This window comes from Candidatus Krumholzibacteriia bacterium (genome assembly GCA_035649275.1).
Classification (GTDB): domain Bacteria; phylum Krumholzibacteriota; class Krumholzibacteriia.
Genome location: DASRJW010000124.1, coordinates 1 through 57,468, shown reverse-complemented (window position 1 = coordinate 57,468; position 57,468 = coordinate 1). Strand labels below are relative to the sequence as shown.

Here is a 57,468-nt window from a genome sequence, read left to right as displayed (position 1 = left end):
GTGGTACGCCAACGCTCCGAATCAAACCGTCCTGCAGACTGCGGCGCAGCGCTACGAGGTCGGGGTGACCGGAAAGGGCGATGGCGGCGACGCCCAGCGGGCGTCGATGAAGGCATTGAACCCGAGCTTCCGCTGGTTCGTCTACAACTCGGGCACCGACAACTACGTGACCTCTTCGTCGGGAACACCGGAGCACGATCTGCTGGTGTCGCTGGCCGCGAGTCGGGGTTGGGACGTGGAAGAAGCATACATGCACTACTGGGATGACACGCAGGTCACCCTCGAAGGTGCCACGATCCTCATCCGCGGCTGGGGTGGCGGCAGTGCGTCGACACCGGCGGAGGCGCGCATCCCGGTGTACTACAGGAACCTGAGCCGGCGGGCGGTGAATTTCTCCACTCCCCGGGCGGCGCAGCTCAACCGGGAAGTCATGGTGCGGCTGGCGTTCGCAACGCCCTTCAGCGGCTCCAGCGTCTACCCCGACGGCATCTTCCTGGACAACTCGACGGCGCAGTTCTTCGCCTACGGCATCATCCTGAGCGGTGGCCACGTCCGCGAAGCCACCGGTCACCCGGTGATGGGGAGCCAGGCCTTCCTCGACTGGCACTGGAACGTGAACTACGGCCCCTTCCTCACCACTTTGAAAGACACGATGCAGGTGGGGGCGAACTGGACGCCGGACCATCAGCGCAAGTATCTGATGCTGAACGTGGCCAACATCTGGAGCGACGGTTACGTGACCCGGGATGCGGCGGACGTGTTGTTCATGGAGTTCCAGTACAACCCGGTGCGGAGCTTCGGGACCGGAATGGTGGACGAGGCGTACCGCCGGGATGCGCTGGCGTCGTCCGCGGGCATCTCCTGTTTCTATTCGGCGACGATGACCAATAGCGTCTCGGGTCACGTGGGGCAGTACAGCTACGCGGAGACGATGCTCGGGAACCTGGCCTGGTATCTGGTGACGCGGACGCCGGGGACGCTCTTCTACGAGATGGGGACGAGCGTACCGAGCGCCGCGGGATGGGACTCGCTCACCTGGCGCGGCTGCCTCGACGTGGCGAACCGGGAGCTGGGAGCGGCCGTGGGGGCGCCGTACACCCTGGCGAGCGGGACGGACCCGTTGGGGAATGCCTATGTGGTGAAGGCGCGGGATTACGAACGCGGCTTGGCGGTGCTGCGCAACCGCGGCGACTGGGACGAGGGCATCGAGACCGGGACCGCGGTGTCGGTGAACTTGCCGCGGTCGCTGTCGCCGGTGAGTCCGGCGGGGAACACCGGCTCGTTCGTGAGCTCGGTGACGCTGCGGAACGGCCAGGGGATGCTGTTCCTGGATCACGCGGTGGCGGTGGAGCTGGAGAGCTTCGAGGTGGAGCGGTTGGGAACGGGGGGCGCCGCGCTGCACTGGGTGGTGCGGGAAGCGAGCGCGGATCACCAGGGGTTCCACGTCTACCGAGGTGATGCCGGGGGACCGCGGCAGCGTCTGACGGGAGAATTGCTGCACGGCTTGCGGGAGTACACGTACGTGGACGCGACGGCGCCGGAGTCCGGGGCGTACTACTGGTTGGCGGAGACGGCGGAGTCGGGTGCGGTGCAGTGGTACGGGCCGGTGGAGCTGCGAGGCTTGCCGGTCGCGGGAGTGTGGCTCTCGGGGGGCGAGCCGAGCCCGTTCCGGGAGGAGACGACGATCCGTTTCGGCCTGGAGTCGGGGGGCCGGGCGGAACTCAGGGTGTACGACGTGCGGGGTCGCGAGGTGCAGCGGCTGTATGCGGGCACGGGTGATGGCCGGAGCCACGCGGTGACCTGGCGCGGCGAGGACCAGAGCGGCCGGCAAGTGTCGCCGGGCGTCTACTTCTACCGGCTCGAGACCCCGGTGCGGGTCCTCACGCGCAAGATCTTGCGGGCGGAATGACATCTCCACCCTCCGGATTCATGACGCCTTCGACCGAGGGCCGACGCAACCAGGGCGTAAGCGAGCTGAAACAGCGGCTCCTGGGCAACCTCAGAGAGACGCGTCTCCTCGGCAGCAGTGCCCTCAACAACCTGCTGATCCTCACCCGGCTCGAGCGCCAGGCCAAGAGGATCGGCAACCGCTGGATCCAGTTCCGCTACGATCCCGGCAAGACGCTGCGTGAAAACGTGGGTTTCGCCCACACGCCGGCGGACGACGCGGGTCTGCGCAAGGCACTCGAAGATCTGCAGCGGATCGCTCGACTCTGTCTCTCTCCAGGGGACGGCGTGTTGGAGATCGGCTGCGGCACCGGTCTGTATCTCAAGGATTTCGACGCTCAGTACGCTCTGACCGGGTTGGACATCAGCCCTGAGATGATCAAGGTCTGCAAGGCGGGCATCCCTCACGCGAGCTTCATCGTGGGGGATATCATGAAGACGGACATACAGAGACGCTTCAAACTCATTTACCTCGTGAGCGTGTTGGAGTTCATCAACCGCTCGGACCTGAGCCGCTTCTTTGCCCGAATGAGCAATCTGCTCGAGCCCGGCGGGTTCCTCTTCGTCCATTACCCACACGCACTCCGGTGGATGGATACGTTGTACCCCCGGTTGAAGTACATCCGGTACTCACCGCGGCTCGTCGAGAAAACGGCGCGAAAACATCTCGCGCTCATCGAGCACCACCATGCATTCGACGAGCGCATCGTAGGCCGCTACGACCGCGAGAAAGGCAGCCCAACCTTTCAGAACAGCTACCTCCTCGTCGCTTGGAAGCCCGTGGGTTCGGCCGCCGACGTGTCTCCAGAGGACGATCCTTCGCGTAGATTACCCACCTGGACGGAAGTCGGGGCAGAGTCCACGCGGTAGGGGTCTTTCCACGTGGTTTCCACGCAGGCGAGGAACTTGGCAGCGCCCGGCGCGCGCGAGGGCGGCTGCAATAGCCCGTGGCGCGACGCGCCGGCGCTCGGCCTGGTATGATTCAAGCCTCCACAACTCGTCGTACCTCTCGCGCCTGGAGACTCGTCGAGTCATGTGCGGTATCGCAGGAATCCACAATCCCGCCGCGGGGGCGCCGCCGCTGCTTTCCGAAGCTGCGGCCATGATCCACTGCCTGCGGCATCGTGGCCCCGACGACACCGGTTTCCACGCCGACGACGCCATTGCCCTCGCCCACGCCCGGCTCTCCATCATCGACCTGGAAGGCGGCAAGCAGCCCCTCCACAACGAGGACGGGAGCATCCAGGTCGTGGCCAATGGCGAGATCTTCAATTACCTGGAGTTGCGGCGCGAGCTGCAGGCGGCGGGGCACCGCTTCACCACCCACTCGGACACCGAGGTCATCGTCCATGCCTATGAACAACACGGGTTGGACTTCGTCGAGCGTTTGAATGGGCAGTTCGCCATCGCCCTCTGGGACTCTCGGGCCCACCGGCTCCTCCTGGCGCGGGATCGGACTGGCATTCGACCGCTCTACTACACGACGGTCGGCGGGCGCCTGTTCTTCGCCTCGGAAATCAAAGCCCTGTTCGCGTTGCCCATGGTGCCGCGGCACCTCGAGCCGCGGGCGCTGGGGGAGATCTTCACCTTCTGGTCCGTCCAACCGCCAGCCACTCCCTTCGCAGGCGTGCAGGCGCTGCCGCCGGGGCATTGGCTCGCGGTGGAGCGCGGCACGCTACGCCAGCAGCGCTACTGGGACTGGTCTTTTCCCTCCCAGGTGCCGGAGAACCCACCGACGAGCGAGGCCGCGGCAGCAGAGCTGCGCGAGCTGCTCGTCGATGCGGTGCGGTTGCAGCTGCGTGCGGACGTTCCCGTGGGCGCGTACCTGAGCGGCGGCTTGGACTCGGCCAGCGTTGTCGCCATCATCCGCAAGCACACGGCCGCGCAGCTGCGCACTTTCTCGCTCTCCTTCGAGGATGAGGAGTTCGACGAGAGTCGCTACCAGCGCCTGCTCGTGCAGGCCCTGGGTACGGAGCACACCGAGGTCCCCTGCAGCCGCGACGCCATCGGCGCCGCCTTCCCTTCCACCCTGTGGCACACGGAGGCACCGATCCTGCGCACCGCCCCGACGCCTCTCCTCCTCCTGGCGGCTGCGGTTCGCGAGCACGGTTTCAAGGTGGTGCTCACCGGCGAAGGCGCGGACGAAGTGTGTGGCGGCTACGATCTGTTCAAGGAAGCGAAGATCCGGCGTTACTGGGCCCGCCAGCCCGGCTCGGCGCGGCGGGCCCGGCTGGTTGGAAAGCTCTATCCCTACCTCGCGCACTCGCCGGCGGCGGCGGGTCCGCTGGCGCAACTTTTCTTCGGTCGCGGTCTGGCGCAGAGCGATCGGCCCACCTTCGCCCACATGCCGCGATGGACGACGACGCAACGGCTGTGGCAGTTCTTCGCCCCCGAGGTGGTGGCAGGATGGAAGGATTGGGATCCGGCTGCCGCACTGCAGAGTTCCTTGCCTCCCGGCATCGAGGACTGGGTGCCCATGGGGCGGGATCAATATGTCGAAGCGCACACGCTCCTGTCGTCGTACCTGCTGAGCTCGCAGGGTGACCGTGTCGCCATGGCGCATGGGGTGGAGACACGCTTCCCCTTCCTCGACCACCGCCTGATCGAGTACGCCAACAGCCTACCGCCGCATTACAAAATACAGGGACTGCAAGAGAAGGCCGTGCTCAAGAAGGCCATGCAAGGCCTGCTGCCGCCGGAGATCTTACAGCGCCCCAAGCAACCCTACCGGGCACCGGACAGCCCCTGCTTCTTCCCAAGGCAGCGCCCCCTGCCTTACGTGGAGGAGCTCTTCCGGGAAGCCCGGCTGCGCGAGTCCGGGCTCTTCGACCCCAAAGCAGTGCGCAAGCTGTTCGAGAAGTGCCGCACCGGGCGCGCTCTCGGTTTCGGCGACAACATGGCGTTCATCGGCATCCTTTCCACCCTGCTGGTGGAGGAGATGTTCGTCCGGCGGAAGGCGCTCTCTTCCCTCACGGATTCGCCGGCCGCCGCGGCCTGAAGGAGTGCTGTGCTCCTCCACGAGTTCCTGGAGCAGACGATCCGCAAGCGGCCCGAGGCCGTGGCCTTGATCTGCGGCGAGCGTCGCTGGCGCTATGCAGAAATCGGGGCTCTGGTCGAGCGCCTGGCCGCGGCGATGCAGCGCCGCGGCGTGCAACACGGCGAGCGCGTGGCGATCTACGCCGAGAACGGCGTGGAAACCGTGGTCGGCATCTATGCGGCGCTCCGCTGCGGGGCCGTGTTCATGCCCATCAACCCGCTGACGAAGAAGGACAAGCTGGCGTACCTCGTCGACGACGCCAGGCCGGTGTGCATGCTGGCGAGTGCCTCGCTGTTGCGGGTGGTGCAGGAAGCGCTGCCGGCAAACGGGCCGCTCCGGACCTGCATCGTGAGCGGTGGAGCGGCCCCTGCGGTCGGCGCCGGTGGACCGGCCCCTGAAGCGGCCGTCCCCGGCACCGAGTTCGTGCGCTTCGAGACAGCGCTCGCCGAAGGTGGCACCGCGCTGCCGGTGCCGACGATCGATCAGGATCTGGCCAGCATCCTCTACACCTCCGGTTCCACCGGCGAGCCGAAGGGTGTCATGCTGACGCATCTCAACATGGTCACGGCGATGCAATCCGTCCGCAGTTATCTCGAGCTGCAGGATGAGGACATGATCCTCTGTGCTCTGCCCCTCGCCTTCGGCTACGGCCTGTACCAGATCTTGATGGGGTTCGCGTGCGGTGCCTGTGTGGTCCTCGAGCGCTCCTTCGCGTTCCCCGTGCAGGTGCTGGAGAGAATGCAGCGCCTGCACGTCACCGTCTTCCCCGGTGTGCCCAGCATGTTCGCCGCCCTGCTCGGCCTGGAAACCTTGCCGCAGTACGACCTCGCCAGCCTGCGGCTGATCACGAACGCCGCCGCGGCTCTCCCGGAGCGGCAGATTCAGGAGCTGCGCCGGCTCTTCCCGCAGGCGCGGCTCTTTTCCATGTATGGACTCACCGAGTGCATGCGCGTCAGCTACCTCCCGCCGGAAGAGCTCGAACGCCGGCCCCAAAGCGTCGGCCGCGGCATGCCCAACCAGGAAGTCTGGCTGGCGGACGCAGCGGGGCGGTGCTTGCCTCCGGGAAGCACCGGAGAGCTGGTCATCCGCGGCAGCCATGTGATGCGCGGCTACTGGCGCAAGCCCGAAGAAACTGCGGAACGGCTCAAGCCTGGTCCTCTTCCAGGGGAGATGGTGTTGCACACTGGAGACATCTTCCGTATGGACGAGGAGGGATATCTCTACTTCGTCGCCCGGAAGGACGATATCATCAAGAGCCAGGGTGAGAAGGTGAGCCCGCGGGAAGTGGAGAACGTGCTCTGCAGCCTCGACGGAGTGCAGGAGGCCGCGGCGGTGGGGGTCCCCGACGCTCTGCTCGGGGAAGCGGTGAAGGCGATCCTGGTGCTGAAACCGGGGTACGCGTACACCGCGCGGGAGATCGTGAAGCACTGCCTCGCCAAGATGGAGAGCTTCATGGCCCCGAAGTACGTGGAGTTCGTGCGCGATCTGCCGCGCACGAACACGGGCAAGATCGACAAGAAGGGGCTGCGATGAACGCTCCAGCCTCCAAGGGCACGCCGCGTCCTGGTGCTGCGGACGACGGCGGCAGTATCAAACACCGGGTGCGCACCTATCTGCTCGACAACTTCCTGATGGGTGGAGCGGCGGAAGACATCCAGGACGACACCTCGTTCATCGACAGCCAGATCCTGGATTCCACCGGCTTCCTCGAATTGATCTCGTTCCTGGAAGAGACCTTCGGTTTCCATGTCGAGGACGCGGAGATGGTACCGGAGAACCTCGATTCCTTGCGCCGTGTCGAGGCTTTCGTGCAGGGCAAGCGCGCCGCACCCTGATGGACGCCGTCTGGCGGCAGGCCATCGTGCCGCCCCGTGCAGGCTCGTGGCGTCGCGGAGGATCCGCCGTGCTCACCCAGAACGTCTTCGATCTCGACGGTGCGAAGGAGTGCGAGCGCATCGGGGACTGGTTGCGACAGGCGCTCCGTCGCGACCTGCATCGCCACGGCATCGTCGTGGCGCTCTCCGGCGGCGTCGACAGCTCGGTGTGCGCGGCTCTCGCCGCTCGCGCCCTGGGGGTGGGAAAGGTCCTGGCGCTCCTGCTCCCGGAGCGCGACTCCTCTCCGCACAGCACCCGTCTCGGCCGGCTCGTGGCGGAGCAACTCGGGATCGAGTGGATCTTGCAGGACATCACCCCGGCGCTGGAAGCGATCGGTTGCTACTCCCGGAGGGACGAAGCCATCCGCGCCGTCCTCCCGGACTACGCCGCCGACTGGAAGAGCAAGATCGCCATCCGCGGCGGTCTCGAAGGCCGGATCAACCACTTCGTCTTGGTGGTGGAAACGCCCGCCGGAGCGGTGCGAGAGCAGCGCCTCGGGCCGCGGGAGTACCTGCAGATCGTCGCCGCCACCAGCTACAAGCAGCGCCTGCGCAAGGCCATCGAGTACTTTCACGCCGACCGGCTGCATTACGCGGTCCTGGGCACGCCCAATCGGCTGGAATACGACCAGGGCTTCTTCGTCAAGAACGGCGACGGTGCCGCCGACCTCAAGCCTATCGCCCATCTCTACAAGACGCAGGTGTACGCTCTGGCTCGTTTCCTGGGGCTACCGGAGGAGATCTGCGCCGCCCAGCCCACCACCGACACCTACAGCATGACGCAGGGGCAGGACGAGTTCTACTTCGGGCTTCCCTATGCCGACATGGATCTGGCGCTGTGGGGGCACGACCACGGCTTGCCGGCCGCGGAGCTGGGCCGGGCCCTGGGGATGGAGCCGCAACAAGCCGAGCTCGTGTACCGCGACATCGAGCGCAAGCGCGGCACCACGGCGTACCTGCACGCGTCGCCGCGCCTGGCGGCGCCGGACCTCGGAGGTTGACGAAACGGTGCGCTACGGGGCGAAACGCTGGATCGTGTGGGGCATGCTCGCCTTCACCTGGCCCCTCGGGGTGCCGTCGCGCGTCGCCTACCGCTGGTGGGGCTCGGAAGCGATCTTCGACTTCTGCGCCAAGTTGCTGAGTCTCGTCCCGGGCATTCCCGGCCAGTACGCGCGCACTTCGTTCTACGTGCAGACGCTGGACTGCGCGCACTACGACCTGGCCATGGCTTTCGGCTCCTTCGTCTCCCGCCCCACTGCACGCCTGGGTCGGCGCGTGGTCGTCGGCAGCTACACCATCATCGGCAACGCCACCATCGAGGATGGCGTCCTCATCGCCAGCCGGGTCTCGGTGCTGAGCGGCAAGCATCAGCACGGTAGCTCCCTCGAGGACGGGGAGCTGCGGCAGGAACCGGAGTACGCCGCGCTGCGCCTCGGTGCCGAGAGCTGGATCGGTGAAGGCGCGGTGGTGATGGCCTCTCTCGGCCGCCATTGCATCGTCTCCGCCGGCAGCGTGGTGACGAAGCCGGCGCCGGATCGCACCGTCGCCATCGGCAATCCGGCGCGCTTCCTCTATCCTGCCGTCACCGACGTCGCGGCGCCGGCATGACGGTGCGTTGCGCCCGTCCTCTGCGGCCTTTTCACCTCGCTCTCCTTCTGGTGTTTCTAGCGGCGGCGGTGGAGGCGCGTCCGATGGCTGGCAGCACGGGGTCCGGCAAGGTGCACATCGTCTACATCGAGGCCTCCACCGGCCAGCGCTGGCAGCTCGAGGACCTGCCCCGGCGCCTGGGAGACGAGCGCTTCCAGGTGCAATTCCTGCCGGAGTACGCCTTCGACAAGAGCGCTCAGGTCGCCGCCGCCCTCGCCGCTCCGGCCGGACTCCCGGCGGCCATCGTGTTGCAAGAGTGTTCCGTCTACTTCCCCGGACCGCTGCCGGAATACGAGCGGCTCTTCCGCCGCTGGGTGCAGGAAATCCGTGCCGCCGGCGTCACCCCCATCGTCGCCACGGTGATCCCTCCGGCACGCCACCGCGGCTGGAGGCAGGAGTTCGCCGAGTTCGTCAAGGTCAAGCTGCTCGGACGGGAGAAACAATTCGATCAGGTGCTCGCCTTCAATGACTGGCTCCGCCAGCTGGCACAGGAAGAGAAGTTGCTCCTCCTCGATCTGGAGGTCGCGCTGCGCACGAGCAGCAGCGACGCACATCTGCGGCCCGAGTGGGATGCGGGCGACGGCATCCACGTGAACGCGGCGGCATACGCCGTGCTGGATCGACTTCTGGGGCAGACGCTGTCGCCGTTGCTCCCGGCGCCGTGAGCGGAATCGGCTACGATCCGGAGGGACCCCCACCGGAGCGCCGCATGCCCGCGACCACTTTGCGCCGTCACCAGACCCTGGAAGAGATCGGCGAGGCCGCCTGGGAAGAGCTGCTGGCCCGAGCTGCGCGAGCCTCGGTGTTCCAGACCTATGCTTGGAACGCCTGCTGGTGGGCGGCGAAGCAGAATCGCCGCCGGCGTCTGGTGTTGCTCTCGGCCTGGGAGAACGGCGAGTTGGTCGCTCTGGCGCCCCTTTTCCACCAGGCGTCGGCGCTCCGGAGGGATCTCTGCTTTCTAGGCCACGGGAACTCCGATTACCTCGATTTCGTCGTCGCCGCGGGTCGTGAGGACGCCGCTGCCACGCTCCTCGCCGCCGCCGGAAGCCTCGAGGAGCGCTGGCATCGCTTCCACCTCCTCGATCTTCCGGCATGGTCGGTGGTGCGCCAAAGACTGGAGGCAGCGGGCACCCCGGGTTCCCTGCTCTTCCGCCGCGGCGACGACACCGCCTGCCCCGGCCTCGTCCGCCTGACCGGCGAGAAGACCTTCCTCCTGGCGACGCAGCACAAGATGCTGCGCAACAACAGCAAGATCCTCGCTCGCGCCGGGCGGGTGGAGACCGTGCACCTCTCCGGCGCCGCGGCGATCCAGCCGCACCTGGAGGGTTTTTTCGCCACCCACGTCCGCCGCTGGTCCAGCACGCCATATCCCAGCTTGTTCCTCGACGAGGAGAATCGCCGTTTCTACCGCTGTCTCGTCGAGCACATGCCGGTGGAGCGGCTGCTGTTCACGGTGGTCACGCTGGACGGCCGCCCCGTCGCCTATCATTTCGGCTTCGTCTACGGCGGCATTCTCTTCTTCTACAAGCCGACTTACGACGTGGAAAGCCGGAGGCTCTCTCCCGGCTCGACGCTGCTCGTGGAGCTGTTCAAGTGGTGCGAGGCGCGGGGGCTCGAGGAGTTCGACTTCACCCGAGGCGACGAGGCGTTCAAGGAACGCTTCGCCAACCACGTCGATCACAACGCCAGCTACGTATGGTACCGGAGTCGCTCGGCCTCCTGGCAGGATGCGCTCGCCGGGCGGAGCCTGCGAGCGGCGCGGCGTTTGCTGCGCCGGTCGCGTTAGCCACCGGGTCGCGACGAAGGGGCGGCTGCGCTGGGCGTCGGGCCACGACGGAGGGGCCGGCCGCGCGGGGTGCCGGGCTGCACCAGGCAACGCCCCCTTAGGGGCTGTGCTATCATGGCCCTGCCATTCAGGACAAAGATCTCGCGAGCCGAGCCGCAGCGTGAGCACAGCTCCGACCCGTGGTTCGTAGCGGCACTGCGACACCGCAGCACCACGGCCGCACCGTGGGGGGTGTGGAGGGCGAGAGCGCCGTGAATCACTTCAAGCGCACAGCGAAATCCGCGGCGGAAGGCTTGGGGCTGTACCGCCTCGCCCGCCAGGTGAACCGGCAGCGGGCCGCCATCCTCATGTACCACGGGGTGACGCGCGAGGAGCAGTCCCCCGACTGGGCGCAAGTGCCCCTGGCTGCTTTCGAGCAGCAGATGGGCTATCTGAAGGAACACTACAACGTGGTGCCGCTGCGCCAGCTCCTGGGGATGCTGGCCTCGGGCACGGTGGCGCCTTACACCGCCGCAGTCACCTTCGACGAGGGCTATCGCTCCACCTACGAGCTGATCCACCCCGTGCTGCAGCGCCTCGGCATCCCCGCCACCACGTACCTGACCACGGAATTCGTCCGCTCGACTCCCCACGACCACCGCTACATCTGGACCGACTACATCGCGGTGCTCTTGGAGTCGTGCGGCGAACCGCAGCTCGATCTGCGCCCGTGGGGCCTACCGATTCTGGATATCTCGACACCGGAACGGCTGTATCGGGCGCGCCGCCTCATCTCGCTCCACCTCAAGGCGCTGCGTTCGCTGGACAAGGATGGCGTTCTCAAGGCGCTGGAGGACCGCTACGGCGAACGCGTCGAGCATTGCCGCTTCGCCCGTTACCACGGCCTCACCTGGGACGAGGTGCAGGCGATGTCGCAGCAGGGATGCATCGATTTCGGGGCCCACACCCGCTCGCATCCGATCCTGAGCCGGATCGACATGCCGCGGCTCGAGGAGGAGGTCCTCGGCTCCCGGGACGACATCCACTCCCACCTCGGAAGGTACGTCGAGGACTTCGCCTTCCCCAGCGGCCGGCGCGAGGACATCAGCGACGAAGCGCTGGCGCTGGTGCGCCGCGAATTCAAGAGCGCCGCCACCACCGTCTGCCGGCTCAACGAGGCGGATCAGGATCCCTACTTCCTCTTCCGCCTCGGCATCGGCTGCGACCTGGGCTTCTCCAGCTTCAAAGCCCTGCTCTCCGGTCTGTACAGCTTCGGTAAGTGATCACTCCACCTCGGAGCGCGCCAGGGTCGGACGGTCGATGCCACCCTGGATGCCGGCCTTCAGCAGTCCGTACTTCCTGTACTTGCGCGCCCGGGCCAGGAGCTTCTCGGCGGAGCGGCGGTCGACGTGCTCCTGCACCGTCTTCCAGGTCTCGTAGACCCGGAAGAGGTCGCCGCTCGTATGGTCCTGGCGCGGCACCGCCCCGAGAGGATGGTAGATCCCGGGGCCGTATTCCTTCGGCTGGTAGCAGTTGATGTTCTCTTCGAAGCTGCGCCGGGTGTAGGCGAAGAAATCGTCGAAGGTGCGGCGCATGAGCACCATCTCGTACTTCTCCGGATCCCGCAGCAACAGCGATCCCGGCTCGATGTTCATGGGCGAGACATAGGGATAGCGCACGTCGGCGAACTTGTCGTACACCGCATCGGAGAAGACCGGGATGGCATCGACGTCGGCGTCCACCTCGAAGGGCAACCCCATGAGAGTGCTCAGGTCGACGGTGAAGTTGTCGTGGCGGTGCACGTGCTCCAGGACGTCGTACAGGTCGGCATCGGAGAAGAAGGCCTTCAGGTAGCGCCGCTTGCCCAGGAACTCCCGCAGCCGCTCCGAGGCGGTCTGCACGTCGATGCAGAGCTCGACGAAGTTGAAGGTCTCGGCCAGCGCATCCACCAGGCGCTTGCTCGGCAAGGACCAGCTGCAGAAGTAGACGTTGTGCTTCTTCTTCTCCATGGCCTCGAAGAGGTGCAAGTGGTAATCCTCGTCCACGTTGCCCCGGAGCGGATCGAAATCGAAGGTGATCCGGCCGCCGCCGGGATACTTGTCCAGGATCTCGATCTCCTTGAGGATGTGCTCGACGGGACGATAGATGTAGCGGGCCCGCCCGAAGCTCTGTTTGTTGTTCCACGCGTTCGCCGAGCAATAGGCGCAACTCTCCACGCAACCCTTGCCCGTCCAGATGTAGCTGTTCAGCACGCTCACGTCGGAGACGATGTCTTCGAGGCGCTCTTCCAGGTAGGTGTCCTGGAAGGTGGCCTCGTCCTGCACGTACCAGGTGCCCTTGGCGGGAAGGGCCGGGTTCTGCTTGAAGACGCTGTTCAGCGGCTCCGTGCCGCTCACCAGGCGGTACAGGGGCTCCTCGCCGTCGCCGCGGATGACCACGTCGAAATCGGTGCGGGCCACGAGGTCCTGGGCGAAGAAGGTGGCGGTCTGGCCGCCGGCGATGGTGACCACCTTGGGATCGGCCTTCTTGATCAGCGAGGCGATGTAGGAAGAGGAATACAGTGTGTCCCACCACTTGCAGCAGACGGCAGCAAAGTGCGGCCGGAAGCTCGCGATCTCCTGGGCCACGGTTTCCTCGAAGCCGGCGTGGTTGAGCGGCACGATGCGGACGTCCACGTGCCGCCGGTGCAGGTACGAGGCGAGCCACAAGAGCGCGTTGTTGAACTTGTGGTGGTCGCCGTTGCGGTAGCGCGGCGGGTTGAAGAGGATGACACGCATGACGCCCTCCTGCGACGGCTGCCCGTCAGGGTCTCGATCTCTCCCGAGCCGGGGCGGCCGCGCGGGCCGCCCGGCTCGGCTTGCCTAGGCCTTCTCCGGCGGCATCGACTTGCCGGAACGCATGCTCTCTCGGACCTTCTTCAGGTTGCGGATCACGATCGCGTCCAGGTTGTCGCCGAAGCCCTGGATGCCGCGGCGCAGGGGCTCGATGGCACCGTAGAGCTTGGAGAACGAGGCGTAGTAGTCGCGCAAGTTCATCTTCGTCGGCAGCACCGAGTGCAGCAGATCGTAGTAGTCGTAGTTCGGCTCGATGATCTGGTCCTTCATCTTCTCGTACGTCACCGTCCCCGGGAACGGCGTGAGGATGAAGTACAGCGGCAACCCCAGGTTGCGGGAATCCACGAAGCGCTGCAGGTTGTCGAAGTCCTGCGGCTCATAGTCCTGGGCGAGGACGAAGTTCGAGTTGATCTCGAGATCGTTGTGCTGCAGGATCGCGATGGATTCGTGGGTGTCCTCCATCGTGGCGTCCTTGTTGTAGTCCACCAGATCCTTGTCGCGGATGGTCTCGAAGCCCACCATGACGCGCTTCAAGCCCACTCGGGCCCACTTTTCCATGAGCTTGGGGTCGCGCCGGATGCTGTCGGTGCGGGTCATGTAGAAGTAGCTCTTCTTGATGTCCCGCTCCTCCAGCAGGTCGGCGATCCGATGCATACGCGGCACGTCGATCATCGCCTCGTCGTCGGTGAACCAGACGTTCGGTTCGGCGATGGAGGCGACCTCGTCCACGAACGACTCAGGGCTGCGCGAAAGGTACTTGCCGTTCGTCGTCGGCCAGAGGCAGCAGAACTCGCAGCGGAACGGGCAGCTGTAGGAGCTCATGATCGAGGCCACGGGCTTCATCCACTTGTCGAAGTACTGCTCCCGCACGTGGGCGGAGAGGGCGCGGTTCGGCCAGCGGTAGCTGTCCAGGTGCGGCCACGGGCGCTGCGGGGTCATCTTCATGCCGCCGTTGTCGTGCAGCGCCAGACCGCGGAGGCCGGCGAGGTCGGCCTTGATCCCCTTGGCTTCCCAGGTGTCCACGAGCTCGCGCAAGGTGTTTACGCCTTCCGCCGGCGCCACCACGTCGATGTGCGGGGTCAGGAGCTCGGCGGGAGCGCCGTTGGCGAAGAAACCGCCGACGACGACGCGGATCGCCGGGTCGGTCGCCTTGATCTCCTCGGCCAGGCGCTTCACGGTGTTGACGTCCACCGTGTAGGCGGTCATACCCACGACGTTGGGGCGGAACGACGCCAGAGTGTCGCTCAACGGCGTCTTCTGCACCCGCATGTCGAAGAGCGCCACATCGTGGGCGTCCTCGAGGCCCGAAGCCAGATACTCCGCCCACAGCGGCTCGGTGACGAAGATCGCGTCACCGCCCCAGACGTGTGGGTTCGTCGGCGGCTGGATGAACAGGACTCGCATCGTATACCCCCTGCTGAGGCTCCAAGCTACGCAACTTGCCTTCGAGATAGAGACGCCGGAAATGCTGGTGACGGCGCTTGCCGCTGGAGGTCTTGGCGAGGGTGCCCCGCGCCACGAGCAACGTCTCGCTCACCTCCAAGCCGAGGTGATGGAAGATGCGGTCGCGGATTTCCGCGGCGATCTCGGCGAAGGGGCGCACCGAGGGCTGTCCGACCTCCGCCGCCACCACGACGCGCTGCGTGCCGCGCCGGGCATCGTCGATGCCGAAGGCGACGAAGCAGCCCGGACGCAAGCCGGCCACCTGGGCGAGGGCGGTCTCGAAATAGCTCGGGTCCACCTTCCGGCCCTGGACGGTGATCCGTTCGCGCACACGGCCCACCCAGAAGAGCTCGTCGCCGCGCTTGTAACCCAGATCTCCGGTGCGCAAGAGCTTGCCGTGGAGGGCGCGGCGTGTTTCCTTCCTATCTCCCACGTACCCTTGCATGCGGGACGGCGTGTGCACGGCGATCTCTCCGACCTGCCCGTCCGCGAGCGGTTTGCCTAGCCGGGAGAGGATGCGGAGGTCGACGCCGGGGGCGGCGCGGCCCACGCCGACCACGGTCACCGTGTTCCGTGCGGCGGCTTCGAGCGCCACCGCCTGGTGGCGTGATTGCAACGCCTCGCCATCGAGATGCTCCCAGCGCAGCGGTGCTTCGAGAGAGCTGAAGGCCACGCCACCGACGCACTCGGCGCAGCCAAAGTTGGTCTGCATCGCCTCCCAGCGCAGCCCGTAGGGGGCGAAACGGGAGTGGAAGCTCTGCATCGTCTCCAGATGGATGCGCTCGGCGGCGTTCCACAGGGCGCGCACTCGCTCGAGGCGCACGCCGTCCATGTCGGCCGGCGTGATCTTGCGCACCGCGAGCGCGAAGCCGAAGTTGGGCGACCAGCTCAGAGTCGCCCCTGTCTCCGCCATGCCGCGCAGCCAGAGCGCCGGACGCTTGACGAAATCCTGTGGCCCCGCCATGACCAGCGGCACGCCGGACGCCAGGCAGAGGAAGAAATTGTTCACCAATCCCATGTCGTGATAGAGCGGCGTCCAGTTGAAGCAGAGGTCGTCGGCGGCCAAGCGCATGGCGGCGCGCATGCCCGCGAGCGCCGCCAGCACCGGTTGCTGCCGCCACTGGCAGACGCGCGGGAACCCCGTGGTCCCCGAGGTGAGCTGGAGCGCCACCACGGCGTGGGCGTCGAGTCGAGGCGGTGCCAGGTTGCCGGAAAGCGCCGGGACCGCTTCGGCGCCGAAGAGGAAGCGCGTTTGCCGGCGGCGACTCTCGAGCTCCTGGCGCTGCTCCACCATGCGGCTCGGGCAGAGCACCAGCTTGGGAGCGAGCTTGACTACCATCCGGGCGAGCACGGCGGCGAGATTCGAGTGCATCCCTTGTAAAACCGGCGGCGCCACCAGGAGCGGCACGGCGCCGCAGAGCAAGACGGCAAGGAGCAGGATGGCGCATGCCTCGTTGCTCGGCAACGCCAGGATCACCACGTCCTTGGGCTGCACGCCGAGCTGACGGAGACCCAGCGCCTGCGCCGCGGCGCGCGCGTGGAGCTCTTCCCAGGTGTGCCAGGTCACCACGCCCGTCGGGGCGAGGAAACCCACGGCGCGTCGGGCCGGGTCGCGCTCGAGCTGGGCCTCGAAGCTCGCCTGCAGGGTCTCGTTCATGCCCGTCCAGCCCGGCGCCCGCGCGGCACGGGGCCTTCACCCTTTCTTGCGAGCCACCAGGAGCCCGGTGGCTCCGACGATCGGAAGTTGAGAGACGCCGGTGAAACCGCAGTCCTCGAGCCAGGAGCGGATCTCGTCGCTGCGGTAGGCGCGGCCGCGCTTGGTGTCGAGCAGCAACGCCAAAGAGAAGAGCGCCGCCTCGGCAGCGGCGGGGGAGTCGGGCATGGTTTCGTGCACCAGCACCTCGCCGCCCGGCGGCAGGGCTTGGTGCACGCGCCGGAGGATCCCCAGGCACTCTTCCGGTGACCAATCGTGCAGCACGTTGGCGACGAGGACGCAATCGCAACCTTCCGGCAGGCGGTCGGCATGGAAGTCGCCCGCCACGGCGCGGGCGCGTTCCTCCAGCCCGGCCTGGCGGAAGCGTTGCCGCGCCAGGGCACACACCGGTTCGAGGTCGAAGAGGGTCACCTGCAAGTGCGGATGACGTGCAGCGATGAGGGCGCCGAACGCTCCCGAGCCACCCCCGAGATCCAGCAAATGCCGGCGCGAAGCGAAATCGTAGCTCTCGGCGATTCGTGTCGCTGGCCAATAGGCGAGTCCTGCGAGACCGTCGAAGAAGAGCCCGAGTTGCTCCTGGTCCCCGGTCAAATGGTCGAACAGATCGTCCGGTCTGCTCCCCGTCGCGGTTTGGGGCGCGTTTTCCTGCACCGCCTGCTCGAGCCGTCCCCAAATGCCGTAGCTGAAGCGTTGCCAGAAGGAGAGCACCGGGTTGTAGGAAGACTCCCGGCCGGGCACGAGGAAGAGCGCGGCGGTGCGCGAGTTCTGATAGCGGGAGCCCTCGACATCGCGCAGCAATCCCAGCCCCACGCAGGCTCGAAGCAGAGCGGTGACGCCGCGCGCGTCGCTCCCGAGCTGCGCCGCCACTTCGGTCGCCGTCTTCGACCCCTTGGCCAGGAGGGAGAAGAGTCCGAGAGCATTGGCGGCGAAGAGCACCTGCGCCCGCTGGTAACCTGTCGCCAGTTGCACGATGCCGGCGAGTCCGAGCTCCGCCGCCGCCGGGCGCGTTTGTGTGCTCATGCCCGCTTCCTCCGGGGAAGCATCACGCCCCAGCTCGGGGCGCGCGCAGCTTCGCCTCCACCGCGCTGGCCAAGGACTCGGCGTTCTGGAAGAGCTCGACGGACAGATCGGCATCGTCGAAGGAGACGTCGAATTCTCTTTCCAATTCCATGATCAGGTCGAGCACCGCCACCGAGTCGAGACCGAGACCGCTGGAGAGCAAAGGGGTCTTGGCGTCGAGTCGGATCCCCTTCTCGGGGGCCACGATGCGCTGCCCGAGGATGTGGAGAACCTGGTCGGTTACCGAGCTTTGCACGCTTCGGACCTCCTTGGCGTGGGTGGAAGGCTAGGGGTGACCGAGTGGGGCACGGAGCGGGATGGCGTTGCGGTGGGGGGTACGGACACCGTGACCCCTAGGCACGGCTGACCGGGGCGCCAGCGTTGGCGCCGTCCGAGTTTCCAGCGCAGGCGGTTCCCCTCCGACCGCAATCGGCGCATGTGCAGCGATCCGAAGAGGAACTCCACCCGCAGAATCCACCCGACACTCTCGTACCCGAGCCGCGCATGGGTGCGGATGGAGTGGCGGTTGTCGTACTGGCCGTAGCCAACGAACCAGCGCACACCCTGGCCACGAAGATTCGATAGCGTGAAGCGTGCCAGCCCTCCGTACACCCGGGTGAAGCGGTACGGAGGCGCGACATACGAGCGATAGGTGCAGGCTTCGTCGGCCTGCAAGAGGAGCTCGCACTTGACTTCGGGAACGTAGAGGCGCTCCCGGGCGGCCCAGGCGTAGGCGACGATGTCCTGGCCCCGGCGGGCCACGAAACCCTGGCGCCCCTGGGCGAGGTCGTCTCGGAAGCGGCGTTCCAACCAGCCCTGATCGGCGTCGGGGTCGGAAGCGGCGATCAAGGCGAATGCCGCAGCCGGCAGGGGTTTTTCCGCTTCCAGGCGTTCGAGGACGACGTCCCGCGGCAGGGTACTTTCCGGCACCGCCTCCCCCCGGGTGATCACGATGCGGTCGATGCGGAGCAGCCGGCGCGGCACGCACCGGCGCACCAGGACGAGGAGGCCGTCCAGGTCGCGCTCGCGCAGCAACCGCAGCAGTCGGGTGAACCCGCCCGGCCGGGTCGGTGTAGGAACAGGCTGACCCAAGCGGGGCCTCCAGGAAAAACGGAATTGAAGCCGAAGCAAGGACCGAGGTTACCAGGCGCCGCCGATTCCCGTCCAGGAAAGCGCCCCCGTGGACCCGCAGCGCCTGGACAGGTGTGGGGTGCTTCGACTCTGGGGGGTGCTTCGACTCTGTAGGGTGCTTCGATCTTCGGGACGGCTGATCCCAGCGGGCTTGCTCCCCAGAGGTGGCATTTGACGCAGACGAAGCCTTCGTTCGATCCTCCCGGGCACCCCTCTGGCAGTACACCAGCGACTGTGCTGGAATGAAAGCAATGGATCCGATGCCAGCCGTCCGTTCTTGCCTCCGCCGCACCAACCCCTCTGGCGCTCTCTCGAGATGGCGGCCCTTGTGCCTTGCCGGTGGGTTCCTGTGCTTTGGCCTCGCGGCTTTGGCTGCCGGCGGCAAGCCGGAGGACTGGAGCCTCAAGCACGGGGTCATCTGGTACGCCAGCGCCCGCGACGACATGGTGCGAGAGGTCGCCGCACGGCGTTATCGCGTCGGCATCACCGGCAAAGACGATCGGGAGGATGCAGATCGCGTCGACATCAAGACGCGGAATCCGGCCTTCCGCTGGTTCGTCTACAACTCGGCGACGGACAACTACGTGACCTCGCGGCAGGGGACGCCGGAGCATGATCTCTTGGCGTCGCTCGCCTCCAGCCGCGGCTGGGACTTGGAAGAAGCGTATCTCCATTATTGGGACGACACCCGCCTGGTCCTGGAGGGCGACACCATCCTCGTGCGCGGTTGGGGCGGGGGGAGCGCCACAAGCCCCGCCGAGGCCCGCGTGCCCGTCTACTACCGCAACCTGAGCCGGCGGCTGGTGCAGTTCTCTACCCCCCGGGCGGCGCAGCTGCACCGCGAGGTGATGGTGCATCTGGCCTTCGCGACGCCCTTCGCCGGGTCCACCATCTACCCCGACGGCATCTTCCTCGACAACGCCACCGCCCAGCTCTTCAACTTCGGCAACATCCTGAGCGGCGGACGGGTGCGGGAAGCACCAGGGAACCCGCAACTCGGCAGCAGGGAGCACCTGCGCTGGCACTGGAACGACAACTTCGGCCCCTTCCTCACCAGCCTCAAAGACACGCTGGAGGCGGCCGCACGCTGGGCCCCGGACCAACGGCGCAAGTTCCTCATGATCAACGTGGCCAACATCTGGGACGACGAGTACGTGAGCCGCGACGTCGCCGACATCCTCTTCCAGGAGTTCCTCTACAACCCGGTGCGCAGCTTCGGGAAGGGGATGGCGGAGGAAGCGTACCGGCGCAACTCGCTGGCGGAAGCGGCGGGAATTGCCACCTTCTACAGCGCCTCGACGGCGCGCAACGTCCAGGGCCGGAGCGGCGAGTTCAGCTATGCCGATGTCCTGCTCGGGAACCTGGTGTACTACCTGGTGACGCGCACCCAGAGCACCTTGTTCTACGAGATGGGGACGAATGCGCCGAACGTCGCGGGGTGGGACACCCTCACCTGGCGCGGCTGCATCGACGCCGCCGCCAAGCAGCTCGGCGCCCCCGCCGGCGGACCCTACACACTGGCCCAGGGTCGCGATCCCCTGGGCAACCCTTACGAGGTGAAGGCACGGCGTTACGAGCGCGGCCTCGTGGTGCTGCGCAATCGGGGCGACTGGAACCAGGGGATCGAGCCCGAATCGGCAGTGACGGTCGACCTCCCCACTCCCCTGGCTCCCGTCGATCCGGCGGGCCGGGTCGGGGTGGCGGTCACCTCGGTGCGCCTGCGCAACGGCGCCGTAGCCATGCTCCTCGGTAGCGTTCCCGGCCCCTGACTCCAGACGGAAAACAGCCGGGAGGCGCTACGAAGTCCTCCGGGGCTGCATGTGGGGGAGCCTCGACGGACCGCTGCGCCGAGAGTGTGTGCTGCCCCAGTTTCTCTGATGGACCACCAAGGTTCCCCGTCGACCGGACCCCAGATCCTTCTCCCCAGTGCGCCTCAACCAGGTCGTTCTGGCAATCGCTCAGGAGAGCCGCCCTGGGAGCGGTTGCCCGCGCCGCTTGGAGCCTGCCACCGACACAACGGGTTCTGGTACAATGAGATTGGCCTCGTCGAACGGAATGGGATGGTACGGATGACTGGCTCGAAGTGGTGCGCCCTCGCTCGCGTCTCGCTGCTGGCCGGGATGCTCCTCCTAGTGGCCGTTGTCGCCGGGGCTCAAGACCCGGCCCAGTACAAGATCGGCACGGAGGATGTGATTCGCATCGTGGTAGGAACCCGCACCGACCTCACGGCCCTGGTCCGCGCCGACGGAAAGGTCGTGTTCGCGGGGGAAGAGTTGCAGGCGGCTGGTCTCACGCCTCGACAGCTGGGTATCGCCTTGACCGAACGCAATAGCATCCGGCAGCCGGGAGCACCTCCCGTCATCGTCGAGGTCCTCCAGTGCAACAGCCGCAAGGTCACGGTGAGCGGTGAGGTCCGCACCCCGGGAACGTTTCCTCTCTGCTCCATCCCCGACCTCTGGACGCTCCTGACCAAGGATGCTGGGGGTCTGACGGCGATAGCCGATCTGAGCCGCGTCCAGATCCTGCGCGCGGAGGGCGAGCCGAAGCTGGTCCTCGTGGACCTGTCCACGGCGCCGCAGGGGAAAATCCCGAAGAACATGCCCGAGGTGCGGCCGCGCGACACCATCACCGTTCCCTCGCTCGCCGCCGAAGCCACGACGGTCACCGGCTCTTCCTTCCAGATCCTCGGCTCCGTCCGCAATCCCGGTGTGTATCCCTTGAGTCGCGCGGGCACGGTCATGGACGCCTTGGGTGTGGCCGGCGGTCACCTGCCGGAAGCGAACTTGAAGAAGGTCGCACTCACCCGCAACAATGGCGACAGCGTGGTGGCCTACAAGCTCAATCTCCAGGCGTTGCTCTATGAGGGCGAGACCGGCGCCAATTTCGATCTCCAGTCCGGCGACACGGTGACGATCCCGACCAAGTCGTTCGGTCCGGGAACCGTGGCCCGCGGCCTGGTGATACTCCTGCCCCTCATCACCTCGATCACGACCCTCATCGTGGTCGCGCGGTAAAGGGTCGCCAGAACGGAGACACGGGATGGACTTTCCCACTGGAGCCATGGATCGGAGCCTCGATCTCCGCCACTACGGGGCGATTCTCTGGCGCCGCAAAGGGCTCCTGATTCTGAGCTCCATCACCGTCTTCAGCGCCGCACTCATCGCCCTCAGCTTCATGCCCAACGAGTACGAGTCGCGGGTGAGCCTGGAGTTCCTGCAGTTCCAGTCATTCACCCGGGGGATGGAGCAGTACACCGGTGGAGACGGGGGCTCTGGGCGGAGCTACGAGGTGGAGAGGGCGGGCATGAACAGCATCATGGCCCGCATTCACAGCGCTGCGTTCTTGGAGAAGGTGGCGGTGCTGCTGCGCATGACGGAAGATCCCGGCATCCGCCAAGCGGCGGCGGCCTACCGCGCCAAGCATCCTGGCCAGGCAGGGGAAGACTTCGCCATGCGCCTGGTGGTGAAGCGCTTGCAAGCGAGCATCCGCGTCGTCGCCATCGGTCCAGCGAACTACGAAATCGTGGTCTCCGATTACAAGCCGGATCTGGCGCAGCTGAAGGCGAAGTACGTCAGTGAGCGCTTCCTGGAAGAGACGAAGGATGCCGCGACGAGAAAATACCAGAGCACCCTCGAATGGAGCAGCGACCAGCTGACTGCGGCCCGGGAGGATCTGAGGCAAGCGCAAGAAGACTTGAAAAGCTACAGGAGCGCCATGATCGCCGAGGGATTCTCCTCGGGCAGAGTGCGCGAGGAGAATCGCGGCAGCGCCGAATCGTTGCATCGCCAGCTCCGCCAAGCACAGGTCGACGCGGAAAAACGGTCCACGGAATGGAGCAACAAGCTCGGGTACGTCGGGCTGAAACCGGGTGACGGCGCTGCGCTGCGTACGGACCAGGAGGTGGAACACCTGGTCGAGGCCTTGCGCACTGCTCTGACCGGCGCCGTCGAGGACCGCTTGGCCGGCGGCGGCACGAGCGGCAGCGGTCCGAGCGAGGCGGACGAGTGGACGCCTGGGGAAACCTACCTGGATCTGCGGACCCAACTGAACAAGCGCTTGATGGCCGTGGCGGGCAATCGCAACCCCAAGGCGGAGGAAGAGCTCGTCAAGGTGCTGGCCAACAGCTCTTTCTACGACATCGACGCGCAGATGCAGAGGGATGCGGCCTCCGACCTGCGGAAGGACATCGATAGCTTCCGGCAGCACGCCTCGAGACAGCCTGCGGAGGATCTCAGGGAACAGCAACTCGAGCGCGAGGTGGCGACGGTCCAGGAGAAGGTCAACCTGCTCCAAGAGCAAGTGCAGTCGAGCCGTTGGCGGGAGAACATGGAGCTCTCGAATCTCGGCTTGCAACAGCCTGACATCCTCGACCCGGCCAAGGTTCCGCTCTCCCCGAGCCGGCCGGATCGATTGAAGATCCTGCTGGCGGCGCTGTTGCTCGGCCCGGTCCTGGGCGCCGGCTTCGCCTTCCTGAGCGAGACCACGGACGGCACGCTGCGCACGCTCGACGATATCCAGCGTGTGGTTCCCGAACCCATCCTCTGCACCACGCCGCTCCTCGCCAAGCTGAAGCCGCGCCAGCGAGGGCTACGCCGTCACTGGGTGCCGGCGGCGGTCACCGGCGTCCTGGTCCTGACCGCGGTGTTCTTTTTCGCTCGCCTGACCGTCCTCGACCACATCGGTGTGGGCAACGCCACTCTGGCCGTCCCGCCTGTCCCGCCTGTCCCGCCTGACAGCACGTCGCAAGCCCAGCGAGGGCACTGAGCCCGGCGACGGAACGGAACGAGAACATGAGCATCGAAGACGAGATTCGCCGCGATCAGCCCATGAGCACGGAGATTCAAAAGCTCGCGTCGCGGCTGTGGCGTCAGGTGCAGAAGGACGGCAAGAAGGTCGTTCTCGTCACCAGCGCTCTGCGCGGCGAGGGCAAGAGCACCACCGTGGCCTATCTCGCCTCGGCCCTCGCCCTGCAACCGGGGCGCAAGATCGTCGCCATGGACACGGACTTCCGGGACCCCACGCTGAATCGCCATTTCCACGCGGAGATCGAAAGGGGTCTGGCGGACGTGCTGCGCGGCGAGTGCTCGGTGCGGGATGCGGTGGTGCACACCGTGCTGCGGGAAGGCGATTCGGGCCTGGATCTCCTGCTTCCGGCTGGTGATGAACAGGAGCCGGAGGCGCTGCTGCAGACTTCGAAGCTGACCGAGGTTTTCCGGACGTTGCGAAGCGGCTACGACATGGTCTTGGTGGACGCGCCGGCGCTGATCCCCGTGGCCGACGGCGCCTCGATCATCCCGCACTGCGACGCCGTGATCCTCGTGGTCATGGCCGGCCTCAGCACCAAGCACCACCTCCGCCGGGCCCGGGAGCTCTGTCTCGGCCTGGGCGCCGAGATCCTCGGCGTCGTGGTCGGCAACGTCCAGCAAGCGGCCCCGGAGTACATGGATCTCAACTACTACGCCTACGCGGGGCGGGAGCGCCGCTCGAGGCCGCGTGAATCCTCCTGAGCCGGACATCCCGGCGAACCCCACGGTCTCCGTGGTGCTTCCCGTTCTGGACGAGGAGGCGGACATCTCCGGCCTCCTCGAAATGCTTCTGGGCCAGCAGGAACCGCCTGGCGGCTTCGAGGTGCTGGTGGTGGACGGCGGCTCCCGGGACCGCACGCGGGAGATCGTGAACGCCGTGGGTGCCAGGGATCCGCGGGTGCGTCTCCTCGACAACCCAGCGGTGCGCAGCAGCGCCGGGCGCAACGTCGGCGCCTGGGCGGCGCGCGGGGAGTACGTGCTCTTCGTCGACGGCCACTGCGGTCTGCCCCGGCCGGACCATCTCCAGCGTTTGGTGGAAATCTTCCGCGCCACCGGAGCCGCGTGCCTGTGCCGGCCGCAACCGCTCCTGGACCTGGCCGGCGGCGCCTGGGGTGCTGCCATCGCCGCGGCACGCCATTCCTGGCTGGGGCACAATCCGGGCTCGGACATCTATCGGGAGAGCCCGGGCGTCACCGATCCACGCTCGGCGGGAGCAGCCTACCGTCGCGCCGTCATCCTCGAACTCGGCGGCTACGACGAACGTTTCGATGCCTGCGAGGACGTGGAGTTCAACCACCGGGTGGCTCGCGCCGGCTTGCTCGCCTACCGGCATCCCGATCTCCGCCTGCAGTACCGGCCGCGGACGACGCTCTCCGGTCTCTACCGGCAGATGCGGCGCTATGGCCGCGGGCGCGCCCATCTGCTGGCGCGGCATCCTGGCGTGATCCCCTGGGCTCTCGTCGCGCTCACGCTCGTCGTCGCGGCTGGCGTGGCGACGTTCGTGCTGGCAGGCCCGGGGATCGGGAGTATCGTGGTCGGCGCGCTCGCTCTCGGCTATCTCACGCTCTGCGGCATCGAGTCGTTGCGGCTCGTGGGATGGAGGCAGGAAGCTCTGCGCCTTGCCCGAGTCTTCCCGGTGCTCCACGCCGGGCTCCTCCTCGGCTTCTGGCGTGGCCTCCTGGAGTTTCGCCGCTTCCGGGCCGAGCGCAGCTGAACGGGGGATGGCCGTGCTGTTGCAAGCGCTGGTGCTTCTCGGCCTCGGTTTCGCTGCCGCCACGACGGTGTACTACAGCGGTCTCTGCCTGGTGGCGCTCTGCCTCGCCGGAAGGCGGCAGCTCGCTCTTCCTTCCAACCCCGCGAGCCGCTTCGTCCTCGTCATCCCGGCGCACGACGAAGAAGAGGCCCTTCCGGAGACACTGCACGCCTGCGCCGCCCTCGAGTACCCGCACTCCCTCTACGACGTCCTCGTGGTCGCCGACAACTGCAGCGACGGGACCGCCAGCGTGGCTCGCGCCCTGGGGGCACGCTGCTTGGAACGCCAGGATCCGGCGCAACGTGGCAAGGGCTACGCCCTCGCTTGGGCATTCCGCCACCTCGAGAGCGAGGACTTCGATGCCGTGGTGGTGCTCGATGCCGACTGTTCCTTGGATCCGCGAGCACTTCGTGTCTTCGATGCCAGGCTGCAGCAGGGTGCACAGGCCGTGCAAGCGGCGTACGTGGCCACCAACCCCACAGAGAGCCCGATCAGCTACGTGGTGGCGCTCGGCAGGCACCTGGAAAACAACTTCTTCTACGCCCCCAAGACGCCGCTAGGACTGGCGGTGCTGCTCCGCGGCACCGGCATGGTCCTGCGGAAGGAAGTGCTCGCGCGCTTGCCCTGGCGGGCGCATTCGGTGGCGGAGGACGTCGAGTACAGCTTGGACCTGGTGGAAAACGACGTCCCCGTGGTTTTCGAAGCTTCCGTCGCCGTCTGGTCCCGCTTCCCCGCCAGCCGCCAGCAGCTCGGTGTACAGCGCTCGCGCTGGGCCGGGGGCAACTGGGAGCTCGCCCGGCGCCGGGCCTTGCCGCTCTGGTGGGCTGGATGGCGGCGGCGCAGCCTGGCCAGGCTCGATGCGGCCTGGACGCTCGTAGTGCAGAGTCGTCCGTTCGTCCTTCTCGAACTGCTCGCCGTGCTACTCGTGGCGATGGCCGCGGTCTGGTTGCGGCCGGACGGTACGTCGCGGGCTTTGCTCGTGGTGGCTCTCGCGCTGCTCGGGCTACAGCTCCTCTACCTGGCCTTCGGCATCCTTCACTACGGCCTGGATCGCCGGCGCTTCGCTCTGCTTCTCCGCTCCCCCTTCGCCCTCGGACGCCTGGCGCTCATCTCGCTCCGCGGCCTCGCGGGCTCCGGGCGGGACGTCTGGGCCCGCACACCGCGTCGCTAGCGCGAAGGGCCAGCGCCTTCACCGCCAGCCGGAGCGTGCATACGAAAACGGGCGACGCCTGCTGGCGCCGCCCGTTGACCATGGGGCACTGGTGAAGAATTACTTCTTGCGCCTCTTCGCCTTCGCTGCACCCAGCGCCAGCAGGCCGCTGCCGAGCGCGAAGAGCGTCCCGGGCTCGGGCACCGAGGGCACGTTGGGCTCGCTGAGAGAGGTGCCGTACTGGAAGGAGACGTTCGAGATGTCCCCCTCGGAGAAGGTCGAACCCGCAGTCAGAGTGAACGTGACCGAGTTCTGGATGAGGCCGTTGCCACCGGTGACCGCGGCATTGCCCAGCGTCAGGTTGTCACCCGCGGAGGTGATCCCGTACTGGACCCCATCGACGGCCGCTGGCCCCTGCAGGTTGCTACCCGGGAAGTTGGAGCCGCCGAAGAGGCCGAAGCCGGAACTCGAGGTTCCGAGATAAGCGCCACCGGGAGCTCCGGAGAGCGCGGCCCCATAGGCCCATTCTCCGCCCACGTTGCCGGCGTTGAGGGGACCGTAGAAGACCGTGGAGCCGGCGGTGAGGGCTGCAGATACAGGCGTCAAGGTGTTGGGCGGAAAGCCGGCGATGTCGAAGAACACCCCGGTCAGGACTTCTGCGGGGTTCGTCACGTCGAAGGCGCTGGTGTTCGTGAGGACGAGAGTCACGGTCGTGCCTGTCACAGTGAACGAAGCGGAGGCTGCTAGATTTGCCGCGACCCCGGTGAACGTTACGGTGGCGCTGGCGGCACTCGCCAGGCCGACGAGCATTCCCAGGGCGAGGACGATGCTGATCGGTTTTCTCATCTCGGAGTGTCTCCCATGGCAGAGGTAGGGAATTCACCAATCTATCAGCAGGGGGCGTGCCCGCCCTCCAGAACGGCACAATCAATTCATTTTTAATCACTTATCAAACCACCTCTGGGTGGTACGGTTACGGTAACCGTCAGAAATCCCAACGCCTGTATGGAATCTGTGCCCCGCAGTGGTGCGCCCACCCTGAACCTGGGAGACGTACGGTTCGCGGGTAAGAAGATTCTTCCACGGAAGAATTCAATCGTCTGATTCTATTCAAGATAACAATGAAGGATCGTAGCAGCTACCAACCCCTGGCAGGAGGTCGAGTTGCTAGGTATTCCGACACCTGGCGATTCGAGGCGACCGGCTCCTAGGCGTTCCTGCGGCCCTACAGCGTGCAAGGTTCGGTGGGAATGGGAAGCGACGGCAGACTCTAGCTCAGCGAGGCAGTCCAGGGCGGGGAATCTCGGAATGGGGGACCTTGCAGATGGTGAAGCGGTACTTCCCAGAAGCCTCTTGGGCGATGTGGGTGACAGGATCGATGTCAAAGCCCATTTCGGTGCCGAAGCGCTCCCCCACGAGACGGGCGATGGCGGCCCGGCTGCCGTCGTCGAAGCCGACATCCGGGACCACGCGGATGAGGAGATGGGTGAGGCGTTCCTGGACGATTTGCACCTGGCGCACGCCGGGAATGAGCGTGGCGAAATTCTCCGTCAGTGAGATCCCGGAGACGAATTCGCCGCGAGGCGTGAGCAGATAGTCCGCCACCCGACCGGTGATTCTCTCCAGGAGGGGATAGGAGCGGCCGCAGGGGCAGGGAGACTGAGCCTCCACGGCCCGGTCGCCGACCTCGTAGCGGAGGAAGGGCATGCCGTAGTTGCGCAGGTCCGTGACCACCACATGCCCCGCCTCGCCGCTCTTGTCGCGCTGGTCGATCTCGACGACGAGCGCGTCGGTGTTGACGTGTAGACCCTGGTGCGCCCCGCACTCGCTGGCGATCAGGCTCACCTCCTCGCAGCCGTAGCGATCGAACACGGGGCTCGCGAAGATTCTCTCCAGGGCCGCGCGCTCGTGCGGGTGCAGGACCATGGCGGTGGACAGGATGCCCTTGAAGTGGTGCGGGCCGAAGCCCCGGGCTTCCCAGAAGCGAGCGAAGAGATAGAGGGAGTGCGCGTGCCCCCAGAGCAAAGTGGCGCGCCGTTCGACGATCGCAGAGGCGAAGCGCTCCATCATGGCCTCGTCCATGCGCAAGGTGTCGAGGTAGAAGGTGCGCTCCAGGAGAGCGTGACGCAGCTTCTGGCGCCAGCGCCGGGCCGGCGGCGGATTGCCCCAGATGGCGGCGCGGTACTCACCCATGTCCCATCCGGTCCAGCGATCGCGGTAAAGCGTCACACCGCGGCGCCACTCGTTGCAGGGCTCGTCCGCCTGCACATGAAGCGAGACTCCGGTGGAGCCCGAGGTACGCTTGCGCACCAGTGCGGTGCCCGCATGCGAACGGGCCACGAGGTCCGCGGCGTGGTTACGCACCTCATCCTTGGTGAGCACGGGAACGCGGCGCCAGTCCTCCCAGGAGCGCAAGTCCCCGGGTTCGAAACCGATCGCCTCGAAGCGCTGGCGGTAGAAGGGCGATTCCCGCCACGCGTGCGCGACGACCGCCTGCAGCTCACGCCACTGTCGTTGGCGCCGTGCCTCCAGGGAAAGACCGCGCTCCTTCTGGAGGCGAGCGGCGACGCGCAAGTACGGGGAGCGCTCGTGCAACGCCCAGGGTGGGACCACGAAGGTGCGCAGCGCCCAAGGGATCACGGCCGACTCCGAGTGGCGGTGGCGCCGCGCGCGGCGTGGTCCGGGGCCTCGAGGAGACTGCGGTAGAAGCGCATGAGCTTCTCCGTCTGCTTGACGAACGAGAACTCCTCGGCGGCGCGCCGGCGCGCCGCGGCAGCCACGGATGCAGCAAGCGCACCGTCGTCGAGGACGGCGCGGATCGCCGCAGCGAGCGCCGGCGCCTCACCGGCTCGCACCAACCAGCCGGTGCGCCCGTGCTGCACCAGCTCCGCCGTGCCGCCGACATCGGTGGCCACGGTGGGCTTACCGAGGGAGAAGGCTTCGAGCAGGACGTTGGGAAGTCCTTCGCTGAAGGACGGATTCACCACCACGTCGGCCCCCGCTAGGCAGCCGAGGACGTCGCGGCGGAAGCCGGCGAAGACGACGCGCTGGGCGCTGCCGTTTTCCTGCGCCTGACGGCGCAGGTTCGCTTCCTCGGCGCCGTTGCCGAGGAGCACGAGGTGCACCGGCGGCTCGTGATCGGCGAGCAAAGCCATCGCTTCCAAGAGCACACGGTGCCCCTTTTCCGGGCTCAAGCGCCCAGCGGCGACCAGAATCGTGCTGGCAGACGGCAGGCCGAACTCGGCGCGCAGATCCACCTCGCGGACGCCGGCGGCGAGGTCGCACTCCACTGCGTTGTGCACCACGGTGACACGGTCGGAGGGGATGCCGGCACGGGCCAGCAAGCGGCGCGTGCCCTCGGAGACGCAGAGGAGACGCGGGAGACGGCGCAAGACCCAGCGGTCCAGCGCCTCGTAACGGCGCACCTTCCAGTTCTCCGCGGTGAAGCCCCGTACGAAGGAGACCTGCGCCGGGCGCCGGCGCCGGCAGGCGAGCCAACCGACGACGTTCGACTTGTATCCATGGGTGACGAGGACGTCGATGCGCTCCGCCGCCAAGAAGCGACGCAGCTGCCGCACCGCGAGCAGGCTGAAGGGCGAGCGCGTGTCGACGAGGAAGAGCGGCAGACCGCGGGCGCGGGCGGCCTCGGTGACCTCGACCTGGGAACGGTTCTCCCGGAACGAGCCCACCACGGCGCGCCAGCCGGCACGCTGCAGCTGCACGCAGTGCTCCAGGATCTGTTTTTCCGGACCGCCGAGGAAGTTGCTGGAGATCAGATGGCAGATGCCGGGCGCGGTGGCGCGCGCCGTCTCCGGGCGCCTCCGGCCGCCGCCGGGGGCCGATGCCGCCTGGGGCTCGATCATGACTGCGCGGCACCTTCCGCTGTCAATGCGCGCCGCGACCGCGGAAGACCACGTCGAAAGTCTTCATGACGATCTTCACGTTGAGCATCCAGCAGCGGTTGTCCACGTAGTAGAGGTCGTACTTGAGCTTCGTGCGCACGTCGTCGAGGCTGGCGTCGTAGTTGCGCTGCACCTGCGCCAATCCCGTGATGCCCGGGGGGACGGCGTGGCGGCGGGAGTACTCCGGCATGGCGCGCGCCAGGCGCTCGACGAACTGCGGGCGTTCGGGACGGGGGCCGATGAGGCGCATGGTCCCGTGCACGACGTTGAGCAGCTGCGGCAGCTCGTCGAAGCGCAGCGTGCGCAGCGCCCTTCCCACCCGGGTGACGCGCGGGTCGTTCTCTTCGGCCCACACCGGACCCGTCACGGCCTCGGCGTTCGGGATCATGGTGCGGAACTTCCAGATCAAGAAGCGCTGCCCCCCACCGGGGGTCTGGCGCCGCTCTTTCTTCGCCACCCTCAACCTTGCACCGTTTGCCTGTGTGTGCTGCCGGCGATCGAGACCCACCCGTTCCTGGCGGTAGAAGACCGAGCCCCCAGGGGACTCCAGCTTGAGCGCCAGGGCGATCAGCGCCAGCAGCGGCGAGACGCCGGCGAGGAGCGCCAGGGCCACGGCGCGTTCCAGGATTCCCGGTCCACCTGCTGCCTGGGCCGATCCCGCGGCGGGCCGCGTCAGAGGCTGCAGATGCGTCCAGGGGGAAAAATCAAAGACGCGACCGGTGGCGGCGCCAGGCTGTGCCGTTGTCGCTTGCGCGGTCGAATCGAACATGTTGGCACCTCCTCGAGTTTCAGTTGGGAGTGGTCACTTCGATCGTGTTGCTGCCGTCCGACACCGCGCCGTCGTCGTCGACGACGAAGAGCCGGTAGTAGTAGGTCGTTGCCGGATCGATCGAGGTATCGGTGTAGCTGGTGAGATCGCGCTCGTCGCTCTCGACGACGAGATCGGACGTCTCGTTCACCGGCCGGGACGTGGAGCGATAGAGTCGATAGAGAGAGAAGCTGGGATCGGTGCTCGCCTCCCAGTGCAAGGTGGCTGCGATGCTGGTCACGTCGGTGGCCGGGAGGAGGGTCACCGCGACCGGGGGACCGTTGATCGTGGTGGCGGAGACCTCGTCGCTGCGCGCCCGCAGGCCGCCTTCGTCCTCCACATACACCCGGTAGTAATACTGGGTGTTCTCCGTGAGACCGAGGTCGTCATGGTAGTTCTCGTAGACGTCGGTGATCCGCTTCAGCAGAACGTCCGTTTCGGTCACCGTCCCGGTCTCGTTCCGATACACCAGGTAGGCGGTGAAATCCCGGTCCTGGGAGCGGGTCCAGCGCAGGGACAAGCTCGATTCGGTGATGGCAGCAGGTGCTTCCAGAGCGACCGCATTGGGCGGGCGCTCGTTGGGGACATCGCCGCAGAGCGTGTTGACCGAGCCGGTCTGCAGCCCCGATGTGGTAAGCACGTAGACGCGATAGCAGTAGTGGTGGCCCTCGATCACGTCGGTGTCGGGGAGCTGCACGGTGCTGCGCGCCGTGATCGAACCGACCTGGCGCTCGGTGGAATCCACCGGGGCCGAGTCGCTGCGGAAGATCTGGTAGGCCGCGAAGTCCGCCGCCTGCGACTGGGACCAGCGGACCGTGATCGCCGCCGCCGCCGGGGGTTCGGCGAAAAGCAACGGCAGCAACGTCACCGGATCCGGGCTCTCGTGCACCGTGAGCGACTGGGGCGACGGGAAAGGTGTCGCCACGTTCGCCACGTCGTCGGAGAATTGACCGGTGATCCGGGCCCCGGTCACCGAGCTTCCCGCCGGCAGAACCCAATTGCGTTCGTAGATGCCGTTGTCCGCCGCGGCGTCTCCGCCCGTGCCGTTGTCGAAGAGCTCGAGGCCGGTGACCAGACCCGCCACATCGACCCGGGCGGTGCCGCCGCTCTCGCCGGCATCGAGGGTGAAGTGCACCATGTCGCCTGGGGCGCGGTTCTCGGAGCCGGTGAAGCCGGTGGTGCGGATGGTGGCATGCGTGTCCAGGACGATGTTGTCGAAGACCGGTAGCGTCTCGGAGCCGTCCTGCAGTCGGAAGACCCCGTACACGGTCTTGGAGCCATCCTCAGCGCTTCGGAAAGTCCAGCTCGCGGGGGAGACCGGTTGGCGCCAGACTGCCGTGGCCGCCGAGTCGGGGTCTTCGTAAAGGCGCACCGCCGCCACGCTGGAGGCAGCGATGAGCGTGACCCCCACGTTGCGGTTGCGCGTCTTCGGCGCGTCGTCGGCGATGACGAGGGAAAACACACCGGGGCTCGCCTGCACGGGCTCGCTCGGCGTGCCGAACTTGCCGTTCCGGCCTGCGGAAACGCGGTAGGCGTAGGTGCGGCCGTTGCGCACTCCCGAGTCCAGGTAAGAGCGCGGGGTGACGCGCCCGAGCAGCACCTCGGCCTCGCTCACGTCGAGGCGCTGGCGATAGACGGCGAACTCCGCGGCGGTCTGGCCGTCGGGGAGCCCCCAGGACAGGCGCACGGCGTTGTTGCCCACGAGCACGGACAGCGAGTCCGGGATCGGCAGCCCCGCGCCGTTGCTGGGGTCGAAGGGGTTATCGAGCTGCGGTTGCTCGGGAGATTCGAAGCAAGAGCAGAGCAGGAGCCCGAGCAGCAGGGCGTGGCGGCGCTTCATGGCAGCCTCCAGTGGAGGCTGGCGACGACGCCGCCCTGACCAGGGGCGACGGACACGTCCACCGCCGAACGAGTCCAGCCGGAAGCGCCGAGGCCGGCGGCGTCGAGGACGTTCCACAGGTACGCGGCTCCCGTCGACCCGAGGAGCGTCCACACCCGCACCTGCCATTCGTCGGCTTGGTCGGCGGCTGCGTTCAGATCGGCGCGCGCGGCGTCGATCTCCGCCGGCGTGTCGGCGGCGTCGTAACGGCGCTGCGCGTCCGACTGCCGCCGCTGCGCTTGCAGGTACTCGTCGTAGGAGGCGATGCTTCCCGCCGCGAGACCCCAGAACGAGGCGCCGAAAGCGAAAGCGCGCCAGCGATGCCCCATGTGGCGTTGCCCGGCGCCCGGCACCAGAGCGCTGCGCAGCGCCGCATCGTAGGCTCGCCCGCGCCGCACCCCGACCACGTAGCTCCCCTGGGCGTTGACTTGCAGCGACGGCTTCGAGGTCAAAGCCCAAGTCTCCACCGCGGCGCCCACCCAGGCGCCGGCGGCGAACCCGGTCCAGATGTTGCGCATGAGGGCTTCGTCGTCTTCGCGTTCCGAGGCGCTCTCCAGCTGCAACCGGGCGGCGGTGATCTCCGCCGGCGTCGTCGCCTGGTCATAGGCGTCCTGGGCGAGCTGCCGGTCGTTCCGCGCCGTATCCAGGTGGCCGCTCTTGACGATGGCGCCGAAGACGCCGCCGGCGGCAGCGGTGGTGAAGATGGCGCCGCGCCAGCCTTCGTGGCGGGCCAAGTGGACGAAGCCCGGCGGCAAGAACAAGGCCCAGCCGCTTGCCCAACGTTCCAAGGTCACGCCTTCGTCGAAGCGGCTGCGCCAGCGGCCCCGGGCCGTCACCAATCCCAGCCCCGAGGCGCGCAGCAGATACTCGCCGGGAGGCAGCTGCTGCACCATGAGCGGTGTCACACCTTCGATGTTCACCGGACCCTGGAACTGCAGGTGCACCGAGCGCGGCTGGGACTGCAGGGAAAGGTCCGCAGCGTGGACGACGCTGCAAGCGAGCACGCTGGCGGTGACGCCTGCGGCGACCCAGCTCGAACCTCGTCGCCATCCCGGGATCCGTCGCACAGACTCCATTCCTTCCGTCACGTGGCCGTGTCGGCTCGTCATTCCGTCGTCTCGGTCGCCGAGTTCTCGCTGGGATTTCTATACTGGGCGGCGTCGATGCCGTGCTTGCGCAGGAGGTCGTGCAAGCTGGGTCGCGAGATCTCCAGCTCCTCCGCCGCTTTGGAAATGTTGCCGCAGGTGCGGCGCAGCGCCTGCACGATCATCTGGTAGTCGGTCTGCTCGCGCACGCTGCGAAGCGACAGCGAGGGCAAGTGCTCCTCGCCGCTCAAACCGAGATCCACCGCGCGCACTAGGCGGCCCGAGCACAGCACCACCGCCTTCTGCACGTGGTGCTCCAGCTCGCGCACGTTCCCCGGCCAGGCGTAGTGCAGCATGCCCTGCTTCGCCCGTCGGCTGAAGGCGAGCCTCTCCTTTTCCATCTCGGTGCTGAAGCGTTCCAGGAAGAACTGCGCCAGGTAGAGGATGTCTTCCGTGCGCTCCCGCAGCGGCGGCACCACGATGTTCACCACCGAGAGCCGGTAGAAGAGATCCTCGCGGAAGCCCCCGGTTTTCACCGCGCTGGTCAGGTCGCGATTGGTGGCGGCGATGACGCGCACGTCGAGTCGGGTGACCGAGCGGCCGCCGACCCGTTCGATCTCCCGCTCCTGCAGGAAGCGCAGGAGCTTCACCTGCAGCAGTGTCGGCAGCTCCCCCACCTCGTCGAGGAACACCGTGCCGCCGTCGGCGAGCTCCAGCTTGCCGGGCCGTGAAGTGTGAGCGCCAGTGAAGGAGCCCTTCTCGTGGCCGAAGAGCTCGCTCTCCAGCAGGTTCTCCGGGATGGCGCCGCAGTTGATGCTGATGAAAGGCTTGTTGGCGCGTTTGCTCAGACGTTTCAGCTCGCGCGCCACCAGTTCCTTCCCTGTGCCGCTCTCGCCGAGGATGAGGACGGAAACGTCCGTGGGCGCCACCTTGCGGACGATGTCGAAGACCGATTCCATTTGCGGCGAGCGGCCCAGGAGGTTGCCGACCCGGCCCTTGCCTTCGAAGCGCTGCAGCAGCTTCTGGTTCTGCCGCTCCCACTGCCCGACCCGGACGGCGCGCTCCAGCAGTTGACGCAAGGTGGCGACATCCACGGGCTTGCCCATGAAGTCGAAGGCACCTTGTTCGATGGCGCGGAGCGCGTTCTCCTGCGTGTCGTTGCCGGTGATCAGGACGAGCTTCATCAGCGGGTCGAGCTCGAGGCAGCGCTCCAGCAAGGAAAACCCCGACTCCGGATCGCTGCGCTCCAGCGCCAGGTCGAGGGTGATGACCTGAGGGTGCTCTTTGGCGATGAGCTGCCAGGCCTGCTTGGGTTGATTCGCGGTATAGACCTGGTAGTCCTCCCCCAAGGCCAGAGCGAGCTGCTGGAGCATCGCCAGGTCGTCGTCGACGATGAGCAGCTTCGGTTTCTCCTGGGGCGTGAGTGCGGCTGCGTTCATGCCACCACTTCCGTCGGCGTGCGCGGGCGCTGCTCGCCCTCGTCGTCGGCGGCGGCCATGATGATCTGCACCGTGGTGCCGACACCCAGATGGCTCTCGACCTTCAGCTCCCCGCCATGGGCCCGGACGATGGAGCGGCACTGGTAGAGGCCCAGGCCCAGCCCACCGCGCTTGGTGGTGGCGAAGGGGCGGAAGAGCCTCTCGCGCACGAACTCCGGCGGCATGCCCACGCCGGTGTCGGTCACCGAGAGGTGCACCATCGCGCCGTTGCTGCGGATGGGATCGCTGCGAGTCTGGATGGTGAGTGTGCCCTCGCCGTCCATGGCTTCGATGGCGTTGGTCACCAGGTTCTCCAGCACCCGCTGCAGCATGTTCTCGTCGCCGGTCACCGCCGCCGGCGTGCGCAGATCGAGCTGCACCGTCAGGGCCTCCCGGCGCCCCACCTGCATCTCGTCGAGGGTGCTCCGCACCAGGTCGTTGACCACGATGCGCTGCTGCGAGCGCCGCGGGTCGTCCCGCAGCTCCGACAGCGTGCGCACCAGGGCATCCATGCGGTCGGCGACCCGGTCGATGTCCCCGGCGGCGAGCTCGGCGATCCCCGGCTTGTCCTTGAACTGCACCAGGTTCTGAGCCACCAAGCGCAGCGGCGACAGGTAGTTCTTCAGATCGTGGAGGAGCATGTTGCTCCACTGGGAGATGAGGGTCATCTCGCGGTGCTCGGCCATCTCCTCGGCTTGCAGCGTCACGCGCAGTCGCGAGCCGATATGCGACGCCATGCTGTCGAGGAGCGCCACGTCCTCGTAGGTGAAGGGATCGTCCCGGTGGCGGCGCTGCAAGCCCACGCAGCCCACGAGCCGCGTTCCCTCCAGGAGCGGCGCGAGGATCTGACTCGCCGTGGCGTCGAGCCAGGCGCCGTTCTCGGCGTAGATGGAGATGTATTCGAAGTCGTCGGGGCGCCGGTCGAGCAAGAGGGCGTGACGCTCCGTGGCCAGGCGCTTCGCCAGCGGCGAGTCCTCCTCGAGAACGGATCGCGGGTCGTCCATGCCCTTCCCCAGGCAAGGGGAGATGCGGAGCGAAGCCTTCTCGCGCAGCGACAGGGTCACCGCATCGGCGAGGAAGACCTCTTGCAGCAAGGTGCGAGCCCGGGCGAGAACGCTGTGGCTGTCCGTGGCGCTCTCCATGCTCTGGGTGACGTTGGCCCACTGGGTCCGGTAGTCGTAACGGTTGACGTAGAAGTTGCGATCGATGTAGCGGCGCACCCGCCGCTGGAAGCGGTTGGAGAACAAGAGAAGGATCGCCAGCAGCACCGCCAGGAAGCCGAAGGAGATGGTCACGACCTCGTCGGGGGACCACTGGGTGAACACCGCCACCTGCGAGACGACGCCGACGGCGAGCACGTAGAGGCCGGCAGCGATGGCGGTGAAGGAGGAGTAGACGATGTGGCGCGACACCGGTGCCCCGACGTCGGTGAGGCCGCTGCGCATGGTGCTGTAGGCGAGGACCAGGTTGACCACGGCGATGGGAATGGCGGCGGCGACGAGCTTGCCGACGCCGATGGACGAGTACAGAAGCCCCGTGGTGAGGATGAAGGTGAAGAAGCCGAGCAGCCCGAAGAAGGTGAGGAAGAGCAACTTCAGCCGCGGCCGCGCCTGACTCGGGACCAGCCGGTAGGTGCATTCCAGGTTGTAGCCGATGATGACCATGCCCACGAGCAGGTAGCTCAAATAGGCTTTGCCCAGCGATCCCAGGTGGATGGTGCCGCGGCCGGCGTCCCAGTCGAAACCGGTGACGAAGTTCGCGTGGCGCACGAAGAAGAGCGACAGGAGTCCGCCGACACCGAGGAGAACGAAGGTGCGCCGGGAGTTGCGGAAAGAGTCCTCGGGGCGCTCGCGCCCGACGCACACGGAGAGCAGATGGCCGGCCAGCACCAGAGGCACGCCGGCGGCGAGCAGGGCGTAGACCCAAAGGTGCGGCGTGTTCGTCGGTCCGACCTGCACCAAGCGCAGCAGCGCCAGCTGGAACGCCGACAAGCTCAAGGCCAGGAGCACCGTGCCCAAGCGCAGGATCCGCGCCGGCCGCCGCAGCAGCACCGCCGCCACCGGGACGAGGCACGACAGCGCGCCGAGGAGCAGCGGGCCTTCCTGCAGGGTCACTCGCTGCTCACCTCCCGCAGGCGGACCGCCTCGGCGGCCGCCCAGCGGCCGACTTCCATGTTGGGATAACGCTGGGCCAGGTTGCCGAGGATTTCCGCCGCGCGCTTCCGATCACCCATGTCGTTGTAAGCGAACTTCGCCGCCTGCAGCATGATGCTGGCACCCTGCGGATTCCCCGGCAGGGCATCGGCGATCCCCATCAGTTCGACCAGGGCTTCCTCGTTGCGGTGCTGCATGGCCAGGACCTGCGCCAGCTTGGTGCGGATGGGCAGCGTGGTCTGGTGCGACGGATAACGGGTGAGGAGCTCGCGGTACTCGCGCTCGGCCCGCTCGAGAGCCGCGGCGGTTTCCGTCGCATCCTCGACCCGCTTGTAGTGCGCCACCACTTCGAGGGGAGCCAGCAGGGCCGGATCGCTCAACGGATGACGCACCGGCAGGCTGCGGAAGACGTCGAGGGCCTCGGGCCAGCGCCCTTCTCTCTCGAGCAGTCGACCACGCAGGAGCATGCCGTTGGCGTTCAGCGAGGTCGCGCCGGCGTACTCGTCGCGCAAGCGGTCGAGGGCATCGAGCGCCTCGTCCACCGCTCCCTGCCTGGCGTCGAGGGTCGCCAGGGTCAGCAGGGCCTGCGCCGCCGCCGGGCTCTTCGGGTAATCCCGCGGCACCGACAGCAAGAGATCCCGGGTGGGTCCCGGTGCAGCCGAGGCGCGGCTCTGCACCATGGCCATGCTCAGCCGAACGTTGCCGGGGTCCAAAGTCGACGACCGGTCCGCCGCGATCTGCGCCTCGATCTGCCGGAGCTCGCCCATGGCCACTTGCCAGCGCCCGCAGTCTGCAGCCACATCCGCCAAGCGCAAGCGTGATTCCAGCGCCAGCCGCGACTCCGGTTTCGCCGTGATCCAGCGCCGGTAGCGCTCCTCCGCCTGTTCATAAGCCGCTTGGACCGGCGCGCTCCGGACGGCGCTGGTATCGCCCGGCGCCGCGTCCATGCTTGCCTGCCGGTGCAGCCGCGCGACGCGGAGTGGTATTTCGATCACCAAGCCGGGAACGCCCGGCTCGCCAGGCTGCGGCTCGATGTGCTCGAGGATGGTCTCGTAAGCCTTCGCCGCTTCGACCCAGAGCTTGGCATACTCGTGCATGCGGCCCTGGGCGAGCTTCACTTCACCGACCAGCAGAGGCACGTCCTGGAACTCGGCGATGACACGACCGTAGTTGGCGCGCATCGCGGTGGAATCTCCGATACCGGCATGGATCTGTGCCGCGTTGACCAGGGCCCGGGCCACCAAGGTGTGGATGTCCTGGGCGAGGGGGTCGCCGGCGCTGCTGGCGGAGGTGTCGGTCCCCTGGGCCAGAGTTTCGTAACCCTGCGCCAGGTTGCGCCAGGTCTCGGACTCCACCAGCTCCGGCTTGATGGAGAGCCGGCGGTACTCCCGGTTCAGATGCCAGAGGGCTCGCTCGGCGCGGTAGCGCGAGCCCACGCCTTGCTCGTTGCCGCAGGCGGCGCAGAGGGCGACCGAGAGGCAGACGAAAAGGCGGGCCTTCATCGTACCGTCTCCGTCCGCCACAAGAAGAGCCGGGTGATGGCGCCGACGATGAGGAAGCCGAAGAAGAGCTCGCCGACGATGCGTCCGGCTAGGAGCGCACTCACGAGCTCCGGTTCCAGCTTGCCGATGAAGAGATCGACGCGCTGGGTCAAATAGCTGATCGGATAGAGCGCCAGCACCGGGAAGGAGACGACGAGGACCGTGGGCAGAAAAGTGCGCGCTGTGACTCGGATCGAATCGCGCAGCGCCGCCAGCGCCGAGTGTCCTTGCAGGACCACCCAGGCGGTGGAGTAGCTCACGAAACTCTGCACCAGGATGACGGCGATCAGCAGAACGCCTCGCACGCTCCATCGCACCATGCTGCTGTCGAGGAAGAGCTGCGGCGGCACCAAGCCCGCGAGCATGCTCAAGCCCACGATCGCCAGCGCCGGCGGCACGCTCACCAAAACGAGTGACGGCACCCGGCCGTGGACGCGGGCGCCACGCCCGCTTCCCGCCTCGAGACCGAGGGCGCGGGCGAAGTACAGCGTGGCGAATGCGACGGCCACGGAAGCCACCAGCACCGCCAGCACGAGGACGAGCCGGGAGTACATGCCGGGTAGGTACAGCAGCAGCGCCGGATAATGCATCGCCTTCTCACCGCCGAGCAAGCGCACCAGAGGGACGCCGAGCGGTGCGAGCAGGGGATGGTGGAAACCCACGAGCAATCCCAGAGCGCCGAACTGCACCGCCGCCAGAACGAGGAAGGGCAGCCAGTAGGAAGGCCGCAGCATCAGCGGCAGGACGCTGCGGTAGGCGCGCACGGCGACGCCAAGGGACAGAAACAGGTTCATGTGGCTGCGAAGCCTCCCTAGGTGTCCACGAGACGCGGTCGGCGTGTACACCTGGGTCACGAACCGCAAGTCTGTGCGGGATTTCACCTAACAATACCTGGGTGAAACACCCAAGTCAACGATAAAATGTCAGGCCAGCCTTACAGAATCGTAGCCAGCCACCTGCACACCTGCGCATCCGAGGGGTTCGAGGGCCTGGTGAGCACAGATTCTGCGGTCCACGAAGCAAGTGAAGAGATTGTTATTGCAGCAAATCACTGCCAGGTGCGACCCAATGGATCCGAGGCCGGTGCGCCTTCCCGCTCGAGCAGACTTAAGATCCGTAGAATCTCGGAGATGGGACGATAACGAGCGAGCTCGAGGAGGCCCTCCAGACGCTCTTCCGTACGCTTTAAATTGTAGTAGTGGGTCCACCGCGTGCGCAAGCCGACGGGCAGGCGGGGCTGGTCCGGGTCGATCTCCCAGGGGTGGATAGTGAGGAGAAACGGTTGCTTCTGTACGATAATCCGACGTACTGCCCACATTTGGAAACGGAAGGGGAGGAGCCGGAGATAGGCGCCTCCGGTGGCCGGTAGGTTGAAAGGACCCAAACGGACCGTGGGGAGCGGGTACTCGGTGATGGAGCGTCCCCCCTCCAGCAGACGGAGATGCGGCCAGCGGGGGGCACCGGGCATCCCGTAACGGCGGCGGTGGATGGGGAAGATGCTGGAGTCGTACTGGTACCCCTCCTCGCGCAGGATCTGCAGAGCCCAGAGGGTGCGGCGCACGATGGTGTACGAGGGCGCTCGATAGCCCAGGATCTCCTGGCCGCTCAGGTCTTGCAGCAGGGCACGGGCGCGGCGGACATCGGCGCGAAAAGCGTCTGGAGACTGACGGTAGACCAACTCGTGGTCGAAGCCGTGCGAGGCGATCTCGTGTCCTGCCGCGGCGATGCGGCGGACCAGCCCGGGGTGGCGGGATGCCACCCAGCCGAGGACGAAGAAGGTCCCGCCCGCCTGGTGTCGGGCCAGGAGGTCCAGCAGGCGGTCCGTGTTGGCTTCGGTGCGGTCCGCGAACTGGTCCCAGCGTTCGCGCGGGCAAAGGTGACGCAAAGCCTCGACCTGGAAGTAATCCTCCACGTCGACGGAGAATGCCGCCAGCGGCGGCTCGGTGTGCCTCGCCGTCGGCGCCATGCCGCTCACTGCAGTCCGACCTCCGCCAGCAGCGACTCGAGGTACGGATCCAGGCTGCGCATCACTTGACGCACCGCTGCATCCTCGGACGACGGCGCCACGTAGCGCACGAACAGGGCGTCCGTGGGCCGCCGGGCCACTGCGTTTCGCAGCAGGTCCCATTTCAAAGCGTATTCGCCCGTCACCGTGCCGCCGCGGGTGCGGAACCAGTAGAACATCTCCTGCTCGTCGCCGCCGCCGCTACGCTGCAAGCGCATCCGCGCGACCTGCGTCGGGCCGCGGGAGAGCTCGGCGCGGTCATCGGTGACGGAGAGCACGTTCCAGCCGCTGCCGGGAACGCAGTGTCGCGGCGAATGGATCTGCGAGTTCACCGCCTGCTCGGCGAAATAGGCCACGAAGAGCCACACCTGCGCCCCGCTCGGATGCCGATACAGTCGCTGCAAGGTGGCGTCGGCATCGAGCACGCCGGCGACCCGCTCGCTGAGCGGCACGTCCTCGGCGCTCCAGCCTCCCTCCACCGTCGCAGGCAGGCGCGACAACGCCGGCATGGCCGTCACGGCGACGCGATGCCCCGCCAGGGTGCGGGCATAGACACCGCCCAGAGCCACGACAGCCGCAGCGATCAGGAGGCGGAGCGCCATAGCCGCTTCGCCCCCTTCCGGATCAGGAGGAAGAGCAGCAGCGCTGCCACGAACACGATCAGGCCGAAGCTTTCGTGGATCCAGCCTTCCGCCACCTGCGGCCCGATGAGGTACACGCCCAGGCTGGTGGCCCAGACGCGGAAGGCGTTGGCTGCGACGCTGAGGGGGATCGTGGCGAGGAACACGAGCCCGCGTCCCAGCAGCGGAATGGGCATGGAGTACGCCGCCAGCGCTCCCAAGGAGAGAAAGGAATAGAGAGAGCGGATGCCGCTGCAGGCCTCGGCCACCATCAGGTCGGTTTGACCGGGCAAGTGCAGGATGTTCCCCTGAGCGAGAACGGGAACGCCGATGCTCTGCAGACCAGAGACTGCGCACTTGGCGGCGAAGCTCTGCATGGGGCTCGTGAGCGAGTAGTAAAGGACGTAGGGGAGCGGAATGGCGAGGAAAAGGAAAGCGAGCGGGAACCAGGTGACGCGCAGCCAGCCCCAACCCAGCAGGTACACGACCAGGGCGAAGAGAAGGAGGACGAAGCTCACGCGCTGGGTGAAGACCTCGGCGCCGGCAGCGCCGAGGACGAGCAGTCCCATGGAGCCCAGGACGGCGGCGAAACCGAGCCAATGGGGGCGGCGCGGGATGCATGCGAACTCCCGGCGTTTTCGCCAGAGAAGAAAAAGCACGATGCCCGGAACGAGAATGCCATGGCTGTAGTTGGGATCGTGCACCCAATCGCCGGCGAGCTTGGCGAGCACCGGCGCGTAGACCAAGGCGATGACGGCCACCAGGATCCCAGTCGCGGCGCGGGCGAACGGACTCGCCGCGCCGGCGCCACGGTCCGCTGCGGCCGCCGGCGGTTGGGCGACGTTCTCTACGTCGTGCCCTGTGATGGCGGTGGTGGGCTCGGGGTTCATGCCGGTTGGATCGCCGCCCGGTGCAACTCCACTCGCTCCGGCACGGCGGCCGCTGCGGCAGCCTGGCGCTGCCGCAAGTGCGTGCGGAGGATCGCCAGGCCGGTGGCGGCGAAGACATACCAGGTGCGGCGGAGCAGGCTGTGGCCGAAGACTCCCGAGACGAGGAGAACGAGGAAACCGGTGAAGATGCCGTCGAGAACCGCCTTCTCGAAGGCTGCGTCGCCGCCCTGCAGGCGTCGCGCCGTGCGGCGGTTGAGGCGCAGCATTTCGATCAGGAAGGAGAAGAAGGCGAAAGTGCCGACGAGACCGAGCTCGCCGAGCACTTGCAGGTAGAGGCTGTGCGCCTCGAGGGAGCTGCGCCCGGAGGAGTAGCGCCAGTTCGCCCCGCCGTAGCAACGGATGCCGACGCCAAACAACGGGTGGTCGGCGAGCATGCGCAGGCCCGCCACCCAGGTGACCACGCGCGACATCGACGAGGCGTCGAGCTCGGAGTGGGTCATGCTGGAATAGCGCGTCTTGTACTGGCCGGGCATGAGGGAGAAGCCGCCGATGACGAGGAGCACCCCCAGGATCCCCGTGAGCACGCGCCGGCGCGAATGCCACCAGAGGTACGCCGACCCGCCCAGCATGCCGAGCATCGAGGCCCGCGAGCCAGTGAGCACGATGCCGATGAGCAGACAAGGCACGATGGTCCAGAGCACCACACGGCGCCACTTCTCGCTCCGCGACAGCGCCAGCAGCAGGAAGAGGGGCACGGCGGAGGCCAGCGTCGTCCCCAGCTCGTTGGGGTTGTTCGACATGCTCGTCGTGCCCACGGCGCGGTCGATCCCCTGGGACAAGAAGGCGCCACCGGAGAAGTAGCCGCGCAGCGAATCGAAGCACAGGTAGGCGATGAGCAGGAGGAAGGTGTAGACGAACCAGCGCAGGCGACGGCGGCTGTCGATCAAGTGCGCCACCATGATGTAGTAGCCGGCGATGCGCAGGATCTCGATGAACCCCTCCACGGCCCGATAGCGCCAGACGGCGAAGGGTACCGAAAGGGTGACGGCGAGGATGAAGAAGAAGAAGAGCCGGGTCTGTTTCGAGTCGTCCAGCTGCAGTCGATGCTCCAGCCGGAGCTGGCTCAGGAACAAGCTGGCCAGACAGAGCGCCCCGACGATGCGCTCCAGGTGCAGTGCGTTCAGGACCGGATACTTCTCGCCGGGCCGGAGCACGAAGAGCACGGTGTAGAAGAGGAGTCCCACGAAGGGCCAGCGCAGGATCACGAAGGTGCTGGCGACGCCGACCAGACCCCCGACGATGAGGAGCGTGGGCAGGCGCGTGAGCGCCACGCCGAGGACGATGCCGAGGAGGCCGACCCCGGTGTAGAGAGCGATCCGCCGCCCCAGGGCCGCTTCCGCCAGCGCTTCGCGCTGTGGCCGTTCGCGTGCAGGGTCGGGGAGCGGCTGCCAAGACATCGAGATCTCCGAGAGGTGCGAGGTAGGCCTACTTCTTTATTGTAGAGCCGTTGGACCGACGGCGCCAGACACCGCCGGCTGCGGCGGCGCCGTTCCGGCGCCATTGCGTACCAAGGTTTCGTAGAGCTCTTCCAAGCGCGGGATGACCGCGGTGCAGTCGTGACGCTCGCGCACCTTTTGTCGAGCCCTTTCGCCCAGGAGCTGGCGCCGCTCTGGGTCCTGCAACAACTCGACGACCCTTTCCACGAAGACCTCTTCGTTCCCCGATGGGTAGACGAAGCCGTGCACGCCGGACTCGATCAGCTCGCTGCAACCGCCGACGTCGGGCACCACGCTGGCCCGGCCTGCCGCCATGTACTCCAGAACGGCGTTCGGGCTGCTTTCGCCCTTGGAGCAGAGGACGGAGACATCGAAGGCCCCCAGCTCCCGGGCGACCTGCGCCGACGCTCCGGGGAAGAGGAAGCGATGCTGCAAGCCGAGGTCGCGCACCGAGACTTCGAGGGCCTCGCGCTGCGGGCCGTCACCGAGGACGACGAAGTGGGCCTGGGGGACGCGCTCGGCCACGCGGCGGGCGGCGTGCACCAGGAACGGCAGGTTCTTCACCGGGCGCAGGTTGGCAACCGCCCCGACGACGAGCGCCTCCGCAGGAATTCCCCACGCGGCGCGCGTCTCCCGGCGCACCCCTGGGTCGACGACGCCATAGAGCGAACTGTCGAGGCAGTTCGGGATCACCGAAACGCGGCGGCGGGGCACCTGTTCGACCCGGATCGCTTCCTCGGCGGCAGCCTGGGAGTTCGCGATGTAGTGCTGGGTGTATTGCGCCAGGTGCCGCAGCAAGCGCACCTGGAACCAGGTGTGCCAGTAACCGGCACCGATGTTCCGCCGGCTGGAGACGAGCACCGGGACGCCCGCTTTCCGGCCCAAGTGGACACCGAGGATGTTGGCGTCGCGAAAAAAGGTCTGCACGATGTCGAAGCGCTTCTCACGGCAGAGCGCCAGGAACTGGCGCCGGAAGCGGAAGTAGTCGAGGCCGAAGTAGGAGCGGAAGGTGGCGGTGTGCACCGGGCAAGGGATCTCGGCCTTCTCGAGCCAGGGGCTGTGCTGCAGCGACAGCAAATGCACCTCGAAGCGCCGCCGGTCCAGCCGGCGGATCATTCGCAGGATCTGGTTCTCCGTGCCGCCGACCGGACCGAAGAACGTGTCGATGAGGTAGAGGATGCGGATCATGGGCAGACGAGTATACGCCGCCCCCGAGCTACCCCGCCGCGCCGCCGGCGACCGCTCCAGGCAGGTGCGCGCGCCGGGGGCAGGCACGGAGCCGCTTGGAGCGCTTCCAGGCCCCTTCCACGCCGCCGTAACGAGTTATCGGCGAATCAGTTCGACTCACGAACCGCTCCTGTTGCACGGCTTCGCCCCCGTGCTACGGGCCGAGAGTGGCCTCCAGCGCCGGGAGGAGCTGCACGAGGATCGTCTCGCCCTCGGGGTCTTCGACCAGGGCCACGGCGATGTAGCGCTGAGAGGCCTCTCCCCATACCAGGACCGAATCGGCGTGGTGCAGGCCCCAGCTCCCGGACTTTCGATAGAGGCGCGCGGCCGGCACACGGCCGGCGAGGGCGCGGACGAACTTCGTTCGCAGTCCCGGTTCGGACATGGCCGCGAGCATCGCTTGGCTGTGCTCGAAGTCCACCAAGCGTCCCGTGAGCAGCAGGTGATAGAAGCGACACACCTGCGTCGCCGTGGCGGCGTGCAAGAAACCCCGGAGCGGGTCCGGCAAGCTGTCGCGCCCGGCGGGGTACGCAGCTCCCACCCAGAGGCCGCCGCCGTAGCGCGGCTCGAACAAGGCGTAGCGCGGCGAGGTGAGGACGGCGGCGATGCGCGCGAGCCCGAGTCGTCCGCTCCCGAGCCGCTCGATGACGCGCGTCGCCGCCGCGTTGCTCGATACCCGGATCATGGCGCGCAGATCGGTCCGGAGTTCCGGCGTCTGCTCCAGGCTGCCTGCGGCCAGAGATTGGTGCGCGGCCAAGAGCACGGCGATCTTCGCCAGGCTCGCCGCCTCCAACATGGTGTCGCCGTTCACCTGGGCGAAACGCGGCGACTCGAGGCGCCTCAGGTCCACCAGGCCGACGCCGAGCTTCGCCTCACGCCACAAGCGGCGCCAGAGGTCGTGCTGCGCCAGCCGTTGTTCCAGTCGTCGCTGCAAGGTCGTGTCGGCACAGGAGCGGAGCGGACGCCAGGCATCGTCCTGGATCAGGAAGGGGGGTGCGGGACCCGTCGGTTTCGGCGTCTCGGCGGCGGACCCCAGGTGCAGGTCGGCCCAGAAGAGGGAAACACAAAACAGCAACCCCAGACCCCGCGGCAGCCGTCGCTTCACGCCTGGCGCCTGCGGTGCGCGCTGGGGCATGCACACCTCGTGGTCGACATGGAATCTGCTCAGGCTCACCCCTCGAAACTGCTGCGTCTCACTCCTCGCGGACGAAGTGAACACTGAGGCGAGAAGGCATGGACTGCAGCTCCTCCGCCGGCACATCGGAGCGCACCGTCATCTTGAAGGCGTGGCCGTAGTACAGGCCGCCGTTGGCCGCTTCGAGCAGCGAGTTGAGCTTCACGTGGGTGCTCGCCTTGGTGCCGCGGCTGGCGACGATGAACTCGTCGCCCTCCATACCGACGACTTGCACTTCCTTGAGCTTCGCTGCCTTCTTGATGAAGCGCTTGGCCATCCGCCGCCGCCGGCCGCGCACGTGGCCGTAGACGATCACCCCCATGACGAGGAAGGGCATGGCGCCGGCGAAGCCCCCTTTGTTGGCCAGCACGGTGAGGAGGAGGCTGGTGAGGACGATGCCCCAGAAACCGATGACCACGGCGCCGCGGGTGGAGAGATTCTTCGGCAGCAAGGTCTTGGGCAGGCGCACGCGCTCGAGCATGGGCGGCCCGCTCTCCACGCCCGACTCGATCTCGCGCTTCACACGTTTCAGATCGGCAGCGGTCTCGCTCAGGTTCTGATAGCGCTCCTGCGGGTCCTTGCGCAGGCAGCGCTCCACGACGCGCTGCAAGCCATAGGGCAAGCCGGCGCGCACCGTCGTGAGCGGCGGTGACTCGGCGAAGACGATGGCGTGCATGGTGTCGAAAGCGCTGGGGCCAGTGAAGGGCAGCTTGCCCGTGCTCATCTCGTAGAGAACGACGCCGAGAGAGAAAACATCGGTGCGGTGATCCACTTTCTGGCCGCGGGCTTGCTCCGGACTCATGTAGGCGATCGTCCCCAGCACCGTGCCCGCCTGTGTCATGTGCAGCGACAGAGCCTGGGTCGCATCGGCGTCCGCGCTCGCCACCGTCTGCAGCTTGGCGAGGCCGAAGTCGAGCACCTTCGGGTGGCCGTCGCGGGTCACCATGATGTTGTCCGACTTGAGATCCCGATGCACGATGCCGGCGCCGTGGGCGCGTGCCACGGCATCCGCGACCTGGATGCCGATCTCCACTGCCGACAGCACATCGAGCTCGCCGCGTGACACGAGCTGGCGCACGGTGGAGCCGTCGACGTACTCCATGACGATGAAGGTCAGGTCGCCCTCGTGCTCGATCTCGTAGATCTGGGCGATAGCAGGATGGTTCACTGCCGAGGCGGCCTTGGCTTCCTGCAGGAAACGTCGCTGCAGCTCGGGCTGGCTGGCGAGCTCCGGGGCCAGCACCTTGATCGCGACGTTGCGTTCCAGATTGGTGTCACGGGCGCGGTACACCGCGCCCATGCCGCCCTTGCCGAGGAGATCCTCGACGACGTAGTTCTTCAGGGTTTTCCCGATCACCGCTTGCGGCTGTCCCTCCGGCGGGGGCCCGTCCTATCGACGCACGACCCCCGGCTCGCGTTCCCTCCGGGAAGCAGGGACGGGCGGCCCGTGTCCAGACCGAGGCGACGCCCCGGTCCGCACGGATGCGCCGCGGCGCCGTCACCGCCCCCACGACTGCCCGACTCGGTTGCAAACCCTTGGGCGGGAATGATCCTACGAGTTCCGCGCCGGGCGCGGAAGCCGGATCCGCACTTGCAGCCGCTGCACGAACCCCCCACAATCGTGGCCTCCGCCCCGTGGCCGATCCCACGCCAGGCGCCGCCGGCAGACGGATGATGCCGCGACGGTGCGCGGGGCCTGGGTCGCCAGCGCGCCCGCTGAGGTCGCAAAGGAGAAACCATGTCTCTCCGAGCTGTCCGTCTCGCCAGCCTGCTCTTCGCCTCGAGCGCGCTCTTCTCTCCGGCACTGGCGCCGTCCCTGGGCTGGGCGCAGACCGCGACGCAGACACCGCCCGCGGCGACGCAGACGAAGCCGCCGGTGACGCAGGCACAGCCCGCTGCGCCGCCGCACGCCGGCACCGCGGTCGCGCACGCCACACCGCCGCTGGCGCGCCAGCAACCGCACCGGTTGGAGAAGCACGGGGACGTGCGCAACGATGATTTCTTCTGGTTGAAGGAGCGGGAGAACCCAGAGGTGCTCGCCTACCTGAAGGCGGAGAATGCCTACACCGAGGCGGAGATGGCGCACACGAAGCAGCTGCAAGAGGATCTGTACCAGGAGATCGTCGGGCGCATCCAGGCGGATGATGCCACGGTGCCGGCCCAGGACGGCAAGTACTGGTATCACGAGCGCTATGTCGAAGGTGGCGAGTACGCCGTTTACTGCCGGCACCCGGGCGGGCCCGACGGTCCGGAGCAGACCATGCTCGACGGCAACGCCCTGGCGCGGGGACACGAGTTCTTCTCTTGCAGCGGTCTGCAGGTGAGCCCCAACCAAGAGCTCTTGGCCTATGGCACCGACGTCGTCGGCCGGCGCTTCTATACGCTACGAGTCCGCAACCTGACGAGCGGCAAGGATCTGCCGGACATCATCCCGGACGTGACCAACAACTGCGCTTGGGCCGCCGACAACCGCACCCTCTTCTACACCAAGCAGGATGCCGAAACCCTGCGCTGGTATCGCATCTACGCCCACGTCCTGGGGACGGCGGCAACGGCGGACCGGCTGGTGTACGAGGAGCCCGACGCCGAATTCAGCTGCTTCGTCGGGGCCACCAAGTCGAAGCGGTTCCTGCTCATCGGCTCGGAGCAGACCTTGGCCACGGAATATCGCTTCCTGCGCGCCGATCAGCCGCAGGGAACCTGGACGGTGTTCCTGCCGCGGGAGACCGACCACGAGTACTCCATCGAGGACTGGAACGACGACTTCGTCATCCGCACCAACTGGAAGGCGAAGAACTTCTGCGTCATGCGCGCCCCCATCGGCGCCACCCAGACCGCGCGGTGGACCGAGGTCGTGCCGCATCAGGACGACGTCTTCGTGGAAGGCGTCGAAGTCTTCCGCGACCACCTGGTGGTTTCCCGCCGTCGCAAGGGGCTCCTGGAGCTGCACGTCGTGCCCCGGGATGGCAGCCCCGCCCACGACCTCGACTTCGGCGAACCGGCGTACCAGGCCTACCCGACGGACAACCGGGAGTACGACACCCCGGTCCTGCGCTACGCCTACACCTCGCTGACCACACCGAAGTCGATCTTCGACTACGACCTGAACAAGCGCACCAAGAAGCTGCTCAAGGAGGACGCGGTGCTCGGCGGTTTCGACAAGCGCAACTACGTCACCGAGCGGCTGTGGGCCCCGGCAGCGGACGGCGCGCGGGTGCCGATCTCGCTGGTGGTCCGGCGCGACTTCGTCAAGGACGGCAGCGCTCCGCTCCTTCTCACCGGCTACGGCTCCTACGGTTTCAGCCGCGACGCCAGCTTCCAGTCGCAGCGGCTCAGTCTGCTCGATCGTGGTTTCGTCTTCGCCATCGCCCACGTGCGCGGCGGCCAGGAGCTGGGGCGAGACTGGTACGAGAACGGCAAGCTGATGCACAAGAAGAACACCTTCACCGACTTCATCGACTGCGGCCGCTTCCTGGTGGCGCAGAAGTACACCAGTCCGGAGCGGCTGTTCGCCGAGGGCGGCAGCGCCGGCGGGCTCCTCATGGGTGCGGTCGCCAACATGGCGCCGGAGCTCTTCAAGGGCATCATCAGCCACGTGCCGTTCGTGGACGTGGTGACGACGATGCTCGACGCGGACATCCCGCTCACCACCGGCGAGTACGACGAGTGGGGCGACCCGAACGACGCGGCGGCGTACCGTTACATGCTGTCCTACTCGCCATACGACAATTTGCAGAAGAAGGCGTACCCGAACATGCTGATCACCACGGGCCTGCACGATTCGCAAGTGCAGTACTGGGAGCCGGCGAAGTACGTGGCCAAGCTCCGCCGTCTCGAGACCAGCGGCGCGCGGATCCTCTTGCAGACCAACATGGACGCCGGGCACGGCGGCGCCTCGGGGCGCTTCAAGCGCCATCGCGAGACGGCCCTCGGCTACGCTTTCTTGCTCGACCTCTCGGGCCGGGCGGCGCTGCCGGCGGCGGCGAGCAAAGCCGGCGCGCAGGCGGCACGACCCTAGCGGGGAACATGGACGTCCATCTGATCGACGGCACCTACGAGCTCTTCCGCCACTACTACGCCCTGCCCTCGATGCAGGACGAGGCCGGCCACGAGGTGGCCGCGGTGCGCGGTGTCCTCACCTCGGTCCTCGCCATGCTGAAGAGCGGCGCCACGCACCTCGGCGTGGCGACGGATCACGTGGTGGAATCGTTCCGCAACGATCTCTATCACGGCTACAAGACCGGCCGGGGCATGCCGGAAGACCTGCTGTCGCAGTTCCCCTTGCTGGAAGAGGCGCTGGAGAAGCTCGGCGTCGTCGTCTGGCCCATGGTGGAGCTCGAAGCGGACGACGCGCTCGGCGCGGCGGCGAAGCTCGCCGCCCGGGACCGGCGCGTCGAAACCGTCTACATCTGTTCGCCCGACAAAGATCTGGCGCAGTGCGTGAAAGAGGCTCGGGTCGTGCAGCTCGACCGGCGCACGGGCCAGGTGCGGGACGCCCGCGCCGTGGAGGCACGCTTTGGCGTGACGCCGTCCTCCATCCCCGACTACCTCGCCCTGGTCGGCGACACCGCCGACGGCTACCCCGGCGTCCGTGGCTGGGGGGCCAAGTCGGCCGCCGCAGTGCTGCATCGCTTCCCGCATCTGGAAGAGATTCCGAAGGAAGCGATACGCTGGAAGGTGCCGCTGCGGAACGCGGCGCAGCTCGGGGCGAACCTGGTGGAACACTGGGACGAGGCGATGCTCTTCCGCGACCTGGCGACTCTGCGCACCGATGCCAAGCTCTTCCGCACGGTCGAGGCGCTGCGCTGGACGGGTCCGAAGCGCAGCTTCAAGGCCTTCAGCGCCCAGCTCGGCGCCCCCGCTCTGTGGGAGCGCGCTCGCGCCGAGGTCGAGCGCCGCAGTGCCGCCGGCGCGTCTTCCTAAGGGCAAGATGGAGTCCGGATGCAGTACAAGCTGCTCGGTCGGAGCGGCCTGCGAGTCTCCGAGGTCGCCCTCGGGACGATGACCTTCGGTACCGAGTGGGGCTGGGGGGCGTCGAAGGAAGAGAGCCGGCGGATCTTCACCGCCTTCGCCGACGCCGGCGGCAACTTCATCGACACCGCGAACCGCTACACCGAAGGCTCGAGCGAGCGTTTCGTCGGCGAATTCATCCACGGTGACCGCCACCGTTTCGTCGTGGCTACGAAGTACGGCCTGTTCACCCGGCGGGACGTCCCCAACTTCAGCGGCAACCACCGCAAGAACATGGTGCGCGCCCTGGAAGAGAGCCTGGCGCGTCTCGGCACCGACTACGTCGATCTCTTGTGGGTGCACGCCTGGGATTTCACCACCGCGGTGGACGAGGTGATGCGCGCTTTGGACGATGTCGTGCGCGCCGGCAAGGTGCTGCACGTCGGCGCCTCCGACACGCCCGCCTGGGTCGTGGCGCAGGCCAACACTCTGGCCGCGCTGCGCGGCTGGTCACCCTTCGTGGCCTTGCAGCTCCGCTACAGCCTCATCGACCGCAGCGCCGAAGCGGATCTGCTCCCCATGGCGCGGGCCTTCTCGCTGGCGGTGACGCCGTGGAGCGTCCTCGGCGCCGGCGTGCTCTCGGGCAAGTACAACCGTTCCGCCCGCGCCGAGGGCCGCGCCAAGGAGGGCGCCGCCACGGTGGAGCGCAACTTGAAGATCGCCGCCACCGTCGTGGCAGTGGCCGAGGAGTTGGGCTGCACGCCGGCGCCAGTGGCACTTGCCTGGGCACGGCAGCAGCCGGGGCTCGTCCCGATCCTGGGGGCCCGCGACCTGGAGCAGTTCCGCGACAACCTCGGAACGCTCGAGGTCCGACTCGCCGAGGAACACCTGCGGCGTCTCGACGAGGTGAGCCGCATGGATCTCGGCTTCCCGCACAACTTCCTCTCCCAGCCGCGCATCGTCGATCTCCTACACGGCGGGATGCAGGACCGCATCGACCTGTCCGAGAAGAAGTCAGCGGAGTAGCCGAGTAGCCAAGTAGACGAGTCAGCCAAGTAGACGAGTCAGCCAAGCAGCCGACTCAGCCCAGTTGCGGAGTCAGAAGACTAGCCGTGAGCCACTAGCGTAGCCGTCGAAGGTGAGACAGACGACGGGGCGGACGAGCGCCCGCCCCGTCCGCTTGCGGACGTAACGGGCAGGCTACGGCCGCGTGCACGGAAGGCAGTGCAGCGAGGGCAACAGCGGATCGGTTCACGGTAGCATCGGCGCTCGGCCCCGTCAACGCAGCCGCTCCCCGAGAACCAGAGCAGCCGTCGTGTCTGCTCCGTTCCGCGGGCCCTAGCCCCGCTCGGGGCTCCGGAGAGAGGGTCCTCCTCACCGGCAGGCGCGGCCTCCCTTGGAGGGCGTCCAGCCCCGTCGCTGCGATCCGAGTGCTACCATGACCGCAGAGATCGGCTTCGTCGCTCCGCCGGCTCTGCGGCATCATGGACATCGACCTGCCCATAGCGAGCTCCGGCGACACGGCCGGCCGAAGGGGAGGGCATGAAAGTACGATGCTTGCTCGTCGCGGCCCTCTGCGTCGCCCTCGCCTGTGAAGAGGATCCCGTCGCGCCACCCACGGGCCCCACGGCAGCGTTCGAAGTGACGCCCAGTTCTGGCTCGGTGCACGCGTATCGGATCGGGGATTCAGGGGCGCTCGACGCGGTGGTGGTCCGGGATCTCTTCGTCCTGCCTCCCGGGACGTACACTGCGAGGCCGGCAGGCTTCGCTTTCATCGTCCCGGCCTCGCGTCTCGACTCGCCCGAAGCTCTCATCCAAGCCCTGGCGCGGTCCTACCTGACGCGGGACAGTGCCCTCTTCGCTTCTCTTCTCGCCAACGAGAAGGTAGGCAACCGCAAAGCCGAATACCTCTTCTTCTTGAGCGATCCGACGACCAGCGAGACGTCGTGGGGATATGACGAAGAAGTGCGCATCCAGAAGCGCATGTTCCACCCGGAGAGTCCTGATCCAGGCGATCCCATCGTCCCCGCGGACCTATGGATGCAGAGCCTACAGATCACGCTCACGCCCCTCGAGTCCTTCGGGGAGCGCGGGGATCTCTACTCGGAAAACCACGGCCTCGACGGCAAGCTGGATCCGGATATCTGGAAGGCCAGCGATGCGCGCTACAGCACCTACGTGCTCTTCGATCTCACCGGCACGGACTACAAGGTGGAAGGCGAGGCGAACTTCGTCGTCATCGAGGATCTGACGAAGCCGGTGGGGGAGTCAGGCAAGTTCCTGATCTACATCTGGGAGGATCTGGGTTCGACGGCGCCGTCCAGCGCCGCGGCCGTGGTCGCGAGTGCTACCTGGTCGGGCGTGAAGATACTGTACAAGTGATGTGGTGTGACCGGTGCGCGAGCGCAACGGTCACTTCATTGCCTGAGGTCAGACAATGCGTCGTGCCGTCGTGAAGACGATCTCCCTCCTCCTTGTCGGGGGCGCCGTGCTCGTAGGCGGCTACTACGGCGTGCACGCCTTCCTCTCCACCGCTCCCGACATCCCGCTGGCCTCGGCGAAGAAGGGGGAGTTCCTGCTGTCGATCCGGGTCAACGGCCAGGTGGACGCGCGTCAGGCCTCCGCCCTGGTGGCGCCGCGGGTGCGCAACCTGCAGATCACCTGGCTCGCCCCGGAGGGTTCACAGGTCAAGCCTCAGGATCCGGTGGTCCGCTTCAACGCCACCCAGCAGCAGGCCGAGCTGCAGGACAACCAGTCGGCCCTCAAGATCGCGGAGACCTCGCTGGAGCGCGCCAAAAGGGAGCTCGCCATCCAGGAGAAGCAGCTGGCGCTCGAGCTGCAGCAGGCGCGGCGCAGCTACGACGAGCTGAAGTACGAGGCGCCGCGCGTGGCCGACGAGGCGAAACTGAAGCTGGAGCTGGCGGAGCTCAACAATCAGGCCAAGATCGAACAACAGCGCGCTGACGTGCAGAAGGCGACGTTAGAGGTGCAGCGCGCCCGAGACAAGGTGATGCTGGCCCAGCGCGAGCTCGATCAGATGACGCTCCTCGCCCCGATCGCCGGAATGGTGGTACATCTCGAGATTTGGAAGGGGAACGCCATGAGCAAGGTGCAGGCTGGTGATTCGCCCTGGCAGGGTCAGCCGCTCGTCGCCGTGCCGGATCTCAGCGAGATGATCGTCAAGGCCACGGTTTCGGAAGTCGATGCCAGCGCCGTCGAGCCCGAGCAGGAAGCCATCGTCACCGTGGATGCCTTCGCTGACACGACCTACCGGGCCAAGGTGGTGCGCAAGGGGACGCTGGCACGCCGCAAAGAGCCCAACTCCAAGATCAATGTCTTCGACGTGGAGCTAGCCATTCTCGACGTGGACCCGAAGCTCAAACCCGGCATGTCCGCCTCGGCACAGGTCATCGTCCAGCGCTTGCCCGACGTGGTCTCGGTGCCCCTCGAAGCGGTGTTCGAGAAGCAGGGCAAGCCGCTCGTGTATCTCGCGGACGGAAGCCCGGTGGAGGTGCAGGTCGGGCGGCGGAACGACCGGGACATCGAGGTCACCCGCGGTCTCCAGGGTGGCGAGCGCATCTGCCTCGTCGATCCGACGCTGGAGGAACCGGGAATGCCCGGCGAGAAGGCGACGCAGCCGGAGATGAACAAAGGACGCCAGCCGCCGCCGGCCGCCCAGGCCGGGCCCTAGGGCGGGCCATGGAAACCCGGCGGACCCTGCTGATGGCCTTCGATTCGCTCGGCACTCACAAGCTGCGCACTCTCCTCACCATGCTCGGCGTCATCATCGGCGTCGCCGCCGTGGTGGGCATGCTCTCCATCGGCGCCGGGGCCGAGAAGGAAGTGCTCGAGGAAATCGCCGTCCTCGGCATCAACAACGTCATCGTCAATGCCAAGGCCCCCGAGGAAGATCCGGGAGGCGACGAGGGACTGCACCGCTCGCCGGGGCTGTCGCTGGAGGATGCAGCCAACATCGCCGCCTTCACCGACTTGGTCGCCAACGTGGTGCCGCAGCGCTACGAGCCCCTGGAGACGGTGCGCCAGCGCTCGCAGATCGCGCCGGTGCGGGTGGTCGCCACGACGCCGGCATTCATGCTCTCGTCTTCGGTCGAGGTCGAAGCGGGTCGCTTCCTCCTCCCCAGCGACGACGAAACCTTCGCCCAGGTTTGCGTGCTCGGGGCGAAGGCGAAGCGGGCGCTCTTCACCTTCAGTGATCCTCTCGGGGAGAGCGTGCGCGTCGGGGACCTCGACTTCACCGTGGTCGGCGTCATGGCGGACAAGTACCTGGGGCGCGGCAAGGTGGAGGGATTGGAGCTGAAGAACCTCAACGAGGATATCTACATCCCGCTGGTCACAGCACAGAAGAAGTTCGACCGCCAGACTCTGGCGTCGCGCTCGCGGATGGAGGGCGGCTTCTCCGTCACCATGAACCAGGGCGGCGAGCAGAAGTTCAATGTTCCGGAGATCGACCAGCTCACCGTGACGGCTCGCAGCCTGAGCCACGTGCCCGCCGTGGCCAAGCTGGTGGAACGGATCTTGGCGCGCCGCCACGGCGGGGTGGGCGATTACGACATCGTCGTCCCCGAGTCGCTGCTGCGGCAGTCGCAGAAGACGCAGCGTATCTTCAACATCGTGATGGGCGCGATCGCCGGGCTGTCGCTGCTGGTCGGCGGCATTGGGATCATGAACATCATGCTGGCGACGGTGCTGGAGCGCACCCGGGAGATCGGGATACGCCGCGCCGTGGGCGCCACCCGGCGCGACATCCTGCTGCAGTTCCTGGTGGAGGCCATCGCCATCTGCATGCTCGGCTGCGGCATCGGCCTGGCGCTGGGGCTGCTGATTTCGCGGGTGATCTCCTTCTATGCGCAATGGCCGACCGTGGTGTCGCTGTTCGCCATCGTGCTCGCCATCGGTGTGTCCAGTCTCGTGGGCATCGTCTTCGGGCTTTATCCGGCGGCGCGCGCCGCCCGGGTCGACGTCATCGAATCCCTGCGTTACGAATGAGCTCGGTCTGGCCGAGAGGAGGCTTGTCGCATGCATTCCCGTCGCATGCCTGTCCGTCGTATGTACGTCCGCGCTAAGCATGCTCATGGTCGACATGTCCGCCATCGACGTTGTCTCGCCTGCTCGGGCCGGTGGTCGGTCGCAGCCTTGTGCCTGATCCTGTGGTCGGTGCAGCAGAGCTGGGTCTCGCCGGCGGCGGCAGACGTCCTGGATCTGACGCTGGAACAGGCGGTGCAGCGGGCGGTGGAAAAGACAGCCCGGGGCCGCATCATCCGCGGGCAGGCGGAGGTGGTAGGGCAGCAGTATCAGGCGCAGCGGATCAATTACAAGCTGCCCGAGGTGTCGATCAACGGCTCGGTGCCGGCCTTCGACGTGGACGAGAGCTACCGCTTTTTCGGCGGCGCCAACACGAAACAGCTCTACCGGACGCGGGATCTGTCCTTCGAGTCCTTCATCGAGCTCAAGCAGAGCTTGATCACCGGCGGCACCCTCACGGGGTCGGCAAACCTGAACGCCGACGATTCGCGCTATCCCGATACCCGGCTCATCGGGTCCGGGGAGTTCGTCTACGAGACGCTGCGCCGGGGATATTTCGATTTCCGCCTGGAGCAGCCACTCTTCCGCCCCTCGGCGGCGAAGAAGCTGCTCAATGATCTGCAAGACGACCGGGACATCGCCAGCGCGGAGCAGCAGAAGCAAGAGGGGCAGCTGCGCCGGGACGTGACCGACGCCTACGTCGCGGTGCTGCGGTTCGAGCTCAAGAAGGACCTCACCCGCGACCGGATGGAGGCGGCTCGGGCCCAGGCCCGAGTGGACTCGCTCAAGTTCAAGGACGGCGTCATCTCGGAAGAGCTATGGCTGCAGTCGGCGTCGAAGCGGCTCGACGCCGAGCTCGAGCATGTGGACGCCGAGGTCGACGCCCGCGAACAGCTGCGGCAGCTGAGCGTGCTCCTGGATCTGGAGGTGGATGATGCGGTGAAACCTACCGAGCCTGTGCCGGCGCCGCATTTCGAAGCGGCGGCGCGGCAGCGCATGCTCGACGATTGGGAACGGACCGTGGCGGTGCAGCAGGCCGATCGCAATCGCCGCAAGGC

At 67.1% G+C, this 57,468-nt stretch carries 46 protein-coding genes; 23 read left to right on the top strand and 23 right to left on the bottom strand.

Annotated elements, in window-relative coordinates:
- The 10 genes from VFE28_13550 to VFE28_13505 all read left to right on the top strand — a co-directional run.
- The coding region (locus VFE28_13550; protein HZM17021.1) for a T9SS type A sorting domain-containing protein at positions 1–1,909 on the top strand (1,909 nt) is incomplete at its 5' end.
- Positions 1,910–1,929: 20 nt separating this feature from the next.
- Positions 1,930–2,817 (top strand): class I SAM-dependent methyltransferase, encoded by an 888-nt coding sequence (locus tag VFE28_13545; GenBank protein HZM17020.1) that lies wholly within the window; start codon positions 1,930–1,932, stop codon positions 2,815–2,817.
- 163 nt (positions 2,818–2,980) lie between these two features.
- Entirely contained in the window at positions 2,981–4,945 is a 1,965-nt protein-coding gene (asnB, locus tag VFE28_13540; GenBank protein ID HZM17019.1) for an asparagine synthase (glutamine-hydrolyzing), read from the top strand.
- A 9-nt stretch (positions 4,946–4,954) separates the two neighbouring features.
- Positions 4,955–6,517, top strand: coding sequence for an AMP-binding protein (locus VFE28_13535; GenBank protein HZM17018.1), 1,563 nt, complete (start codon positions 4,955–4,957; stop codon positions 6,515–6,517).
- Positions 6,514–6,819, top strand: a complete 306-nt coding sequence (locus tag VFE28_13530) for an acyl carrier protein (protein HZM17017.1) — start codon at positions 6,514–6,516, stop codon at positions 6,817–6,819. Before VFE28_13535 ends, VFE28_13530 begins: the two co-directional genes overlap by 4 nt.
- Positions 6,820–6,887: 68 nt before the next feature.
- Positions 6,888–7,859 (top strand): NAD(+) synthase, encoded by a 972-nt coding sequence (gene nadE / locus VFE28_13525; GenBank protein ID HZM17016.1) that lies wholly within the window; start codon positions 6,888–6,890, stop codon positions 7,857–7,859.
- A 7-nt stretch (positions 7,860–7,866) separates the two neighbouring features.
- Positions 7,867–8,466: an acyltransferase gene (locus VFE28_13520; protein HZM17015.1), complete on the top strand. Its 600-nt coding sequence runs from the start codon at positions 7,867–7,869 to the stop codon at positions 8,464–8,466.
- 83 nt (positions 8,467–8,549) lie between these two features.
- Positions 8,550–9,170, top strand: a complete 621-nt coding sequence (locus VFE28_13515) for a hypothetical protein (GenBank protein HZM17014.1) — start codon at positions 8,550–8,552, stop codon at positions 9,168–9,170.
- A gap of 44 nt (positions 9,171–9,214) precedes the next feature.
- Positions 9,215–10,291: a GNAT family N-acetyltransferase gene (locus tag VFE28_13510; protein ID HZM17013.1), complete on the top strand. Its 1,077-nt coding sequence runs from the start codon at positions 9,215–9,217 to the stop codon at positions 10,289–10,291.
- A gap of 251 nt (positions 10,292–10,542) precedes the next feature.
- On the top strand, positions 10,543–11,553 hold the full coding sequence (locus tag VFE28_13505) for a polysaccharide deacetylase family protein (GenBank protein HZM17012.1): 1,011 nt from the start codon (positions 10,543–10,545) through the stop codon (positions 11,551–11,553).
- Here VFE28_13505 and VFE28_13500 read toward each other — a convergent pair whose 3' ends face one another.
- The 6 genes from VFE28_13500 to VFE28_13475 all read right to left on the bottom strand — a co-directional run bounded on the left by VFE28_13500 (position 11,554) and on the right by VFE28_13475 (position 18,412).
- Positions 11,554–13,047, bottom strand: coding sequence for a cobalamin-dependent protein (locus VFE28_13500; protein ID HZM17011.1), 1,494 nt, complete (start codon positions 13,045–13,047; stop codon positions 11,554–11,556). It lies immediately after the preceding gene.
- 84 nt (positions 13,048–13,131) lie between these two features.
- A complete protein-coding gene (locus VFE28_13495) occupies positions 13,132–14,508 on the bottom strand; it encodes a cobalamin-dependent protein (protein ID HZM17010.1) in 1,377 nt (458 codons plus the stop codon).
- Positions 14,456–16,204 (bottom strand): AMP-binding protein, encoded by a 1,749-nt coding sequence (locus VFE28_13490; GenBank protein ID HZM17009.1) that lies wholly within the window; start codon positions 16,202–16,204, stop codon positions 14,456–14,458. Before VFE28_13490 ends, VFE28_13495 begins: the two co-directional genes overlap by 53 nt.
- A 36-nt stretch (positions 16,205–16,240) precedes the next feature.
- On the bottom strand, positions 16,241–17,281 hold the full coding sequence (locus VFE28_13485; protein HZM17008.1) for a methyltransferase: 1,041 nt from the start codon (positions 17,279–17,281) through the stop codon (positions 16,241–16,243).
- Between the two features lie 22 nt (positions 17,282–17,303).
- Entirely contained in the window at positions 17,304–17,576 is a 273-nt protein-coding gene (locus VFE28_13480) for an acyl carrier protein (GenBank protein HZM17007.1), read from the bottom strand.
- The gene (locus VFE28_13475) at positions 17,561–18,412 is read right to left on the bottom strand and encodes a hypothetical protein (protein ID HZM17006.1); all 852 of its coding nucleotides are present in this window, start codon (positions 18,410–18,412) and stop codon (positions 17,561–17,563) included. Before VFE28_13475 ends, VFE28_13480 begins: the two co-directional genes overlap by 16 nt.
- A 365-nt stretch (positions 18,413–18,777) precedes the next feature.
- On the opposite strand from VFE28_13475, the gene VFE28_13470 reads away from it, so the two are divergent.
- The 6 genes from VFE28_13470 (at position 18,778) to VFE28_13445 (ending at position 26,180) form a co-directional block, all read left to right on the top strand.
- A complete protein-coding gene (locus tag VFE28_13470; protein HZM17005.1) occupies positions 18,778–20,220 on the top strand; it encodes a hypothetical protein in 1,443 nt (480 codons plus the stop codon).
- 300 nt (positions 20,221–20,520) lie between these two features.
- On the top strand, positions 20,521–21,465 hold the full coding sequence (locus tag VFE28_13465) for an SLBB domain-containing protein (protein HZM17004.1): 945 nt from the start codon (positions 20,521–20,523) through the stop codon (positions 21,463–21,465).
- Positions 21,466–21,490: 25 nt separating this feature from the next.
- Positions 21,491–23,215, top strand: coding sequence for a hypothetical protein (locus VFE28_13460; GenBank protein ID HZM17003.1), 1,725 nt, complete (start codon positions 21,491–21,493; stop codon positions 23,213–23,215).
- A gap of 26 nt (positions 23,216–23,241) precedes the next feature.
- Positions 23,242–23,958 carry a CpsD/CapB family tyrosine-protein kinase gene (locus VFE28_13455; GenBank protein ID HZM17002.1) on the top strand — a complete coding sequence of 239 codons (717 nt, stop codon included), beginning with the start codon at positions 23,242–23,244 and terminating at the stop codon, positions 23,956–23,958.
- Positions 23,945–24,970, top strand: coding sequence for a glycosyltransferase (locus tag VFE28_13450; protein HZM17001.1), 1,026 nt, complete (start codon positions 23,945–23,947; stop codon positions 24,968–24,970). The genes VFE28_13455 and VFE28_13450 overlap by 14 nt, the downstream gene beginning before the upstream one ends.
- 7 nt (positions 24,971–24,977) lie before the next feature.
- A complete protein-coding gene (locus tag VFE28_13445) occupies positions 24,978–26,180 on the top strand; it encodes a glycosyltransferase family 2 protein (protein ID HZM17000.1) in 1,203 nt (400 codons plus the stop codon).
- 99 nt (positions 26,181–26,279) lie between these two features.
- Here the strand turns inward: VFE28_13445 and VFE28_13440 are convergent, their stop codons facing one another.
- The 17 genes from VFE28_13440 to VFE28_13360 form a co-directional block, all read right to left on the bottom strand.
- On the bottom strand, positions 26,280–27,005 hold the full coding sequence (locus VFE28_13440; GenBank protein ID HZM16999.1) for an XDD4 family exosortase-dependent surface protein: 726 nt from the start codon (positions 27,003–27,005) through the stop codon (positions 26,280–26,282).
- 429 nt (positions 27,006–27,434) lie between these two features.
- Positions 27,435–28,799 carry a phenylacetate--CoA ligase family protein gene (locus VFE28_13435; protein HZM16998.1) on the bottom strand — a complete coding sequence of 455 codons (1,365 nt, stop codon included), beginning with the start codon at positions 28,797–28,799 and terminating at the stop codon, positions 27,435–27,437.
- Entirely contained in the window at positions 28,796–30,022 is a 1,227-nt protein-coding gene (locus VFE28_13430) for a glycosyltransferase (GenBank protein ID HZM16997.1), read from the bottom strand. The genes VFE28_13435 and VFE28_13430 overlap by 4 nt, the downstream gene beginning before the upstream one ends.
- A 22-nt stretch (positions 30,023–30,044) precedes the next feature.
- On the bottom strand, positions 30,045–30,830 hold the full coding sequence (locus VFE28_13425) for a sugar transferase (protein ID HZM16996.1): 786 nt from the start codon (positions 30,828–30,830) through the stop codon (positions 30,045–30,047).
- Positions 30,831–30,849: 19 nt separating this feature from the next.
- The gene (locus VFE28_13420) at positions 30,850–32,709 is read right to left on the bottom strand and encodes a hypothetical protein (protein HZM16995.1); all 1,860 of its coding nucleotides are present in this window, start codon (positions 32,707–32,709) and stop codon (positions 30,850–30,852) included.
- On the bottom strand, positions 32,706–33,815 hold the full coding sequence (locus tag VFE28_13415; protein ID HZM16994.1) for a hypothetical protein: 1,110 nt from the start codon (positions 33,813–33,815) through the stop codon (positions 32,706–32,708). The genes VFE28_13420 and VFE28_13415 overlap by 4 nt, the downstream gene beginning before the upstream one ends.
- Before the next feature lie 38 nt (positions 33,816–33,853).
- A complete protein-coding gene (prsR, locus tag VFE28_13410) occupies positions 33,854–35,272 on the bottom strand; it encodes a PEP-CTERM-box response regulator transcription factor (protein ID HZM16993.1) in 1,419 nt (472 codons plus the stop codon).
- Complete coding sequence (gene prsK, locus VFE28_13405) at positions 35,269–37,425, bottom strand: XrtA/PEP-CTERM system histidine kinase PrsK (protein ID HZM16992.1); 2,157 nt, start codon at positions 37,423–37,425, stop codon at positions 35,269–35,271. The genes prsR and prsK overlap by 4 nt, the downstream gene beginning before the upstream one ends.
- Positions 37,422–38,966: a tetratricopeptide repeat protein gene (locus VFE28_13400; GenBank protein ID HZM16991.1), complete on the bottom strand. Its 1,545-nt coding sequence runs from the start codon at positions 38,964–38,966 to the stop codon at positions 37,422–37,424. Before VFE28_13400 ends, prsK begins: the two co-directional genes overlap by 4 nt.
- Entirely contained in the window at positions 38,963–39,799 is an 837-nt protein-coding gene (locus VFE28_13395; GenBank protein ID HZM16990.1) for a hypothetical protein, read from the bottom strand. Before VFE28_13395 ends, VFE28_13400 begins: the two co-directional genes overlap by 4 nt.
- Before the next feature lie 254 nt (positions 39,800–40,053).
- Entirely contained in the window at positions 40,054–40,971 is a 918-nt protein-coding gene (locus VFE28_13390; GenBank protein HZM16989.1) for an XrtA system polysaccharide deacetylase, read from the bottom strand.
- Between the two features lie 5 nt (positions 40,972–40,976).
- On the bottom strand, positions 40,977–41,612 hold the full coding sequence (locus VFE28_13385) for an EpsI family protein (protein HZM16988.1): 636 nt from the start codon (positions 41,610–41,612) through the stop codon (positions 40,977–40,979).
- Positions 41,594–42,520 carry an exosortase/archaeosortase family protein gene (locus VFE28_13380; protein ID HZM16987.1) on the bottom strand — a complete coding sequence of 309 codons (927 nt, stop codon included), beginning with the start codon at positions 42,518–42,520 and terminating at the stop codon, positions 41,594–41,596. The genes VFE28_13385 and VFE28_13380 overlap by 19 nt, the downstream gene beginning before the upstream one ends.
- Entirely contained in the window at positions 42,517–43,977 is a 1,461-nt protein-coding gene (locus VFE28_13375; GenBank protein ID HZM16986.1) for an O-antigen ligase family protein, read from the bottom strand. Before VFE28_13375 ends, VFE28_13380 begins: the two co-directional genes overlap by 4 nt.
- Before the next feature lie 36 nt (positions 43,978–44,013).
- Positions 44,014–45,291, bottom strand: coding sequence for a glycosyltransferase (locus tag VFE28_13370; GenBank protein ID HZM16985.1), 1,278 nt, complete (start codon positions 45,289–45,291; stop codon positions 44,014–44,016).
- A 106-nt stretch (positions 45,292–45,397) separates the two neighbouring features.
- Positions 45,398–46,378, bottom strand: a complete 981-nt coding sequence (locus tag VFE28_13365) for a serine hydrolase (GenBank protein HZM16984.1) — start codon at positions 46,376–46,378, stop codon at positions 45,398–45,400.
- 58 nt (positions 46,379–46,436) lie between these two features.
- Positions 46,437–47,774 carry a serine/threonine-protein kinase gene (locus VFE28_13360; GenBank protein HZM16983.1) on the bottom strand — a complete coding sequence of 446 codons (1,338 nt, stop codon included), beginning with the start codon at positions 47,772–47,774 and terminating at the stop codon, positions 46,437–46,439.
- 381 nt (positions 47,775–48,155) lie between these two features.
- Here VFE28_13360 and VFE28_13355 point away from each other — a divergent pair, with 381 nt between their 5' ends.
- From VFE28_13355 to VFE28_13325, 7 genes are all read left to right on the top strand, one after another.
- Positions 48,156–50,435 carry a S9 family peptidase gene (locus VFE28_13355; protein ID HZM16982.1) on the top strand — a complete coding sequence of 760 codons (2,280 nt, stop codon included), beginning with the start codon at positions 48,156–48,158 and terminating at the stop codon, positions 50,433–50,435.
- A gap of 8 nt (positions 50,436–50,443) precedes the next feature.
- Positions 50,444–51,340: a 5'-3' exonuclease H3TH domain-containing protein gene (locus VFE28_13350; protein HZM16981.1), complete on the top strand. Its 897-nt coding sequence runs from the start codon at positions 50,444–50,446 to the stop codon at positions 51,338–51,340.
- A gap of 18 nt (positions 51,341–51,358) precedes the next feature.
- Positions 51,359–52,393, top strand: coding sequence for an aldo/keto reductase (locus VFE28_13345; GenBank protein ID HZM16980.1), 1,035 nt, complete (start codon positions 51,359–51,361; stop codon positions 52,391–52,393).
- Positions 52,394–52,909: 516 nt separating this feature from the next.
- Positions 52,910–53,749: a hypothetical protein gene (locus VFE28_13340; GenBank protein ID HZM16979.1), complete on the top strand. Its 840-nt coding sequence runs from the start codon at positions 52,910–52,912 to the stop codon at positions 53,747–53,749.
- A 55-nt stretch (positions 53,750–53,804) separates the two neighbouring features.
- Positions 53,805–55,058 (top strand): efflux RND transporter periplasmic adaptor subunit, encoded by a 1,254-nt coding sequence (locus tag VFE28_13335; protein HZM16978.1) that lies wholly within the window; start codon positions 53,805–53,807, stop codon positions 55,056–55,058.
- A gap of 8 nt (positions 55,059–55,066) precedes the next feature.
- Entirely contained in the window at positions 55,067–56,374 is a 1,308-nt protein-coding gene (locus VFE28_13330; protein HZM16977.1) for an ABC transporter permease, read from the top strand.
- 147 nt (positions 56,375–56,521) lie between these two features.
- A partial coding sequence (locus tag VFE28_13325; GenBank protein ID HZM16976.1) for a TolC family protein occupies positions 56,522–57,468 on the top strand: 947 nt, incomplete at its 3' end.

Excerpts from the sequence above, each read along its gene's own strand:
- VFE28_13515 (HZM17014.1), top strand. The coding sequence starts at position 8,550 with ATGGCTGGCAGCACGGGGTCCGGCAAGGTGCACATCGTCTACATCGAG.
- VFE28_13500 (HZM17011.1), bottom strand. The coding sequence starts at position 13,047 with ATGCGTGTCATCCTCTTCAACCCGCCGCGCTACCGCAACGGCGACCAC.
- VFE28_13385 (HZM16988.1), bottom strand. The coding sequence starts at position 41,612 with ATGGCGCTCCGCCTCCTGATCGCTGCGGCTGTCGTGGCTCTGGGCGGT.
- VFE28_13460 (HZM17003.1), top strand. The coding sequence starts at position 21,491 with ATGGACTTTCCCACTGGAGCCATGGATCGGAGCCTCGATCTCCGCCAC.
- asnB (HZM17019.1), top strand. The coding sequence starts at position 2,981 with ATGTGCGGTATCGCAGGAATCCACAATCCCGCCGCGGGGGCGCCGCCG.
- VFE28_13420 (HZM16995.1), bottom strand. The coding sequence starts at position 32,709 with ATGAAGCGCCGCCACGCCCTGCTGCTCGGGCTCCTGCTCTGCTCTTGC.
- VFE28_13485 (HZM17008.1), bottom strand. The coding sequence starts at position 17,281 with ATGAGCACACAAACGCGCCCGGCGGCGGCGGAGCTCGGACTCGCCGGC.
- VFE28_13425 (HZM16996.1), bottom strand. The coding sequence starts at position 30,830 with ATGTTCGATTCGACCGCGCAAGCGACAACGGCACAGCCTGGCGCCGCC.
- VFE28_13545 (HZM17020.1), top strand. The coding sequence starts at position 1,930 with ATGACGCCTTCGACCGAGGGCCGACGCAACCAGGGCGTAAGCGAGCTG.
- VFE28_13345 (HZM16980.1), top strand. The coding sequence starts at position 51,359 with ATGCAGTACAAGCTGCTCGGTCGGAGCGGCCTGCGAGTCTCCGAGGTC.
- VFE28_13465 (HZM17004.1), top strand. The coding sequence starts at position 20,521 with ATGACTGGCTCGAAGTGGTGCGCCCTCGCTCGCGTCTCGCTGCTGGCC.
- VFE28_13430 (HZM16997.1), bottom strand. The coding sequence starts at position 30,022 with ATGATCGAGCCCCAGGCGGCATCGGCCCCCGGCGGCGGCCGGAGGCGC.
- VFE28_13530 (HZM17017.1), top strand. The coding sequence starts at position 6,514 with ATGAACGCTCCAGCCTCCAAGGGCACGCCGCGTCCTGGTGCTGCGGAC.
- VFE28_13510 (HZM17013.1), top strand. The coding sequence starts at position 9,215 with ATGCCCGCGACCACTTTGCGCCGTCACCAGACCCTGGAAGAGATCGGC.
- VFE28_13330 (HZM16977.1), top strand. The coding sequence starts at position 55,067 with ATGGAAACCCGGCGGACCCTGCTGATGGCCTTCGATTCGCTCGGCACT.
- VFE28_13490 (HZM17009.1), bottom strand. The coding sequence starts at position 16,204 with ATGAACGAGACCCTGCAGGCGAGCTTCGAGGCCCAGCTCGAGCGCGAC.
- VFE28_13380 (HZM16987.1), bottom strand. The coding sequence starts at position 42,520 with ATGAACCCCGAGCCCACCACCGCCATCACAGGGCACGACGTAGAGAAC.
- VFE28_13400 (HZM16991.1), bottom strand. The coding sequence starts at position 38,966 with ATGAAGGCCCGCCTTTTCGTCTGCCTCTCGGTCGCCCTCTGCGCCGCC.
- VFE28_13355 (HZM16982.1), top strand. The coding sequence starts at position 48,156 with ATGTCTCTCCGAGCTGTCCGTCTCGCCAGCCTGCTCTTCGCCTCGAGC.
- VFE28_13455 (HZM17002.1), top strand. The coding sequence starts at position 23,242 with ATGAGCATCGAAGACGAGATTCGCCGCGATCAGCCCATGAGCACGGAG.
- VFE28_13335 (HZM16978.1), top strand. The coding sequence starts at position 53,805 with ATGCGTCGTGCCGTCGTGAAGACGATCTCCCTCCTCCTTGTCGGGGGC.
- VFE28_13395 (HZM16990.1), bottom strand. The coding sequence starts at position 39,799 with ATGAACCTGTTTCTGTCCCTTGGCGTCGCCGTGCGCGCCTACCGCAGC.
- VFE28_13340 (HZM16979.1), top strand. The coding sequence starts at position 52,910 with ATGAAAGTACGATGCTTGCTCGTCGCGGCCCTCTGCGTCGCCCTCGCC.
- VFE28_13365 (HZM16984.1), bottom strand. The coding sequence starts at position 46,378 with ATGCCCCAGCGCGCACCGCAGGCGCCAGGCGTGAAGCGACGGCTGCCG.
- VFE28_13390 (HZM16989.1), bottom strand. The coding sequence starts at position 40,971 with ATGGCGCCGACGGCGAGGCACACCGAGCCGCCGCTGGCGGCATTCTCC.
- VFE28_13375 (HZM16986.1), bottom strand. The coding sequence starts at position 43,977 with ATGTCTTGGCAGCCGCTCCCCGACCCTGCACGCGAACGGCCACAGCGC.
- prsR (HZM16993.1), bottom strand. The coding sequence starts at position 35,272 with ATGAACGCAGCCGCACTCACGCCCCAGGAGAAACCGAAGCTGCTCATC.
- VFE28_13445 (HZM17000.1), top strand. The coding sequence starts at position 24,978 with ATGGCCGTGCTGTTGCAAGCGCTGGTGCTTCTCGGCCTCGGTTTCGCT.
- VFE28_13440 (HZM16999.1), bottom strand. The coding sequence starts at position 27,005 with ATGAGAAAACCGATCAGCATCGTCCTCGCCCTGGGAATGCTCGTCGGC.
- VFE28_13495 (HZM17010.1), bottom strand. The coding sequence starts at position 14,508 with ATGCGAGTCCTGTTCATCCAGCCGCCGACGAACCCACACGTCTGGGGC.
- VFE28_13350 (HZM16981.1), top strand. The coding sequence starts at position 50,444 with ATGGACGTCCATCTGATCGACGGCACCTACGAGCTCTTCCGCCACTAC.